The organism is Actinoplanes sp. NPDC051537 (genome assembly GCF_055586105.1).
This window is the reverse complement of the sequence record NZ_JBVJIU010000011.1, coordinates 322,215-374,689: the sequence shown is the minus strand read 5'-3', so window position 1 is coordinate 374,689 and position 52,475 is coordinate 322,215. Positions and strand designations below refer to the sequence as shown.

Sequence of the window (52,475 nt, the reverse complement as noted above, 5' to 3'; positions counted from 1 at the left end):
GCGCGGCCCCCCCCAAAACGAGGGGGCCCACCCCCCACGCAATCCTGGAGCACCGAACACCCCACCCCCCCCCCCCCCCTCTCCTCCCCCCCCCCCCCCCCCCCCCCCCCCCCCTCTCCCCCCCCCCCCCCCCCCCCCCGGGACAGCGCTGCGCGACGACGTCCGCGCCGCTGTGCCGAGGTACCTATCCTGTCGTCATGGATCTCGAGTTCACCGGCGAGATGTGGTTCTGGCGGGGACCCGCGCCGTGGCACTTCGTCACCGTGCCCGACGACGAGTGCCAGGCGATCGCGGCCGCGGCCTCGCTCGTCACCTACGGCTGGGGGATGATCCCGGTCGCGGCGCGGATCGGGCAGACCGGCTGGAGCACCTCGCTGTGGCCCAAGGACGGGAAGTACATCGTCCCGGTCAAGACGGTGGTGCGGCGGGCGGAGGCGATCGACGTCGGCGACACCGTGACCGTGCGCCTCACCGTCGACGTGCGATAGCCGGCCGTCCGACCAGGACGAACCGCTGGGTGAGCACCAGGGTGTCGTCGTCGATCTCGGGCGCGCCGCCGAGGAACTCGGCCACGAAGTCGCTGCGGAAGAACTCCTCGTGGGCGGCCCGCCAGGCGGCGGCGTCGCGGTAGCCGCGGCCCTCGGCATGGGCGTAGTCGTCGGTGACGGCGCCGATCGGCTCGGTCTCGACGCGCGTCATCTCGATGACGGCCGCCGGCGCCCCGTCCGAGTCGACGACGCAGAACCGGTCGCCGGCCGCCGGAATCGGCTCGCCGGCCGCTTCGTGGAGCGCGGGCAGCCCGGTCATCGTCGTCTTGGCGCCGCCGAGGATCGCGGCGATCCCCGACTCCCGCAGCGGCCCCGGCGCGGCGAGTTCGAGAACGGGCAGGCCCTCGACCTGCGCGACGGTGGGCGTGAACAGCTTCCAGTGCCCCTCGCTGACGACCTCGACGGTCCCGCCCGCCACCTTGATCGCGGTGGCGTCGTCGATCGCGTACGCGGGCCCCGGAATTTCCTTCGCCCAGCTCTCCGCCGCCGCCATGGTGTTCTCGCTCAGATCCGGGTGATCGACGTGCGGGAAGATCGAGAAGCCGACGACCCCCAGCCCCTCGTCCCGGCCGCCCGGCGGCTCCCAGCTCCTGAACTCCGCCCCGATCCGCGGCGTCAGCACCATGCTCCCGGCGCTGAACCCCACCCAGACCGTGTCCCGCAGCGACGGCAGCAGGTCGGCCAGCCCCGACTCGCGCATCCAGTGCGCCAGGAAGAGGGCGTCGCCGCCCTTCACGAGCAGGGCGTCCGCCGCCCGGACCCACGAGACCCACCGCTCCCGCTCGATGCTGGGCAGCGCGGTCAGTTCGAGCACCCCGACCGACTTCCACCCGAGATCAACCATCGGCAGCGGCGACTTCCCACTGACAAAGCGCCAAACATTCCCCGGCGAGCCGTACGGACTCCCGTAGTCCCCGGTCGGGATGCAGAGCGCGGTGGCCTCCGAGACAGGTTTGCCCAGCAGCTCGACGAGCGCGTCCGCAATGCTCGGGTTCCGAACCCCGGCCGACGTGAGAAGCAGCCTCATGGCGCGACGCTACCAACTCGGACGAGCGTGGACCGCAGCCACGGATACGGCTCGGCGAGCGCCCGCCGGGCCGGCATCGTGCGCCGCAGCCCGCCCGGCCATCGCCGGGGCGCCCGTGACAGTGGGGTGAGGTCTCCGCGCCCATCCGGGTGGCCGCAAAGATTGTTGTGATCTGGGCAACATAAATCCCGGGTCGTCCGGCAGGATCGGAGGCTATGGGTGATCTACGGGTCGTGGTGTGCGGGGGCGGCGCGGCCTCCGGCGTGGTGCAGCTGATTACCGAAGCGTGCGCCCGCGGCTGGGCCGTCGATGTGACGGCCACCAAGAGCGCGCTGGAGTTTCTTGATGCCGCGAGTGTGGTTCGGGCCAGCGGGAAACCGCTGCGGACCACCTACAAGTTCGCGCCGGACGGGCGGCGGATCTCGCCGCCGGCCGATGCGCTCATCGTGGCGCCGGCGACGTTCAACACGATCAACAAGCTGGCGGCGGGCATCGCCGACACCTATGCGCTCAGCTCGGTCGCCGAGGTCATCGGGCGGGGCGTGCCGACCGTCGTGGTGCCGGCGGTCAACTCGGCGCTCGCCGCTCGGCGGCCGTTCCGAAAGGCGATCGACGATCTGCGGGACGAGGGCGTACGCGTGCTGTTCGGCGCCGAGGACGGCTGGGAGCCGTTGCCGCCCGGGCAGAACGATCCCCGCCGGTTCCCGTGGATCAAGGCGCTGGACCTGGCCGAGGAGGCATTCGGTTTGACAACGATCGATTCGAGCGTTCCGATGAGGGCATGATTCGGAGAGCGTCCGCCTTCATCGCGGCGGCGGTGCTGGCCATGATGGGACTCGGCACCCCCGCGCACGCGCAGGACTCGATCGGGCGACGTATCGCCAAGATGACGCTGGCCGAGAAGGTCGGCCAGATGGTGGTCTCGTACGTCTACGGCGACACCGCCACCACCCCCAGTGCCGCCGACGCGGCCGCCAACCAGCAGGCGTTCGGCGTCAGCACCGCCGCCGAGGCGGTCGCCAAGTTCCACCTGGGCGGCGTCATCTACTTCACCTGGAGCCACAACCTGAACAGCCCGGCGCAGATCGCCGCGCTCTCCAACGGCCTCCAGCTGACGGCCATGGCCGACACCGGCATCCCGCTGCAGATCAGCACCGACCAGGAGGGCGGCGTCGTCAACCGGATCGGCGCGCCCTTGGCGGTCTCGCCCGGCAACATGGCGCTCGGCGCGACGTTCGACCCGCGTACGGCCGAAAAGGTGGCCAGGGCGAGCGGCCAGGAGCTGAAGGCGCTCGGGATCAACGTGGTGGACGCGCCCGTGGTCGACGTCAACACCAACCCGAAGAACAGCGCGGACGGCGTCCGTGCGTTCTCCGACCGCACCGGCCACGTCGTCGCGTTCACCAGAAGCGCGATAAAAGGCTATAAAAGCGCGAGAATCGGGACGCAGGCCAAGCACTTCCCGGGCCTGGGCGACACGACCGTCAACACCGACAACGGCGTAGCGATCACGAACGAGACCAGAGCGCAGATCGAGAAGACGCACGTCCCGCCGTTCAAGGCGGCCATCGAGGCGGGCGCCACCAGCGTCATGGCGGCGCACATCATCGCCCCCGCGCTCGACCCGTCGGGCCGGCCGGCCAGCCTCTCCAAGCCGATCATCACGGACCTGCTGCGCAAGCAACTGCACTTCGACGGCGTGGTCATCACCGACGCGCTCGAGGCCGCCGCCCTCGAGGACTACACCGACCAGCAGATCGTCCTCGACGCGGTGAACGCCGGCGTCGACCAGCTGCTCATGCCGCGCAACGTCCCGGTCGCGATCCAGACCCTGCTCGACGCCGTCGCCGCCGGCACCATCTCCGAGCACCGCATCGACCAGTCGGTCCGGCGCATTCTCAAGACCAAGACCTATTTCCCGTACGTGCCGGAGCAGCCCACGGTCGGGACCCCCGAGCACCTCGCGACCATGGCCGACGCCGCGGCCCGCTCGATCACGGTCCTGCGCAAGGGCACGCTGCCGCTGCAACCGGGCCAGAACGTGCTGGTCACCGGCTGGGGCGCGACCACCACGACCAACCTCGCGGCCGCGCTCGGCGCCACCCGGTTCTACACCGGATCGCCCAGTGACGCCGTGATCGCGCAGGCGGTCGAGGCCGCGAACAAGGCCGACGTCACGGTCGTCACCACGTACAACGCCTGGAACGACGTGACCCAGCAGCGGCTGGTCGCGGCCCTGCTCGCGACCGGCAAGCCGATCGTCGTCACCGCGGTCGGCGCCCCGTACGACATCGCCTACTTCCCGACCGCGCCCACCTACGTCGCCGCCTACGACTACCAGCCGGTCTCGGTGACCGCGCTGGCGGCGGTGCTGCGGGGCGAGGCGGACGCGCCCGGCCACCTGCCGGTCACGATCGAGGGCCTGTTCCCGTACGGCAGTGGGATGCCCGCGGGGAGGTAGAGCACCTAGCCTGGCCGGTAATGGATCTGCTGGAACGCGAGGGCGAGCTCGCGGCGCTCGACCGGCTGCTCGCGGAGACGTCCGCCGGCGGCCGGGTCGCGGTGCTCAGCGGCGAGGCCGGCGCGGGCAAGTCCACGCTGGCCACCGCGTTCACCGAGGCCGCCGGCGCGCGGGCGCACGTGCTGTGGGGCGCCTGCGACCCGCTGCTCACCCCGCGCGCGCTCGGCCCGCTGCACGACATCGCCCGCGTGCTCGGCGGCCGGCTGCGCGCCGCCCTCCAGCAGGAGCGTCCCCGGGCCGAGGTGTTCGACCTGCTGCTCGAGGCGCTGGACCGGCCGCCGCAGTCGGCGCGGCCGGTGGTCGTCCTCGAGGACCTGCACTGGGCCGACGAGGCGACGCTGGACATGGTGGCGTTCCTCGGCCGCCGCTTGGCTCTGTGCCGGGCGCTGCTGCTCCTCACGTACCGCGATGACGAGATCGGCCCCGACCACCGCCTGCGGGCCGTCCTCGCCGGACTCCCGCCCGGTCTGTCCCGCCGGGTGAGCCTCCCGCCGCTGTCGCCGGCCGCGGTCGACGAGCTCGCGCAGCGGTCCGGGCGCCACCGTCCCGAGGTCTTCCGGGTGACCGGCGGCAACCCGCTGCTGGTGACCGAGGTGCTCGCGGCCGAGGCCGAGGGGATTCCGCCGACCGTGCGCGATCTCGTCCTTTCCCGGCTGGCCACGCTCGGCGAGCCGGCCCGCGACGTGGCCCGGCTGGTCTCGGTGGTGCCGGCGCGCACCGAGTCGGAGCTGCTGACCGGCCGGGCCGAGGCGGTGGAGGAGTGCCTGGCGCGCGGGGTGCTGACCACGAGCGGCGACGGCGTCGCCTTCCGGCACGAGCTCTTGCGCCGGGCGGTGGAGGAGGCCCTTTCGCCCGTACGGCGAAAGGCCCTGCACGCCGAGATCCTGGCGGCCCTGGCCGGCACCCCCGGGGTCGACCCCGCCCGGCTCGTGCACCACGCCCACCACGCCGGGGACGCCGCGGCCGTGCTGCGGTGGGCGCCGGTGGCCGCGCGGCGGGCCGCCCAGCTCGGCGCCTACCGGCAGGCCGCCGCGCACTACGCCACCGCCCTGCCACTGGCCGCCGGCCGGCCCTCGGGCGAGCGCGCCGAGCTGCTCGAGGAGTACTCGTCGGCCGCCTACCACGGCGGGCTCGGCATCGAGGCGATCGAGGCCCGGCGCTCGGCGCTGGACCTGCGGACCGAGGGCGGCGACCCGCGCCGGATCGGCGACGACCTGCGCTGGCTGTCCCGGCTGAGCTGGTGGAACGGGCGGCCCGACGACGCCCGCACGGCCGCCTGGCGGGCCGTCGAGGTGCTCGAGGCGGCGCCGCCGGGACCGGAGCTGGCCGCCGCGTACAGCAACCTGTCGCAGCTGTTCATGCTGGCCAACGACGAGCCGGCGGCGATCGAATGGGGCGAGCGGGCGCTGAAGCTGGCCCGCGGCCTCGGCGACCTCGACACCGAGCTGCACGCCATGGTCAACATCGGGTCGGCCCGGGTCCACCTCGACGACGAGTCGGGCGCGGCGATCCTGACCGCGGCCTTCGACCGGGCGGCCGCCGCCGGCCTGGACGACCACGCCGGCCGCGCCCTGGTCAACCTCGGCACCCAGTCCGTCGACCGCTACGACTACGCCACCGCGGACGCCGCCTTCGACCGGCTGCTGCCGTTCCTGACCGCCCGCGACCTGAACGGGTACATCCGGCACGTCGCCGGCCACCGGGCCCGGATGGAGCTGGCCCGCGGCGACTGGCCGGCCGCCGCCGACGCCGTCGACCAGGCGCTGAACGGCCCGCTCGAGCCGGGCGGCGCGCAGATGCCGGCGCTGGCGGCGCGGGCCGTGCTGCGGATGCGCCGGGACCAGCCGGGCGCCCGCGAGGACGCGGCCGAATCCCGCGAGCGCGGCTACCGCACCGGCGAGATCCAGTTCGTCGGCCCGGCCGCGCTGGCCCGGGCCGAGCTGCTCTGGCTCGACGGCGACGTCGAGGCGGCGGCGGCCGAGGCCCGGCACGGCGCCGAGGTGGCGGCGCGGGCCGGGCACGGGTGGTTCCTCGGCGAGCTCGCGTTCTGGCTGGCCCGCTGCGGCGAGACGCCGCCCGCGGTCACGGCCGAGCCGTTCCGGCTGATGATCGCGGGGGAGTGGCGGGCGGCCGCCGACGCCTGGTCCCGGCGCGGCTGCACCTACCTGCGGGCCGAAGCCCTGTCCCTCGGCGACGCCGCCGCGACCGCCGAGGCGCTGCGCATCTACGACCGGCTCGGCGCCGTCCGGCCGGCCCGGCGGCTGCGGGCCGGGCTGCGCGAGCGGGGGCTGCCGGTGCCGCGCGGTCCCCGGGCCGCCGCCGCGGCCGACCCGACCGGGCTCACCGGCCGGCAACGCGAGGTGCTGGCGCTGCTGGCCGAGGGGCTGAGCAACGCCGCGATCGCGGCCCGGCTCACGCTCTCGACCAAGACCGTCGACCATCACGTGTCGGCGGTGCTGGGCAAGCTCGGCGTTCCGAGTAGGGGACAGGCCGCGGCCGCGGCCCGGCGGCGCGGCCTAATTTAGGGAGCTCTCCCCATGTGGCCGGCGGCCGGGATTCCTAGCGTCGAAGGCATGACAGAGCTTGTACTCGACGGCCTCAAGGCCAAGCAGCAGAAGACGTGGGCCAGCGGCGACTACAGCGCCGTGGCCGCCACCATCCACCCGATCGCCGAGGAGCTCGTCCAGGCCGCCGACCTCTCGGCCGGCGCGCGGGTGCTCGACGTGGCGGCCGGCTCCGGCAACGCCGCGATCGCGGCCGCCCGGTGCGGCTGCCGGGTGGTCGCCAGCGACTACGTGCCGGGCCTGCTCGACCGGGCCCGCGAGCGCGCCGCGGCCGAGCACCTGCCGATGGAGTTCGAGATCGCCGACGCCGAGCGCCTGCCGTACGCGGACGGCTCGTTCGACGCGGTGCTCTCGGTCGTCGGCGTCATGTTCGCCCCCGACCAGGAGAAGGCCGCCGCCGAGCTGACCCGCGTGGTCCGGCCGGGCGGCACGATCGCGCTCGCCAACTGGACGCCGGAGGGCTTCATCGGCCAGATGTTCCGCACCGTCGGGCGTCGCGTCCCGCCGCCGCCCGGCATCCGCGGCCCGGTCGAGTGGGGCAGCGAGGCGCGGATCCGCGAGCTGTTCGGCGACCGGGTCACCGGCCTGCGGATCGTGCCGCGCACGTTCGTGTTCCGCTACCCGTCGCCGGAGGCGTTCGCCGATCACTTCCGGCAGGTCTACGGCCCGACGCTGAAGGCGTTCGAGGCGCTCGGCGCGGACGGCGGCAAGCCGCTCTTCGACGACCTGGTGGCGCTGGCGGCCGACGCCAACGTGGCGACCGACGGCACCACGAAGATCCCGTCCGGGTACGTGCAGGTGCTGGCGACGCGGGCCTAACCGGTCTCTTCGAGGGGGGTGGCGAGCCGGTTCGGCGTGGCGGCGCCGAGCCGGCGTCGCACCGCCGTCGGGTCCAGGGCCGCGCTCGCCGCCGCCACGGCCCCCGACGCGAGCTTCTCCAGCTCGATGCGCAGGATCGGGGCGGCGAGCTTGGCGAGGCCGTGCATCTCGAGCTCGACCCGGTAGGTGACCTCGCTGCCGCCCGGGACGGCCCGCACCACGACGGTGTCGACGCAGGTCGCACCCTCACTGCGGCCGTGGAAGACGAGGCGGCCGGGCTCGGCGGCGATCAGCGTGTAGGTCAGCTCGGCCGTCACCCCGTACACCTTGCGCACGTGCCGCCAATGGCTGCCGGGCACGATCGGGCCGCCGCCGAGACGGCTGGTGCGCAGTCCCGACGGATCCCAGTCCTGGGCGTTCGCGAAATCCTGGAGATAGCTCAGCACGACGGCCGGGGCGGCGGTCACGGCGAACGTGCGCTCCACGACGATCATCGGTCCCCCAGGGCGTCGACGGTGCTGTCCCAGCGTAATGGCAGCTTCTGATCAGTGCCCGTGTTTCACTCCCTCGCCGAATCCGCGGACGAACCGCTTCTGCCATGGCGTCTCCACCGCGCGCGGGTGATAGTGCTCGCGCACGTAGCCGACCGCGTCGCCGGCGGGCACGCCATCCAGCACGGCGAGGCAGGCCAGCGCGGTTCCGGTGCGCCCACGGCCGCCGCCGCAGGCGAACTCGACCCGCTCACCCTCGCTGCGGCGCAGGGCTTCGAGCAGGACCTCGCGGAGGTACGCGGAATCGGCCGGCAAACGGAAGTCGGGCCACCGGACCCATCGTTGTTCCCAGCCGAACGCCGGTGGTTCGCCGCCCAGCAGATAGACCCCGAACGTCGGCGCGTGCCCGGACGGCATCGGGTCGCGCAGGCCGCGGCCGCGCACCAACCGGCCCGACGGCAATGCCAGCACCCCGGCCTCGCCGGCCCGCCAAAGCTGCTCGTTCCCCACGTCACCATCCTGCTACAGTCGCGGCCATGCACAGCTTCTCGTTCTGCGAGCGACGTCGGCGATCCGACGACCGCCGCTGAGGTTGTGCCCTTCCACCGGCGGGTCGAGCCCGCCGGTTTTGGTGTCCGAACCGGTCGACCCGCCCCCGTGCGTACACGTCGATGGGTTTGCCATGAATCTCGAAGCTCTCCTCGCCGACCGGCTGGCTCCGGCCCTCGCCGCCGTGGCCGGGTTCCCGGTGGACCCCGTGGTCCGGCAGTCGCAGCACGCCGACTTCCAGTCCGCGGCCGTGCTCGCGCTGGCCAAGCGGGCCGGCCGGCCGCCCCGGCAGATCGCGTCCGAGGTCGCCGCCGCCCTCGATCTCGCCGGCCTGGCCACGGCCGAGATCTCCGGCCCCGGCTTCCTCAACCTCACCGTCGACGACGCCGTGCTCGCGTCGGCCGCCGACGCCCTCGACGACCGGCTCGGCGTGCCCGCGGTCGCGGAGTCCGAGCGGTTGGTCATCGACTACTCCGGTCCGAACGCCGCCAAGCAGATGCAGGTCGGGCACCTGCGGTCGACGATCATCGGCGACGCGCTGGCCCGGATCCTGGCGTGGCTCGGACACGATGTGGTGCGGGTCAACCACCTCGGCGACTGGGGCACCCCGTTCGGAATGCTGATCGAGCACATGGTCGAGCTCGGCCTCGCGTCGGACGACGGGCATTCGCTGGGCGACCTGACCGACTTCTACCGGGCCGCGCGGGCGAAGTTCGACGCCGACGAGGAATTCCGGAGCCGGGCGCGGTCGCGGGTGGTGGCGCTGCAAGCCGGTGACGAGCGGTCCCGGGCGTTGTGGCGGCGGCTGATGGCGCAGACCGAGAGCAACTTTCTCGACTCGTACGCCCGCCTCGGGGTGACCCTCACGCGGAGCGACTTCGTCGGCGAGAGCTTCTACCAGGAGCTTCTGGGCCCGGTCGTGGACGATCTCGCCGCCCAGGGACTGCTGGTCGAGAGCGAGGGCGCGCTGTGCGTGTTCCCCGAGGGCTTCACCGGCCGGGACGGGAATCCCTTGCCTCTGATCGTCCGCAAGAGCGACGGCGGATTCGGGTACGCGGCGACCGACCTGGCCGCGGTCCGGCACCGGGTGCGGGAGCTCAAGGCGGACCGGCTGCTCTATGTGGTCGGTGCGCCGCAGCGGACGCACTTCCGGATGGTGTTCGCGGTCGCCCGGGCCGCGGGCTGGCTGCCGCCGGAGGTCACCGCCGAGCACATCGAGTTCGGCTCGATCCTGGGCGCCGACGGCAAGCCGTTCCGGACCCGGGCCGGCGACAACGTGCGGCTCGACGATCTGCTCGACGAGGCCGGCGCGCGGGCGTCCTCGGCCGCCGTCGGGATCGGCGCGATCAAGTATGCCGACCTGGCCGGCGACCGGCGATCCGACTACGTCTTCGACTGGGACCGGATGCTCGCCACGACCGGCGACACCGGGCCGTACCTCCAGTACGCGCACGCCCGGATCCGGTCGATCTTCCGGCGGGGCTCATATGAACTCGGCCCGGTGATCCTGGCCGAGCCGGCCGAGCGGCGGCTGGCGCTGGCCCTGCTCGCCTTCGAGCCGGCCGTGACCGCCGCCGCCGAGTTCCGGGAGCCGCACCGGCTCGCGTCCTATCTGCACGACCTGGCCGTGGCGTTCTCCGGCTTCTACGAGACGTGCCCGGTGCTGCGGTCGGCCGGAGCGACGAGGGCGAGCCGGCTCACGCTGGCCGACCGCACGGCCCGCACGCTGGCCCTCGGACTGTCCCTGCTCGGCATCGACATCCCCGATGAGATGTGACCAGTGGGTTCTTCAACCCGCATCCATCGACGGTTAGGGTGCGTTCAGGCGCGCCTGGACCAGGCGCGTGACCCGATTCGGAAAGGTTCGTGATGACCCCTCCCGCCGGTGTATCGCGGCGCACAGTTATCGCCGCCTCGGCAGCCGCCACCGCGGCGCCCCTGGTGGCCTCCCCGGCCGCCCAGGCCCACGGCGGCCACACCCCGGCCCCGGAGACGTACCACCTCACCGTGCTGGGCACTTCGGACACTCACGGTAACGTCTACAACTGGGACTATTACCGCGATTCGGAATACGACGACAGCGCGCACAACGACGTCGGCGTGGCCAAGCTCGCCGCGCTCGTCAACAAGCTGCGCGCGGAGGCGACCGGGGCGACGCTGGTGCTCGACGCCGGCGACACCATCCAGGGCACGCCGCTGGCCACGTACTACGCCAAGCAGGAGCCGATCACCACGACCGGTGAGAAGCACCCGATGGCCCGCGCGATGAACGTGCTGCACTACGACGCGGTGACGCTCGGCAACCACGAGTTCAACTACGGCCTGCCGCTGCTGAACCTGTGGATCCGGCAGCTCGGCTTCCCGGCCCTGGCCGCCAACGCGGTCAGCGCCAAGACCGGTAAGCCGGCTTTCACCCCGTACGTGATCAAGAAGGTTTCGCTCGGGAAGCACGCGCCCACGTTGCGCGTCGGGATCCTGGGCCTCACCAACCCCGGCGTCGCGATCTGGGACCGGGCGAACGTCGAGGGCAAGCTCGAGTTCCTCGACATGGTGAGCACCGCGGCCAAGTGGGTGCCGGTGATGCGCCGCTGCGGCGCCGACATCGTGATCATCTCGGCGCACGGCGGCGACAGCGGCACCTCGAGCTACGGTCCCGAGCTGCCGAACGAGAACCCGGCGGCGCTGATCGCGGCCCAGGTGCCCGGCATCGACGCGATCCTGTTCGGCCACGCCCACCTGGACATCCCGCAGCGGTTCGTGACCAACACGGCCACCGGCGCCCAGGTGCTGCTGTCCGAGCCGTCGAAATGGGGGCAGCGGCTCACCAAGATGGACTTCGACCTGGTCCGCACCCACGGCAAGTGGTCGATCGTCACCAAGGCGGCGACCACGCTGAACACCAACACGGTCGACGCCGACCCGGCCGTGCTGGCCGTGGTCAAGAAGCAGCACGACAAGACGGTCGCGTACGTCAACCAGGTCGTCGCCCAGTCCACCGAGGAGCTCTCGGCCGCCACGTCGCGGTACGAGGACACCCCGATCCTGGACTACATCAACAAGGTGCAGACCGACGAGGTCACCGCGGCGCTGGCCGGCGGGGCATATGCGAATTTGCCCGTCTTGTCGATCGCGGCGCCGTTCAGCCGGACCGCGGTGTTCCCGCAGGGCGACGTCAAGATCAAGGACGTGGCCGGGCTCTACATCTACGACAACACGCTCGAGGCGGTCGTGCTGACCGGCGCCGAGGTGAAGGCGTACCTGGAGTACTCGGCGAAGTTCTTCGTGACGCTGGCGCCGGACGCGCCGGTCAACCCGGCGACGATCAGCGACTCGTCGATCCCGGACTACAACTACGACGTGCTCTCCGGCGTCGACTACGACATCGACATCAGCAAGCCGATCGGCTCGCGGATCACCCGCCTGCAGATCGCCGGCGTCGACGTCGACCCGGCGGCGCAGTTCGTGGTGGCGGTGAACAACTACCGGCGCTCGGGCGGCGGCAACTTCCCCGGCATCGTGAAGACCCAGGTCTACAACGAGCAGAAGGAGATTCGCCAGCTGCTCATCGACTGGGCCCAGGCCAAGGGCGCGATCGACCCGGCCGACTTCTACGTGAAGAACTGGCAGCTCGTGCGGGCCGGCGTGCCGGTGCAGTTCTAGGTTTGTCGAACGGGGGCGCATCGCGCCCCCGTTCCTCTCACTTCCGGACCGGGACCTGCATCTCGGTGACCCACTTGTCGAACTCGCCGGGCGGGCAGTCCAGGTAGATCTCGCGCGCGAAGTCGGGCTCGACCGTGCGGTAGCCGTTGTCGTCGATCCAGTTCGCGATCTTCTGCCCGGTGCGGAACGCCTCCGACATCGAGCCCTCGTGCAGCGCCGTCGCCGCCTGCTCGATCTCCGGCAGCACGGTCACGTCGAAGCCGGCGTTCTCGCCGACCTCGGCGTCGCCGATCGGGAACGCCGCGTGCACGCTGATCGTCTCGTCGCCCGGCCCGGTCGGCGCCGGCAGGTAGTAGGCCATCGGCGCCCCGCACATCGGCACCCCGCTCTTCGCCATCAGCTCCGCGAGCCGCGGGTAGAGCGGGGACAAATTCTCGGTGATGGAGTCGGGGTGGTCGTAGCCGGTCGCCGTGGCGGACAACTCCGCGATCCGGATCGGCGGGATGTTCTTGAGGACGACGTCTCCGGTGTCCATATGTCCCTCAATTTCGATCATCCGGAGACGGGCGTCGACCTGGGCCAGGCGCAGGCGGTCCGTGCGCGCTTGCGCCTCGAGCTCGGCCCGGCGGAGGCGCAGCATGCCGCGCAGCTCACCGACGTCCACCTTCTCGTCGATGAGCTTCTGCACCTCCGAGAGTGAGAAGCCGAGGTCCTTGAGCGCGGTCACCCGGTTGAGCAGCTTGAGCTGGCTCGCCGTGTAGAAGCGATAGCCGCTGTGCTGATCGACGTGGGCGGGTGGCAGCAGGCCGATGGCGTCGTAGTGGCGCAGCATCCGCACCGACACCCGGCCCAGGCCGGCGAAGTCTCCGATACTGAACATGGTCCTCGTAGCCTCCGGCCTGACACAGTGTCAGAGTCAATGCTTCCCGGCTCTTCTCGGCTCTTCCCGGCTCTTCTCGGCTCTTGTCAGCCGCCGTTCTCGGCCGGTGGCGTCGTGGTGGGGTCCGTCGTCGGCGCGGTCGTGGGGGGTGTCGTCGGTGTCGGCTGCGTCGTCGGTGGCGTCGTGGTCGGCTTGGTCGTCGGCTTGGTCGTCGGCGCGGTGGCCGAGGCCGAGACGCTGGCCGAGCCGGACGCGCTCGCCGGCGCCGAGGTCCGCCGCGTCGTGGCCTGCTTGTTCGGCTGCTTGGTCGGCCCGGTCGGGTTGGCCGTCGGCAGCACCGGGTCGTTGTCCTGCGGCAGCGTGTCGGTCGGCGCCACCTTGATCGGGTTGTTCACCGTCTGCGGGTCGTCGTCGCTGCGGAAGATGATCGCCATGGTCAGGCCGATGGCCAGCACCGCCATCGCGCAGATCGCCACCAGCAGCGCCGTCTGGCTGCGCTGCGGCCGCCGCCGAGCCGCGGTCGTCGGCGGGTTCGCCGGGGTGAACGGCATGTCGCGCGGCATCGGCACGGCGCGGGTCGGCGCCGGCGGGCTCAGCGGGGCGACCAGGGCCGTGCCGGTCATCCGCTTCCAGTCGAGCGGGCCGGCCGCCTCGAACGCGGCCTCGGCGAACTCGGCCGCCGTGGCGAACCGGTCGGCCGGCTGCTTGGCCATCGCCCGGGCGATCAGCTCGCGGACCGCGGGCGGCACGTGCGCGGGCAGCGGGTCGGGCTCGTCCTCGAGGTGGCGCAGGGCCACCTGCAGCGCGTTGTCACCGTCGAACGGGGGCACGCCGGCGATGCAGTGGTACGCCACGGCGCCGAGCGCGTAGATGTCGGTGGCCGCCGTGACCTTGCCCTTGGCCACCTGCTCGGGGGCCATGTAGAGCGCGGTGCCGACGATCGCGTTGAGCTGCGTGACGCTGGTCACCGCGTTCGACCGGGCGACGCCGAAGTCGACCAGCACGACCGTGCCGTTCGGCTTCACGATCAGGTTGCCCGGCTTCACGTCGCGGTGCACGACGCCGACCTCGTGCGCGGCGTGCAGCGCGTCGGCGGCCTGGGCCACGATCGACATCGTGTCGGTGACCGGCATCGGGCCCTGGCGGACCCGGGCGGAGAGCGGCTCGCCCTCCACGTAGGCCATCACCAGGTAGGCGACCTGGTCCTCGTCGGAGTCGCCGTCACCGGCGCCGGCGTAGTCGTAGACCTCGACGACGCCGGGGTGGCGGAACGAGGCCATCATGCGGGCCTCGCCGTAGAAGCGGGCCGCGAACTCGGGGTCGCTGAGCATGGCGGTCTTGAGCACCTTGACCGCGATGACGCGGCCGAGCACCACGTCGGTGCCCTTCCACACCTCGCCCATACCGCCGGTTGCGATGCGCTCGTCCAACCGATACCGGTTGCCCAGGAGGATCCCCGCAGACAGCACCGTCGGACCTTATCTATTCGGGTGGCAGAACCACAGCAGGCGAACGTCGCTCAACTCTACAGATGCCGGTCGGCTAGCGGGGGGCCAGCGGTGGCACCCTTTTGCCCGCCGCCGAGTCGGCGATGAGCTGGCCCAAACGCCGTTCGCGGGTGTCTGCCCGTTTCGCGCTGATCACCCAGTGCGTGGCCGCCCGGCGGTAGGAGGCCGACTGCGCTTCGAACCAGTCCCATGCCTGCGGGTCTGCCCGGAAACGCGCGATCTGGTCGGCGTCGAGCTTCCCGTCCTGTTCATGCGCGTACGCCGGCGCTTGGTCGATCTTGCGCTCCTCGAACGCCCGCACCCCCGCCGCCCGCATCATCCCGCGCTCGGTCAGCTCGGCGATCTTCGCCACATTGACCTCGCTCCAGACGCTCCCACGCCGCCGCGGCGTGAACCGCACCTGGTACCGCTGCTCGTCGATCCGCCGGGCGATGCTGTCGATCCAGCCGTAACAGAGCGCCTGCTCGATCGCCTGGGGGTGGGAGACGCCGACGCGGCCGGTCCCCTTCTTCCAGTACCCGACGAACAATTCGGGCGCGGCGGCATGATTCGCCTCGAACCAGTCGCGCAGGTCGTCGGCCGTATCGAAGAAGAGCGCATCCACGCCGTCAGCGTAGGTGCCGCCGGGCGGCAAAGGGTTCCGCCCGGCGGCCGGTTCTACGCCCGGTCTTGGTCACCGCTACGCGCAGCTCTGCTTACCGCTACGCGCAGCTCTGCCTGCCGCTACGCGTAGCTCTGCTTACCGCTACGCGCAGCTCTGCTCACCGCTACGCGCAGCTCTGCCTGCCGCTACGCGTAGCTCTGCTTACCGCTACGCGCAGCTCTGCTCACCGTTACGCGCAGCTCTGCTTACCGCTACGCGCGGCTCTGCTTACCGCTACGCGTAGCTCTGCTCACCGCTACGCGCGCCGCGCGGATCGGTCGCGGCTGCGCGCTCAGATCTCGCGGCCCTGGACGATCACGGCCGTCTCGGCGAGCTCGCGCTCCTCCTCGGCGGCCTGCTGTGCCAGCGCGCGCCGGGCGTAGGCCGATGCGGCCCAGCCGACCGCCACTCCGGCCAGCCCGACCAGGGCGATCAGCCCCCACGGGCGGCCCGGACTGCGGCCGGCCAACGCGTCGGCGGCCGCGTTGGCCCGGCGCCACGCCTCGTCGGCGAGATCTTGCCCACGGTCGCCGGCCTTCGAGGCCGCCTTGGAGGCCTTGTCGCCGGCCTTCGAAGCCTTGTCGCTGGCCTTGGAGGCCGCTTTCGAAGCCTTGTCGCCGGCCTTCGAGGCCGCCTTCGACGCGGTGTCGCCCGCCGTCGACCACGCCGACGTCAGGTAGTCCCAGGCCTGATCGGCCGTTCGTTCGGCTGTTCTGCTCATGCTCGATGTCCCCTCACGCGGTCGACGTACCTCGGTCACCTGCCCATATGCGCCATGCGGCAAACGTGTCCGCTGTGGACGCCATCACGTTTCGGAAACGACTGGACGTCCCCCGGTAGTCTTGACGCGGTTCACACGGGCCACTCAGGTGGCTAACAGGTTCGGGGCCTAACGTTTCGGTCAGTTTCACCGAACCTTTTGGGGGTAGTTTGCTCTGCCCCCGGCGTACGGCGCTACGCGGCGTTGCACTACGCTGCGTCGCGGCCTGCGCACAGAGGAGCTGAACGCTCGGAGATTCCGGGCGGGTGGAGGGATTGGCGTGACGCTGTCGATAATGACGTCGACGCTTGCCGACGGAGTGGTGGAGGTCTCGCCCAGCGGCGAGATCGACGTGGAGAACGCTTACGAGATCCGGGAGGCCGTGGCGAGTCAGCTCGCCGATGGGCACCCCACCCGCATCGAGCTCAACATGCACAACGTGACCTTCATCGACTCCGTAGGCATCAGCGCCCTCGTCGCCGCCTTCCAGCTCGCCGCCGTGAGCGAGGTCAAGCTGGTCGTCACCCGGCCGAGCCGCTTCGCCCACCGCCAGCTGTGGGTGACCGGGTTGCTCGGCCTCTTCGGCAACCCGACGCCCCACGTCGACGTCGCCGAGAGCGAGGAGCCGGCCGCCTTCGCCTGAGCCGTGGTGCCGCGCCGCCTGCCGCTCGCCCGCCCGCCGAGCGGCCTACCACTTGGCGGGCCACGCTCTTGGGCGCTGCGCCGCTTGAGGCCAGCGCGGCTCCGCCCCTCAGACGACCCGCCGGTTGGGCCCTGCGGCGGCCTCATCTTCAGGCGACCGGTCGGTTGGGCCTTGCGGCGGCCTCATTTTCAGGCGACCGGTCGGTTGGGCCTTGCGGCGGCCTCATCTTCAGGCAACCCGCCAATCGGGGCTTGCGGCGGCCTCATACCTCAGGCAACCGCCCCTTGGGGCTTGCGCGGGCACCGCATTGCTTGGCGCGTGGACGGGCCGCCCGCGTTCGCTCCCTGCGCAAGCGACCCACGACGCCAGGTCCAGCGCCCGCGAGGTGGCTAGATGGCGGGGGAGTGGACCGCCACCGTTTCGAGGTTGAAGCGGACGTCCGAGGCCTCCACCGGCGCGCGCAGCGGCGTGACCACCGCGAAATGCTCGGCCAGCGCGGCCAGGTCGGTCTGCGGCTCCAGCAGCTCGTCGGCGGCCTGCACGGCCGTCCGCACGAAGCCCTCGCCGGCCTCGGCGATGCTCATCTGCACCTGGCCGAACTGGGCGAGCGCCGCCCGGCGCAGGCCTCGGATGCCGTCCAGGTGCAGGTCGGGCACGTTCAGGTTGAAGACCGTGCCGGGCGCCGTGTGCAGGAGCGTCGGAATCAGGCGCACCGCCAGCTCGGCGGCGCTGCTCCAGTGCCGCTTCTCGTCGTCGGCCTCGCTGATCACGTCCATCGCGGCGCCGCCGCTGCGTGACGATGCCACCCGCGGGGAGAGCACGTCCAGCGAGACGGCGAGGCCGTGCAGGCCCGCGTACGAGCCGGTGAACGTCGCGCCCACGGTGCCCGAATGCACCACCGCGGAGCCGGCGTTGGCGCCCCGGTTGATGCCGGACAGGATCATGTCGGGGACCTCGCCGAAGGCTTCCCGCAGGGCGAGCAGCACGATGTACGCGGGGGAGGCCGCCACCGCGTACGCCGGAATGTGCTTGTTCCCCGGCAGCTCGCGCTTGTGCAGGATGATCTTGCCGTGTTCCTCGATCGCGGTCATCGCGGCGCTGCTGCCGCTCGACTCGGTGACCGGCGCGGCCACCACCACGTCGTGTCCCTCGCGTGCGGCCGCCCGTGCCAGGTAGCGCAGGCCGGGAGCTTCGATGCCGTCGTCGTTGGTGACCAGGATTCGTGTCATCGTGCCTTCTTGATCGGGGTGAGCTTGATCCGCTCGGTGAGGACCTGGACGGCGTCCAGATGTCCCGTGCCGAGGCCGTGCCGGGTGACGTTCAGCGCGCCGGCGGCCGCCCCGGTGCGGACCGCCTCGCTCATCTCGCCGCCGCGGGCGAGCACCGCGGCCACGCCCGCGGTCATCGAGTCGCCGGCGCCGCGGCCGTCGGTGAGGGTCAGCTTGGGTGTGCCGACCCGGTAGATCTCCTCGTTGATCAGCGCGAGCGCGCCCGCGTCGGCCCGCGAGACCAGCGCCGCCTCGGCGCCGTCGTCGTGCAGCTTCAGCAGCGCCTCGGTGAGGTGCTTCTCGGAGTCGTCGGGGGAGAGCCCGTCGGCGATCAGCTCCTCGTGACTGACCTTGACCACGTTGAGGCCGGCCGACAGCACCGCCTTGAGGTGGTCGCCGCACAGATCGGCGATCACCTTGCAGCCGTTGGCCCGCAGGTCGGCGGCGAGACGGCCGTAGACCTCGGGCCGGATCACCGAGGGGTGCGCCGGGCCGCTGAGGATCGCGATCCCGGCCCGCAGCCCCTCGGCCAGCGCCAGGTTGTAAAGCTCGTCCAGCTCGTGCCGGGTGAAGGGCGAGCCGGCGATCTCGGCCAGCGACCGGCGCTGGCCGTCCCGGCGATCATGTACGTACCAGCCGCTGCCGCTCTCGCGTGGCACCGTACGCAAGGTGACGCCTTTGAAGTCCAGCAGCGGCTTCAGGACGCGGCCGACCTCGCCGCCGACGGCCGCGCAGAGAATCACCTCGGCACCCAGGGAGGTGATCATGCGGGTCTGCCAGATGCCCTGCCCGCCCGGATGGACGTGCAGCTCCGGCAGCTCGTGTTGCTGTTCGATAGTCACGGTGAGTTGAGGTGCAGGCGCGAAGACCATGACCCGAGCGTCGCTCATATCCGACATTGTCCACTTTTATGGACGGCGAGTCCCGCAAAAGCGATAAAACCTCAGAGCTCGAACGCCTCGCTGGTCAGCTCCCGTACCGCGTCGGTCAGATCGGGTCGCGTCTGCAGCAGCTCCTCCAGCCGCGCCCGCCATTTGCCGGCCTCGACGTCGCCGGCATAGCGGTCGCCACCGGTCTCGACCAGGGCGGTGAGCAGGCGCTGACGCGTATCGGCGAACTGGCCGTAGACCTCGCTGCCGAGCCGGCTGAGCACCTTGGCCGCGAACCGGTCGGACTGCTGGCTGCCGGCGGCCCGGACGAACGCGCGGGCGCCGTCCCAGGCGATCCTCGGCTGATGGATGACGGTCTGCGCCATGACGGTGTCCCCTCGTGATGACATAGCCACCTAGCGTAGAGACGCCGCCCCGTGCCGGTGGCCGGAGTGGGAATCAGGATGCTCGTGATCTGTGATGATCGCCATACCTGATCACCAGCCGGCGGGCGCGCACCCGCCGCTCGCGCCGACCGGCTCGACCTGGAGCGTGGCGTGGTCGATGTCGAACTCGTCGTGCAGCGCCTCGCGGGCCGTGCTCAGCACCGCGGCGAGCTCGGCCCGGGGCTCGAGGCTCAGGTGGGCCGAGGCGACGTCCATGCCCGAGGTCAGCGTCCAGACGTGCAGGTCGTGGACGTCGCAGACGCCCGGCACGGCGGCCAGCCGGGCCCGGACCGCGGTGATGTCGAGGTGCTCGGGCGCGGCCTGCACGAGGATGCGCACCGCCTCGCGGCCCAGCGCGAACGTGCGGGGCAGGATCATGAGCGCCACGATCACGGCGACGATCGGGTCCGCGTACTGCCAGCCGGTGGTCGCGATGATCACGGCGGCCAGGATCACGCCGACCGAGCCGAGCAGGTCGCCGACCACCTCGAGGTACGCGCCGCGGACGTTGATGCTCTCCTTGGCGCCCGCGCGCAGCAGCCCGAAGGCGATCAGGTTGATCACCAGGCCGCCGGCGGCGACGACCAGCATCGAGCCGGCCGGGACGTCCGGCGGGTCGGTGAACCGGCGTGCCGCCTGCACCAGCACGAAGATCGCCACCGCGGTCAGCAGCGCGGCATTGGCCAGCGCCGCGAGCACCTCGAGGCGATAGAGACCGAAGGTGCGGTGCGAGTCGGTGGCGGCCCGGCCGGCCGCGGTGATCGCGGCGAGCGCCATCGCGATGCCGAGCACGTCGGTGAACATGTGGCCGGCGTCGGACAGCAGCGCGAGCGAGCCGGTGGCGATCGCCGCCACGGCCTCGACCAGCATGAACGCGGCGAGCAGGCCACCCGCCCACCACAGGCGGGCACGGTGCTTCTCGCCGGCGCGCATCGCCTGCTTCCCGTGGTCGTGCCCGGCTCCCATGCGTCAACCCTCCGTCGGCGCGGCCCGCCTTGGCCAATGTATGCGTACATCGCTATGTGTGCAAGCCGAACCGGGCGGCATCGCCATCAGCGAGCGGCAAACGGCTCTATCTGCCCAACGCGCGCTTCACACCAGACCTCCCACACCGACCACGCCGTACGACGTGGTCAGCGTGAAGATCCCATAGCGGGCACCCAGTCCGCGGTCGTTCCCACCGTGGTCAGGCGCTGGGTGGCCCGGGACAGGGCGACGTAGAGCGTGCGGATGCCGGCGGCGTCCCGGGTGAGAGCCGCCGGCTCCACGAGCACGACCGCGTCGTACTCCATGCCCTTGGCCTCCAGCGCCGTGACCACCTGGACCCGTTCCGGCAGCCCGGCCACCCACCCGGCCATCTCGTCCCGCCGCGGCACCGGCGTGATCACGCCGATCGTCCCGTCGACGTCGGTGAGCTGCTTCTCGGCCAGCTCGCGCACCAGGCCGGGCAGCCCGGCCCGGTCGGTGACCACGTCGACCGGGTCGACGCCGGTGCTGCGCACGGCCCGCGGCAGCGGCAGGTCCGGCAGAAGGGTCCGGATCACCCGGGCGGCCACCTCGAAGATCTCCGACGAGTTTCGGTAGTTGGTGGTCAGCGCGTAGCTGTTGCGCTTGCGCGAGCCCAGCGCGCGGTCGCGGGACCGGTCGAGCTCCTCCGGGTCGCCGGCCCACGCCGTCTGCGCCGGGTCGCCCACGATCGTCCAGGACGCGTACTGCCCGCGGCGGCCGATCATGCGCCACTGCATCGGGGACACGTCCTGCGACTCGTCGACGACGACGTGGGCGTAGTCCCGGTAGTCCTCGTCCCGCTGGACCTGCTGGGCTCGGGCGGCCGCCTGGCGGTCGGCATAGGTGCTGACTTCCTGGATCCCATCGCGTACGTGGAACGGGTTCCTGGTCTTCTTCTGTGCCTGCCGCGGCCGGCCCATCAGCTCGTCGAGCTCGTCGAGCAGCGCCACGTCGGCGATCGTCGGCCCGCGCTCGGCCAGGGCGTCGAACGAGCCCTGCAGGGTCGCGATCTCCTCGCGGGAGAGCAGGCCGTTCGCGTACTTGCGCAGCCGGCCCGGATCGGCCAGCCAGCCCAGCACCCGCAGCGGGGTGAAGCGGGGCCACCAGGCCCGGAGGAACTCCCGGAAGTCGCCCCGGTCGGCCAGCTCGGCCTCGAAGTCGGCCTTCTCCGGCAACCCGACGATCTTGAGTTGCCGGGCCTGCGACCAGAGCGCGTCGAAGAGCCGGTCGAAGCCGTGGCCGCGGACCTCGTTGCGCCGGGCACCCCGGGGCAGCGCCTTGCGCCGGATCTCGTCGAGGTCACGGGCGTCCAGTCGCAGCAGCGTGCCCCGGTAGAGCAGGCGCAGCTCGCCCGGGCCGCCCGGAACCGCGTCGTGCGAGGCCCGCTCGAGCACCCGCCGGATGCGCAGCGAGCCCTTGATCGCGGCGACCGGGCCGGGGTCGACCCGCGTCGCGTCGTAGCTCGGCACCAGCGAGCCGAGCGAGCGCAGGGTCGCCGTGTCCTCGCCGAGCGAGGGGAGGACGGTCGCGATGTACTCCACGAAGACGCCGGACGGGCCGACCACCAGGATGCCGCCGCCGGCGAACCGGCTGCGATCGGCGTAGAGCAGGTACGCCGCCCGGTGCAGCGCCACGGCGGTCTTGCCGGTGCCCGGGCCGCCGGTCACGATCGTCACGCCCGAGGCGGGGGAGCGGATCGCCTCGTCCTGCTCGCGCTGGATGGTGGCGACGATGTCCCGCATGCCGCGGCCGGTCGCCTTGGACAGGCTGGCCAGCAGCGCGCCGTCGCCGACCACGCGCATGCCCTCGGGCGCCGCGTCCGGGTCGAGCAGGTCGTCCTCGATGCCGGTGACCTTCTCCCGGCTCGACTGGATCATGCGCCGGCGCACGACGCCGAGCGGCTCGGCCGGGGTGGCCCGGTAGAAGGCCGCGGCCGCGGGCGCCCGCCAGTCGACGACCAGCGGCTGCGAGCTCTCGTCGCGGATGCCCATCCGGCCGACGTAGTGGGTCGCGCCGGTCTTGAGGTCGAGGCGGCCGAAGACCAGGCCCTCGTACTCGGTGTCGAGGGCGTGGCGGCGCCGGGCCGCGTGGAAGACCATCGCGTCCCGCTCGACGAGCGCGCCGTACGTGCCGACGCCGGCCAGGCGGTAACCCTCCTTCTCGGCCCGCGAGGCGTCGCGGCGCAGCTCGGCGAGGCGGGTGTAGACCCGGTCCACGTGCTGTTGCTCGGCCGCGATCTCTTGCTGAAGGACGGTGGGGTCGCTCAAGGCTTGTGCTTCTCCCTGCTTGAAAAAGGGGGCAATCGAACTTACTCCTATCGACGGGGTTCTTGACAGCCGGGTGCCGATGCGGATACTTAAGCAGGTGCTTAACCATCCGCTCGACGCTTCTCGCGACGCTTCGCTGGATCTGATGTACGCGGCCCTGGCCGACGGCAGCCGGCGCACCATGGTCGACCGGCTCGCCCGCGGCCCGGCCACGGTCAAGCAGCTGGCCGAGCCGCTGACCATGACGTTGCCGGCCGTCCTGCAGCACCTGCGCGTGCTGGAGGAGAGCGGCCTGGTGAGCTCGGAGAAGGTCGGCCGGGTCCGCACCTGCCGCCTCCAGCCGGCCGCGTTGCAGGCCGCCGAGCAGTGGATCGCCGACCGGCGGTCCGGATGGAAGAGCAACCTCGATCGTCTCGGCGAATTTCTGAACGGAGAAACTGATGACTGAGCGTTCCGCCCTGCACGACACGTTCCGTATCGACCGCCACTTCGACGCGGCGCCCGGGCGGGTGTTCGCGGCGTTCGCCGACCCGCAGGCCAAGGCCAAGTGGTTCGGCGAGCCGTCGACGACCAGGCACGAGGAGTTCGACTTCCGGGAGGGCGGCCGCGAGCGGATGGAGTCCGTCTTCGCCGACAACCGGTACGGCTACACCGCGACCTACACCGACGTCGTCCCCGACGAGCGGATCGTCTACACGTACGAAATGACCATGAACGGCCGCCGCATCTCGGTCTCGGTGGCCACGATCGAGATCCGGCCGGGCGCGGGCGGGGGTACCGACTTCGCGCTCACCGAGCAGGGCGTCTACCTCGACGGCCTGGACAACTCGGCCCAGCGCAAGCAGGGCACCGAGGACCTGATGGACGCGCTCGAGAAGTCGCTCTAAGTTTTGGTCAGGCGGCCTTGTCGTCGATGCGGGTGGCCTTGCGGGCTCGCTTGGCTCGGCGTTGGCGCTCGCCGGGGGTGCTCGAGCCGGCGCGCTCGACGATCGCGGTGAGGATCGACGAGACCTCGGCGTGCCGCTCGAGGATCAGCATGTGTCCGGCGCCGGGGAAGACGGTCAGCTCGGTGCCGGGCAGGGCCTCGGCGATGCCCTCGGCGCACGGGGGCGGGGTCAGGCGGTCACGGTCGCCGACCAGCACGGCGGCCGGGACGTCGCCGAGCCGGGCGAGCGTCTCGAGCCGCTGCTGCTCGCCGATCGAGGTGCGGAAGCCGCCGATCGAGCGCAGCGTCGTGCGGCCCACGCTCTTCATCGTCATCTGGAGCGCGGCGTCCTCGTAGTCGTCGCCGAACAGCAGCCAGCGCAGGGCCGGCCGCAGCGCGGGGAGGAAGGCGCGGTGCGGCCGCCAGGCGCCGGAGCGGGCCAGCAGGCCGGCCCCGAGCGTCTCGCCCGCCCGCATCAGGGTGGCGAGCCGGGGCGGGAGGCCGTAACGGGTGTGCGCGGTGCCCTCGGCCGAGGTCGAGACGAACAACAGGCCGGCGACGCGCTCGGCGAACTCCTCGGGATGGCCGTGGGCGTACTCCATGATCGTCATGCCGCCCATGGAGTGACCGGCCAGCACGACGGGGCCTTCCGGCGCGTACCGTCGCAGAATCTCGGAAAGATCGTCGCCCAGCTGGCCGAGCGTCGCCGAGCCCAGCCGAGTCGATCCCGAGCGGCCGTGGCCGCGAGCGTCGAACGCGATGACCCGGGGAGCGTCGCCCAGTCGTTGGAGGGCCGTGACCTGGTGCTGCCAGGTGCGCCGGTTCAGGCACCAGCCGTGCAGGAGGACGACGGTGACCTTCGCATCGGCCGGACCCCAGGCCTCGACACTGAGCGCGACATCGTCGGGGAGCCGCAACACCGAGCGTTCAGACATGGGCACCTCCGCGAGTCGCACGGCCCCGTTGTACCCACGGGTAGTAATCATCACCCGCATTCGCCGCCAGTGCCACTGGTCCTGGGGTATTTCTGGCCGTTTGCCCTACCTGCCGCTAGCCGCGTGTCCAACGGCATTCCGTGACTTGCCTCGCACTCGCTGTCGACTTGCCCGAACTCGGCGAGAATTTCCCTCATGACCACCTCGCCGTCGGCACCGCCGTCCCCGCCGATCACCAACGCCGCCGACGCCCTGGCCGAGTTGGTCGCGGGCAACAAGCGCTTCGTCAGCTCGCGCCCCGAGCACGGCCACCAGGTCTCGGCGGCCGCCGCGGCCTCGGGCGGGCAGCAGCCGCACGCCGTGGTCATCGGTTGCATCGACTCCCGGGTGCCGCTCGAGGCCATCTTCGACCAGACCTTCGGCTCGATCTGCGTGGTCCGCTCCGGCGCGCACGTGGTCGACCGCGCGGTGCTGGGCTCGGTGGGCTTCGCCGTGGCCAAGCTCGGCGTGCCCTTAATCATGGTCCTGGGCCACAAACGCTGCGGGGCCGTCCAGGCCACGATCGACTCGCTTTCGTCCGGCGACCGACCGGGCGGTGACATCGGGTATCTGGTGGACGAGATCGCGCCCGCGGTTGAGGCCGTGGGTTTGGAGAACCCCGAGGTGGCGGAGCTGGCGATGAGGGCGCACGTGGCCCGCACGGTCTCGGTGATGCGCGGCATCGAGGGTGTTGCAGACGCGGTGGCGGCGGGGCGGGTTGATGTTGTGGGGGCCGTCTACGACCTGGACACCGGGTGGGTCGACCTGTTGCCGTAGATCTTGGAAGATCTTCGTGCGCCTGTGTGGCTCAGTCGCGGTCTGGCTCAATCGGGGTGGCTCAGTCGTGGTCTGGCTCAATTGGGGTGGCGCAGTCGCGGGGTCGCTCAGTCGCGGTGTGGCTCAGTCGCGTGTGGCTCGGTCGGGGTGTGGATAGCCGGCGAGAAATGTCGTAGGTGGGCCGTACGGTGTGCCCCACCCAGTTCGGGGCGGGCTGGCGCGGTCGGCGGTGGGCGGCGGACGAGGCTGCGCCCGGCGGGTGTGGCTGCGGGCCGCGCGCGACCGAGAGCGGGTGGGCTGCGGGCGGTGGTTGTGGTTGCGGTCGCGCGCTCATGGCAGGGCCGCCTGTGGATAGCTAGCGAAAAGTGTCGTAACCAAACCGTAGGGTTCGGCCCACCCAAATCAGGGGCGGGGCGGGCGTAGGAAGCCGCCTTCAGGCGTGCGCTGTGTCCGGGCTGCCCCGCAGGCGTGGCCAACGGCCATGCGTGGCGTGGCGACGGGAGCGTGGCGCTGCCAGCGGGCCGGGGTGTGGCGTGGCCAACGGGCCGAGCGTGGCATGGCGACGGGAGCGTGGCGCTGCCAGCGGGCCGGGGCGTGGCGTGGCCAACGGGCCGAGCGTGGCGTGGCGACGGGAGCGTGGCGCTGCCAGCGGGCCGGGGCGTGGCGTGGCTAACGGGCCGAGCGTGGCATGGCGACGGGAGCGTGGCGCTGTCAGCAGGCCGGGGTGTGGCGTGGCGTGGCGTGTTCAACGGGCCGAGCGTGCCACGGAGGCGTGGCGCTGCCAGCAGGCCCGGGCGTGACGTGGCCAACGAGCGGAGCGCGGCACAGCCGTTAAGGGCGCACGCCGGCGAAGCCGCCGCGCCGCATATATGGCCATTTGTCGGGATCGTGCCGAGATGATCTCGGTGGGCTGATGATCAGTGGGCGCGAAAAAGGCGCCTCCGGCGGGCCGGGGCGCCTCTTTCGGGTGGTGCGTCAGCCCTCGAACACGCCCGCGTCGACCAGGCGCTTCTCGGTGGCGCCCCAGCCGTCCTGCGGGTGGGCGGTGTTGAGCGCCTCGAGTTCGGCGCGGATCTTGGCGCCGTGGCCGGCGGCCGAGAGGATGCGGATCTCCTCGACGAAAGCCTCGGAGTCGGTCTTGAGGTGCGCCGTCTTGCCGTTCGTCAGGTTGCGCACGTAGGCGAAGCGGCCACTGGCGAGCGGGATGAGGTATTTGTACTCACCGAGAACGCTGAGCGCACCGGCGCTGCTCTGGCCCGCGCGAACTGATGCGCGGGCGGTCTTAGAGGTGTTGCTCGCCACGGCGGTACTCCTTGAGGAAACAGAAAAAAGGCCGGTGCAACTCTACACGATTCCGGAGGGCCCGTGCCGTCGGAGCAGGTCCGGCCGTTGAGAAGACTGGGCCACGACGGGCTGCGAAGATGTCGATGTTGCCGATTCTCTGGCGCACCATCAGTACCAACCGGCATCATGGGACACGATCAACCGCGGTCGAGGTCGTAGGGGAAGACGCACCTCGGTCTCCGGGAGGTCACCGTGCCAACGTGTGGCGTCGTATACGTCCACTCGACCCCGCTCGCCGTGTGCCAACACGTCGAGTGGGCGATCGCGCGCGTCCTGACCGCGCCGGTCAACCTGCAATGGACCGCCCAGCCGGTTGATCCCGGCGCGCGACGGGCCGAATGCAGCTGGACCGGACGGGCCGGGACCGGCGCTGAGCTGGCTGCTGCCCTCCGGCAGTGGCCCATGATCCGTTTCGAGGTTACCGAGGAACCCAGCCCGGGCATGGACGGCGAACGTTTCATGCACGTGCCGGGCCGCGGGCTCTTCCACGGGATCATGGGCGCGTCCGGGGACATCCAGCTCGGCGAGGACCGGCTGCGCGCGCTGATGGCCTCCGCGCGAGCGCCGGAGGCTCTTTCGCATGCCCTCGACAAGGCGCTCGGCACGGCGTGGGACGCCGAGCTCGAGCCTTATCGGTACGCGGGCGACGGCGCACCGGTCACGCTGCTGACCCGGGTGGGATAAAGCGCACATACGATGGCGCGCGTGAAGAGGACCCTGCCGTTCGTCCTGGCCGCCGCGACGTTGCTGGCCGCGTGCGGCAAGGACGAGACGCCCACGACGCCCGCCCCGAAAACAGCGGTCCCACCTAGTTCACCGGTCACGGAAGAAAAGACCGTAGCCGAGCAGGTGGCCGCGATGAGCGACGCCGATCTGGCCGGTCAGGTCCTCGTGCCGTACGCCTACGGCAGCGACGCGACCACGGTGGACAAGACCTCGGCGGCCGGCAACCAGGGCCTGGCCGGGGTGGACACGCCGGCCGAGATGGTCGCCAAGTTCCATCTCGGCGGTCTCATCCTGGTCAGCTTCACGGCGCAGGACCCGACCGGCTCCACCAACCCGGCGACCAACGTGGAGAGCCCGCAGCAGGTCCGCAAGCTCACCGACGGCCTCCAGGCGGCGGCCCGGCAGGCGCAGATGCCGCCGCTGATGATCGGCACCGATCAGGAGTACGGCGTCGTCACCCGGGTCACCAACGGCGTGACCATGCTGCCGTCCGCGATGGGCGCCGGCGCCGCGGGGCAGCCGGCCCTGACCGAGGCGGCCTGGCACGCGGCCGGCGAGGAGCTGGCGGCCATGGGCATCACCGTCGACTTCGCCCCGGACGCCGACACCCTCGGGCCGCCGGCCAACACCGTGATCGGCTCCCGGTCGTTCGGCGCTGACCCCAAGGCCAACGCGGACCAGGTCGCCGCCGCCGTGCGCGGGTTGCGCTCGGCCGGCGTCGCGGCTGCCCTCAAGCACTTCCCGGGCCACGGCCACACCGACGGCGACAGCCACGCGACCCTGCCCGTGGTGAAGCAGAGCAAGGCCGACTGGACCGCCCAGGATCTGCCGCCCTTCCAGGCGGGCGTGACGGCCGGCGCCGATGTCGTGATGTCCGGCCACCTCGACGTCCAGGCGCTCGACAAGGGCGTACCGGCCACGTTCTCGCACAAGATCATGACGGACGAGCTGCGCGGCACGCTGAAGTTCGGCGGGGTGGCGATCACCGACGCCATGAACATGCCGCCCGCCATGCAGTGGCCGCCCGGGGAGGCGGCGGTGCGTGCGCTCAACGCCGGCAACGACATGCTGCTCATGCCGCCCGACATCACGAAGGCCCGGGACGGCATCCTGGCCGGCCTCAAGGACGGCTCTCTGAAGAAGGAGCGCCTGGTCGAGGCCGTGACCCGGATCCTGACGCTGAAGGCGAAGAAGACGACGCCAGCCGGGGAGACGACAAACCATGAGCAGGCCGTAGCAGCCCTCGACGCCGCCTCGATCACGATTCTCAAGGGCGCCTGCACCGGCGCCCCGCTGCTCACCGGCCCGGTCACGGTCACGGCGGCCGACGGCCGCGAGGTCGCAAGGGTCAACCTGGTCAAGGCGCTGCAAACGGCGGGCGTACCGGTCCAGGCCGCGGGCGGCAAAATCATCCACCTGGTCGGGTACGGCGACAGCCCCCTCGATCTGGACCAGTCCGCGGCCATCACGGTCATGATGGACACGCCCTATCTGCTCGCCTCGGCCAAGTCGCCCACGCTCATCGCCACGTACTCGTCGAGCAAGCTGTCCCTGGCCGCCCTGGCCGCGGTCATCGCCGGAAAAGCGAAGGCGACCGGCAAGTCGCCGGTCGCCGTCACTGGACTGCCTCGTACCGCCTGCTAGGGGTTCACACGCGGGTGAAGACCAGCGCCACGTTGTGACCGCCGAAACCGAACGAGTTGTTCATCGCCGCCGGGATGTCGAGGGCGCGCGACTTGTGCGCCGCCACGTCGAGGTCGAGGCGCTCGTCCGGGTCGTCCAGGTTGATCGTGGGGGGAACCACGCTGTCCCGGATGGCGAGGATGGTCGCGATCGACTCGAGCGCGCCGGCCGCGCCGAGCAGGTGACCCGACATCGACTTGGTCGAGGTGATCACGGGGTGCCGGCCGACCGCGGCCTTGATGCCCACGATCTCGCCCATGTCGCCGGCCGGGGTCGAGGTGGCGTGCGCGTTGACGTGCACGATGTCGCCGCCGGTCAGGCCGGAGTCCTGGATCGCCTTGGTCATCGCGCGGATGCCGCCCTTGCACTCCGGGTCGGGCTGCACGATGTCGAAGCCGTCCGACGTGATGCCGGCGCCGGCGAGCCGGGCGTAGACCCGGGCGCCACGCGCGGCGGCGTGGTCGGCGCGCTCCAGGATGACCGCCCCGGAGCCCTCGCCGAAGACGAAGCCGTCGCGGTTCTTGTCCCAGGGGCGGGACGCCTTCTCGGGTTCGTCGTTGCGCGTCGACATGGCGCGCATCGCGGTGAACCCGGCGAAGGGAAGCGGGTGGATGACCGCCTCGGTGCCGCCCGCGATGACCACGTCGGCCCGGCCGGAGCGGATGATGTCGAGGCCCAGGGCGAGCGCCTCGGCGCCGGTGGCGCAGGCGCTGGCCATGGCGTGCACGCCGGCCCGGGCCTGGAAGTCGATGCCGATCCAGGCCGCCGGTCCGTTCGGCATCAGCATCGGCACGGTGTGCGGGCTGACCCGGCGCGGGCCCGACTCCTCGAGGATGTCGTCCTGGTTGAGCAGGGTCATGGCCCCGCCGATGCCGCTGCCGAAGCTGACGCCGAGCCGCTCGGGGTCGAGCCCGGAGCCCTCGAGGCCGGAGTCGGCCCAGGCCTGCTTGGCGGCGATCAGGGCGATCGCCTCGGAGCGGTCGAGCCGGCGCAGGCGCACCCGCTCGAGCACCTCGGACGGTTCCACGGCGAGCTCGGCCGCGATCTTGGCCGGCATCTGTGCGGCCCACTCCTGGGTGAGTGCCCTCACCCCGGAGCGGCCCGCGAGCATGGCGTCCCAGGTGGACGCGACGTCCCCGCCCAACGGGGTGGTCGCGCCGAGCCCGGTGACGACGACGTCTACGTTGCTCATGTCAGTGATTCGCCTCGATGTAGGAGACGGCGTCGCCGACGGTCTTGAGGTTCTGCACCTCGTTGTCGGGGATCTTGACGCCGAACTTCTCCTCGGCGGCCACCACGACCTCGACCATGGACAGCGAGTCGACGTCCAGGTCGTCGGTGAAGGACTTCTCCTCGGCGACGTCGTCCGGGTTCACCCCGGCGACCTCCTCCAGGATCTCGGCGAGGCCGGAAGTGATTTCTTCGCGAGTTGCCATTTTCTCGGGTTTTCCTCTCAACTGATTTATCAGGGTGGTCCGTCCGGGTCGGTCGCCGCTTACGGGCAGCGGACGACCTGGCCGGCGTACGTGAGGCCGCCGCCGAAGCCGAAGAGCAGGACCGGGGCGCCCGAGGGCACCTCCCGGCGCTCGACGAGCTTGGACAGGGCCAGCGGGATGCTCGCCGCGGAGGTGTTGCCGGACTCGACCAGGTCCTTGGCCACGACCACGTCGGGACCGAGGCCGAGCCGCTTGACGATGCCGTCGATGATCCGGGCGTTGGCCTGGTGCGGGATGAAGGCGGCCAGCTCGGAGACGTCGACGCCGGCCTTCTCGCAGGTCTCGCGGGCGAACGGGGCGAGCGCGGTGGTCGCCCAGCGGAAGACGATCTGGCCCTCCTGCTGGATGTACGGCTGCCAGCCCTCGATCTTCAGGACGTCGCCCTTGTCCGGCGCCGAGCCCCAGAGCACCGGGCCGATCCCGGCCGGCTCGCCGTCGGGAACCGCGGTGATCACGGCCGCGCCGGCGCCGTCGCCGAAGAGCACGGCGGTGGTGCGGTCGGTCCAGTCGGTGACGTCGGAGAGCTTCTCGGCGCCGATCACGATGGCGTTGCGGGCCGCGCCGGCCCGGATCGCGTGGTCGGCGGTGCCCACCGCGTAGGAGAAGCCGGAGCAGGCGGTGTTCAGGTCGAAGGCGGCCGGGGCCGCGATGCCGAGCCGGGCCGCGACCCGGGTGGCGACGTTGGGGCAGCGGTCGATCGAGGTGCAGGTGGCGACCGTGACGAGGTCGATGTCGGCGGCGGTCAGCCCCGAGTTGGCGAGCGCCTTCTCGGCCGCGTAGGTGGCCATGTCGGCGACGCTCTCGGCGCCCGCGATGCGCCGCTCGGCGATGCCGACCCGGTCCTTGATCCAGGCATCGTTGGTGTCGATCGTGCTGGCCAGGTCGTCGTTGGTGACGATGCGCGAGGGCTGGTAGTGGCCCAGGGCGACGATGCGGGAACCCGCGGCTGTCATAGTGCTGCTCCTCCGTTACGGGCGATCAGGTCGCGGGCGGCAGGCAGGTCGTCCGGCGAACCCAGGGTGACGATCTCGGGCGCGCCCTCGCCTTTGAGCTCGCGCTTGACCAGGCCGGCCAGGGTGCCGGCCGGTGGCAGCTCGATGATGCCGGTGACACCGAGCTCCTTGAGCGTCCGCATGCAGAGGTCCCACCGAACGGGGGCCGTGACCTGGCGCACCAGCCGCCGGAGCATCTCGCCGCCGTCGGTGACGGACGTGCCGTCGAGGTTGGACAGCAGCACCCGGGCCGGGTCGGTGACCGTGACGTCGCCGGCGACGGCGCCCAGCGCGGTCTCGGCCGGCGCCATGTACGGCGTGTGGAACGCGCCGGCCACCGCCAGCGCGATGACCCGGGCGCGGGCCGGCGGCTCGGCCGCGAACTTGGCCAGCCCCTCCAGCGAGCCGGCCGCGACGATCTGGCCGGCGCCGTTGCGGTTGGCCGGGTAGAGGCCGTGCCGCTCGATCGTGGCGACCACCTCGTCGGGGCCGCCGCCGAGGACGGCGCTCATGCCGGTCGGCTCGAGGGCGCAGGCCGCGGCCATCTCGCGGCCGCGGACGGCGGCCAGCGTGATCGCGGCCTCGGCCGGGAAGACCCCGGCGAGCGCGGCCGCGCCCAGCTCGCCGACGCTGTGCCCGGCCACCACGCCGACGCCGGCCAGCGGCAGCTGCTCACCGGCCAGCAGGGCGGCGGCGACCAGCAGCGGCTGGGTGCGGGCGGTGTCCTTGATCTCGTCGGCGCCGGCCTCGGTGCCGAGGTGGCGCAGGTCGAGACCGGCCAGCTCGGACCAGGCGGCGAGCCGGTCGGCGGCACCGGGGAGATCGAGCCAGGGGGTCAGGAAGCCGGGCTTCTGGGAACCCTGGCCGGGGGAGAGTACGGCGAGCACGGTTCTGACTCTTCCGGATGGAGGGGCCGAGCGGGGGTGACGGCGGCGACGAAACCCTACGACCGTCGTTGTAGGGATCCTACAAAAGGGCCCTATGCTTGGCCCACTTGCGCACCATTTGTAGCGATCGTGAAGGTGAACGAGCCTTCGGTGATTTAGGTCGCAGGGTCGAGGCGCCCGATCGTCATCGCCAGCCGCAGCGCGAACGCGTCCCGCCCGTCGAGCGGGGAGAGGCCGGTGACCTCGGCGACCCGCTTCAGCCGGTACCGCACGGTGTTGGGGTGCACGTAGAGCTCGCGGGCCGCACTCTCCAGTACCCCGCCGGCGGCAAAGAATGCGTCGAGCGTCTCGAGCAGGCCGCCGCCGGCCCGGGTCAGCGACCCGTGCACGTCGTGCCGCAGCGCGCGCCGGGCCGCCAGGTCGCCGGCCAGGGCCCGCTCGGGCAGCAGGTCGTCGGCGGCCACCGGGCTGGGCGCGCCGGGCCAGGCCGGGGCGGCGCGGAAGCCGGCCAGGGCGGCCCGGGCCGACTCGGTGGCCTGGTCGAGCGAGGGCACGGCCGGGCCGACCACCACCGGGCCGTCGCCGAAGCTGTCGGCGAGCGCGGCGGCGCTGGCGGCCGGGTCGGTGACGCCGCCCATCACCACCACGAGCCGGTCGCCGTGCACGCCGCCGATCACCTCGAGCCGGGCCCGGCGGGCGGCGCGGTAGACGGCGTGCAGCACCGAGGTGATCTCGCCGCCGGGGGAGCGGCCGACCACGACCGCGACCGGGGGCGCGTCGGCCCAGCCCAGGGCGGCGGCCCGGCTGGCCAGCACGTCCGACGAGTCGCCGCGCAGCAGGGCGTCGACCAGCATGGCCTGCAGGCGCGCGTCCCAGGCGCCGCGCGACTCGGCGGCCCGGGCGTAGACCCGGGCGGCCGAGAAGGCGATCTCGCGGGAGAACTTGAGGATGGCCTGGAGCAGGGCCTCCTCCTCGCCGGCCGCGGCCAGCTTGCCGACCTCGGACTCGGCCACGTCGATGGTCACCTTGATCAGCTGGACGGCCTGGGTCAGCGTGATCGACCGGGCCAGCGCGCGGGGCGCGGCCGCGAAGACCTCGTCGGAGATCTCCTGGGTGTTCGCGACGGTGCCGCCCGAGCGCAGCCACTCGACCAGCGAGCGGACGCCGGCCTGGGCCACGAGCATGACCCAGGAGCGCTGGTCGGCCGGGAGCGCGCGGAACCAGGGGAGGGTCTCGTCCATCCGCGCCATGGCCGAGGTGGCCAGGCCGCCGGCGTTGCGCTCGATGCGGCGCAGGGTGGCGGCGAGCGGCGGCTTGGTCGTCCCGGGAGGTGCCACGCAGCACAGCGTGCCACGCCGCGGCCCGGGAACCACGACCCGCAACCGCTCTGTCCCGCTCGGGGCGGATCCGCGGGGATACGGGTAAGTCCGCAGGTGGCGGGCCAAATGCGCGCAATGCACGGGGCTTGTGTACCAATTTGGGTTGTTTGTCGGGATAGCGGTGCGCCCCTACCGCGATTTCGGTCGGTGACCTGGCAGGGTGTCGTCCTAGCGTTGCGCGGGTCACCGGCCCGGAAGGTAAGGCCGGCGGCCGCGCGGCCGATGGAACCGCGTGAAGGTTGGGGGAGGCGACGAGATGACGGAACGGGATGACGTGCCGCTGCGCGCCGACATCGATCCCGCGCTCGAGGACCAGGCGCCTCCGGTGGCTCCGGCCGTCGAGGACGAGCCGATGACGGGTCCGAGCCGGATGGGCTGCCGCACGGAGCTGCGTGGCTGGGCGGGCGCCCATCTGCACGGCGCGGTCCGGCCGCGCCGCCGCGCCGCCGGTCGCGGCCGGCCACCCGGCCGCTGGTGCTGAGTCACTCGGTCGGGGGAGCACTCCGGCGCGTCCGGAAGCGGCCGCGCCGGTGGATGGACACGGTGAGGTCGTGGAAGACAAAAGGCGGCTGATCCTGGACCAGGCGCTCGCGCTGGTCGACGAGCGCGGGCTGGCAGCGATGTCGATGCGGGCCGTGGCCGAGCGGGTCGGGCTCACCTCGATGGCGCTCTACCCGTACGTGGGCGGCAAGGACGCGTTGCTCGACGGCCTGGTCGACCTGTTGCACCAGGAGCTGGGCTCGGCCGTCGACTCCGGTGACGGCATCGACTGGCGGCGCCGGCTGATCGCGCTGGGCCGGGCCGTCCGCCAGCTCGCGTACGCCCATCCCGGCGCCTTCCCGCTGCTGCTGAACCGGTCGGCGGCCGGCGCCTCCGCCGCCTGGCTCACCGCGGCGCTGCGCGGGATCCTGCACGACGCGGGCGTGCCCGGCTCCCAGGTTCCCCGGCTGGGCCGGATGATCGGCGCGTTCCTGCTCGGTCACGCGACCGGCGAGGTCACCGGTGGCCTCCCGCCCGCGGCTTCCGGAGACGCGGCGGCCGAGTTCGAGGCGGATCTGACCGATCTCGTACGCCTGGTGGAGGTCGCCGTTCGGGCGTCCTGACCCCTCTTTGCCGGTGCGCGCGCCGAGATTTTCCTATAAAGGGATCATGTCCGGCGACGAGAATGGTCTGCGCGAGTTCGTGACCAGCCGCCTCCCGCACCTGCGCCGGTCGGCGTTCCTGATGTGCGGCGACTGGGAGCTGGCCACCGAGCTGACCGAGACCTGCCTGGCCCGGGTCGTGGCCGACAGCCGCCGGGGCGCGGTCGCCGACCCGGACGTCTACGCGTACGCGGACCTCATGGAGGCCTGCCGCCGCCGCAACCGCCGTCGCGAGCACGTCTTCGTGGCCGCGGCCGGCGCCGAGGGCGTCGCGGCCGAGTCGATCCTGTTGCTCGACGCCCTGCACAAGCTGGCCCCGCGCTGCCGGGCGGTGCTGATCCTGCGGCACTGGGACGGCTTCGACGTGGACGCGGTCGGCGCCATGCTCGACCTCGACGACGAGCGGGTCGCCGCCTACGAGCGGGCCGGCCTGGCCGCCCTCGAGCAGTTGCTCACCGACTCCGAGGCGGCGCTGGCCGGATGACCGTGCAGCTGAACAGCCTGCTCGAGCACGTCCTCGACGGCGAGCCCGAGACCGGCGACGCGGTCGACGAGATCTTCCGCCGCGCCGACCGCCTGCGCCGTCGCCGCGCCCGGTCGCTGCTCGCGGCCGGCGTCACCGCGGTCGTCGTGATCGCCGCGGCCGGCTGGATCCTCACCACCACGCTGATGCCCGCCACGACGAAGGAAGCGCCGGCCGCGTCGGCGCCGCCCAGCGCGGTGACGGCGCCGTCGGCCGTCGTGGACCGGGTGCTGGCGCTGCTCGCGCCCGCGGTCGGCGACAAGATGCACGTCTACCCGCGGCCGCCCGAGCGCGGCGACGGCTGGCGGCTGTACTCCGTGACGGACCGGGACGGCAAGCTGCGCGGCACCGTCGAGGTCGCCGTCTACGCCGTCGAGAAGGACCTGTGCTTCCCGGTGGTCGCCGCGCCGGGCAAATGCGCGCACACCGAGTGGGCGCCGGCCGGGATCGAGTACGTCCGCTACGACGACGACCAGGACCCGGACTGGCAGGTGCACGAGACCATCGCCCGGCGCATCTCGGACGGCCGCACGGTCGCCGTGATGGCCGCCGGCGAGCGTGGCACGGACAGCCCGTCGGGCGGCAAGCCGGGCCTCACCGGGGCGCAGGTCGAGAAGGTCGCGACCGACAAGCGCCTCTTCGACGCCTTCGGCCCGGACGAGAAGTGCTCGGGACCGGCGGCCGACGCGTGCCCGGTCTTCCAGGTGCCGGTGCCGACCGAGCAGACCGGCTAGCGGGACTAGACCCGGCGGCGGATCAGGAACGCGATGCCGGCCAGGCCGAACAGGATGACGATCAGCACGCCGCCGTTGAGCAGCAGCAGCTCGCGCATCCGCTGGAGGAACGTGGTGACGCCGGTCACCGGGTCGATCTCGCCGGAGTTGAGGTCCTCGCCGACGCCACCGCCGATGCCGCCGTTGATCACGTCGGGCTTGGCCTTGAGCGGGACGCCGGACAGGCGCAGCGTCTCCGACATGGTGAGCCGGCCGTAGAACCAGCCGTCGTCCTTCTTGCCGCTGGGCTGGTTGGCCGGGCGGTGGGCGCGGGGACCGCCGGCCGCCATCGGGTACAGCTCGTACTCCTGGAGCGGGACGGTCTTGGCCATGACGCTCAGCTTGTATTTCGGCCCAAGCTTGTCGGCCTTGGGCGCGGTCGTCTGCGGCTTGGCGCTCGACATCCAGTTGACCTCGGCCAGCAGCGTGTCGAACAGGCGGGCGCCGTCGGTCGGGTCGACGATGAGCGTGCCGTTGATGTCCTTGCCGGTGATCTGGATGCTGGTCGGCTTGGCGGGCGGCTTCGGCGCGGCCTGGGCCGCCGGTGCGACACCGAGGGTGAGCGCGAAAGCGACGGCCAGTGAGCCGGCCGCCGTCGTCAACCGTGTGATCGCCCCTCGAACCATCGTCCGGCCTCCCCGCCCCGTGGTGGACATGGCTTCGCGCGCCGCTGGTCGTGCCGCGACGAGTCGCGCGGCACGGCCGGAGCCACCTCAGCCTCCCCCGGACTGACGCCCGGGCGCATCTCGAGCCGGACGATTTGAAGCCATCTGGGGATGACCGACGAAGCGACAACGGCCGTTGATCAGCGGCCGAATAGTACCCACAGCCGGCAAGCGGTTGCTGCCCTGGTCACCCCGCTCAGCGTTTTCGTTACCGGAATGACGGGCAACGATGGCGCCGCGGGCGGCAAATACGATATAGAGCTATTTAGAGGGCGACGCAGCCCTATGAGCTCAGAGAGCGGCGCGCGCCGCGCGCAGGCGACTCAGCGTGCGCTCGCGGCCGAGCACCTCGAGCGACTCGAACAGCGGCAGGCCGACCGAACGCCCGGTGACCGCGACGCGTACCGGCGCCTGGGTCTTGCCCAGCTTGAGCTCGCGGGCCAGGCCGACCTCCTCGAGCGCGGCCTTCAGCGGCTCGGCCGCCCAGACCTCGAGCGCCTCGAACGCCGTGGCCGTCGCGTCCAGGATCTCGCCGGCGTCGCCCTTCATCGCCTTGGCCCAGGACGCCTCGTCGCGCGCCGGCTCGTCGAGGAAGAGGAAGTCGACGTAGTCCACGATCTCGGCGAGCACCGCGATGCGGGTCTGCGCGAGCGGGGCGACCGCCGCGAAGACCTGCGCGTCGAAGGCGTCCGGGTTCCACGGCGGGGCCGCGATCGTGTCGGTGCCCTGCAGCCACGGCGCGCAGACCGCCGCGAACTCGTCGGGGGCGAGCGCGCGGATGTAGTCGCCGTTGAACGCGCGCAGCTTCTTGATGTCGAAGAACGCGGACGCGTGGTTGACGTCCTCGATGCGGAACTCGTCCTCGATGACCTGCCACGGGACGATCTCGCGGTCGCCCGAGGGGGCCCAGCCGAGCAGCATCAGGTAGTTCTTCATGGCGGCGGCCAGGTAGCCCTCGTCGCGGTAGGACTCGAGGGCGACCTTGTCGCGGCGCTTGGACAGCTTCTGCCGCTTCTCGTTGACGATGACCGGGACGTGCGCCCAGACCGGCGGGGTGTGGCCCAGCGCCTCCCACAGCATCTGCTGCTTGGGCGTGTTGGGCAGGTGCTCCTCGGCCCGGATCACGTGGGTGATCCCCATGGTCATGTCGTCGACGACGTTGGCCAGCAGGAACAGCGGCGAGCCGTCGCCGCGGGCGATCACGAAGTCCTCGATCAGCTTGTTCTCGAACGTGGGCTTGCCGCGCACCAGGTCCTCGACCACGGTCTCGCCGACGTCGGGCGTGCGGAAGCGCAGCGCGCGGCCCTCGCCCGGCCCGAGGTTCTTGTCGCGGCAGAAGCCGTCGTAACCCGCGTGCTGGTTGCCGGTGCGCGCGATCACGTCCTCGCGCTTGCAGCCGCAGTAGTACGCCTTGCCCTCGCCGTAGAGACGGGTCGAGGCGGCGGTGTGGTCCTCCGCGTACGACGACTGGTAATGGGGTCCCTCGTACGTCCCGCGCTCGATGCCGATCCAGTCGAGCGCCGAGAGGATGCCCTCGGTCCACTCGGGACGGTTGCGGGCGGCGTCGGTGTCCTCGATGCGGAGCACGAAGACGCCGTCGTGCTGCTTGGCGTAGATCCAGTTCTGCAGCGCCGAGCGGGCGCCGCCGACGTGGAACATGCCGGTCGGGGACGGGGCGAAACGTACGCGAACAGTCACCCGACCAGACTACCTACCGGACCGAACGGATTTTCAGGACGGCCAGTGCTCCGGCCAGGCTGGTCAGCGCGGTCAGCACGAACAGCGACGGGTAGCCGCCGAGATAGGCGACGACCGGGGCGGCCAGCACCGGGCCGAGCGCCTGCGACACCGAGGGGGCGATGTTGATGACCCCGATGTCCTTGGCCCGGTCGGTGGCGGCGGGCAGCACCTGGGTCACCACCGCGGTGTCGACCGCCAGGTAGACGCCGAAGCCGGCGCCGAACAGCACCGAGGCCACCATCGCGACCGGCCAGGTGGGCCAGACCGCCAGCAGGATCGCGGCGACCGCGATGATCACCCCGGACCAGACCACGAAGACCTTGCGCTTGCCGGCCCGGTCGGAGAGCCAGCCGCTCAGCATCGCCGTGCCGATCATGCCGACCGTGTAGAGCAGGATCATGTAGAGCAGGCCGGTGTCCGGGTCGTCGAGCTTCACCTCGTCGGTCAGGAAGTAGAGCAGGTAGAGCGTGCCGAGCGCGTTGCCCAGCATGACCAGGAACCGGGTGACCCAGGCCCAGGCGAAGTCGGGGTTGCCGCGCAGGTCGAGCCGGAACGAGATGCGCGGGATCCGGGCCTCGCCGAGCGGGTCGTCCGGCGTCCGCAGGACGAAGGGCGCCACCAGCAGGATCATGCCGAACGCGATGATCAGATAGCCCGGCGGCGGGGTGGTGACCACGGCGGTGACCAGGATGGCGCCGAGCACCAGGCCCAGCGCCACCGGCATGCCGATCCAGCCCGAGACCAGCCCGCGCTGATCGACCGGCACGCGGTCGGGCACGGCCGAGGTCAGCGTCGCCAGCATGATGTTGATGCCCACGTTGGCGACGGCCCAGCCGACGGTGATCCAGAACAGGTTGGGCGCGACGGCGAGGACGAGCAGGCAGAGGAAGAGCAGCACGGCGCCGCCGGCGGTCCAGATGTGCCGCCGGCCGAACTGCCGGCCGAACAGGCGCGGCCGGGTGCGGTCGGAGAGGGCGCCGGCCAGCGGGTTGACCACCACGGCGACGATCGCGCCGATGCCGGTGACGATGCCGAGCCAGATCTCCTTGTGCGCCACCCCGAGGTCTTCGATCTGCTCGGGCAGCAGCACCTGGAGCGGCGTGTAAAAGGCCATCCAGAGACCCAGGTTGGCGGCGAAGAGCAGGCCGATCCAGGACCGCCGGACCGGGACGACGGGCTCGGCGAGAGCGGCCGTGCCTTCCGTGATTGCCATCGATCCTCCCCTCCGTAGCGGAGAGCTTACGGAATGTCAGACAGGTTGACGAGGGTCTCTCTCGGGTGTAATTTACCAATCAGCTAATTAACCAAGTGGGAAACTACCGAGGAGATCGAAATGGGCAAGATCGTGGCGGTCGAGTACACGACTCTGGACGGCGTCTTCGAGGAGCCGGCCTGGAGCGGACCGTATTTCAACGACGAGCTGGCGCAGTGGCAGGCGGCCAATCTCCAGGAGGCCGACGCGCTGCTGCTCGGCCGCAAGACGTACGAGGGCTTCAAGGCCGCCTGGCCGCAGATGGAGGCCGAGACCGGCGACTTCGGGGTGAAGATGAACTCGATGCCCAAGCACGTCGCCACCACCTCGCTCACCGAGCCGGAGTGGAACGCGACGTTCCTGCAGGGAGAGGTCGCCGACGCGGTGGCCAAGCTCAAGACCGAGCCCGGCAACCTGCTGATCAACGGCAGCGCCTCGCTGGTCAACTACCTGACCAAGCACAACCTGATCGACGAGTACCGCATCATGATCTACCCGGTCGTGCAGGGCGAGGGCCGCAAGCTGTGGGATGACGGCACCAAGATCGCCCTGACGCTGACCGGCGCCTGGAAGACGCAGACCGGCGTCGAGGTCATCACCTACATTCCGGCCTGAGAGGCGTAGGACGTGGCCACGGATCAGCTCTCCGTCGTGTTCGGGGCGCTGGCCGACCCGACCCGCCGGGCGATCCTGGCCCGGCTGGCCGACGGCCCGGCGACGGTCAACCAGATCGCCGAGCCGTTCGAGCTGACGCTTCCGGCCATCTCCAAGCACCTCAAGGTGCTCGAGCGGGCCGGCCTCATCTCCCGCGGGCGGCAGGCGCAGTGGCGGCCCTGCACGCTCGAGGCCGAGCCGCTGCGCGAGGCCAGCGACTTCCTGGGTCGCTACCGCCAGTTCTGGGAGCAGAGCTACGACAAGCTCGACGCCCACCTCAAGACGCTGCTGAAGGGGACCGACCGATGACCGGCGAGATGACATTCCGCGAGCTCGACATCGTGCGCGTGTTCGAGGCGCCGCCCGCGCTGGTCTGGCGGGCCTGGACCGACCCCGACCAGATCTGGCGGTGGTGGGGCCCGGCCGGCATGCACACGCCGCGGGAGAGCGTCGAGCTGGACGTACGCCCCGGCGGCGTCTTCCGGTTGACGATGGTGTCCGACGAGAGCGGCGCCGAGTTCCCCTCCGACATGCGGTTCACCAAGGTCGACGAGCCGGTGGTCCTCGAGTTCGAGTGGGACGGGCAGCGCGGCATCGGCGGCGGCCGGTCGACGATCACGTTCCGCGACCTCGGCGACGGGCGCACCGAGATGGTCAACCACTACGCCGGCTACTCGACCGACGTCATCCAGGGCTTCATGGTCGCCGGCACCAACCAGCAGTTCGACAAGCTGGCCGCCCACCTCACACGGTGAAGCGCCCGACCAGATCGGTGAGGCGGCCGGCGGTCGCGTTCAGCTCGTCGGCCGACCGGTGCGAGGCGCTCACCGTCTGCCGGGTGCCGTCGACGGCACCGCTCACCACGCCGATGCCCTCGGCGATGTCCCGGCTGCCGGCCGCCACCTCGGCGATGTTGCGGGCCATCTCGGCGGTCGTCGCGGCCTGTTCCTCCACGGCCGCGGCGATCGCCGTCTGGTAGTCGTTGACCTGGGCGATCCGGGCGGTGATGGCCTCGATCGCGGAGACCGCCCGGGTGGTGTCACCCTCGATCGCCGCGACCCGGCTCGTGACGTCCTCGGTCGCCCGGGCCGTCTCCTGGGCGAGCTCCTTGACCTCGTTGGCGACGACCGCGAAGCCCTTGCCGGTCTCGCCGGCGCGGGCGGCCTCGATCGTGGCGTTCAGCGCCAGGAGGTTGGTCTGCTCGGCGATGCTGGCAATCAGGCGTACGACATCCGCGATCTTGGTCGTGGAACCCCGCAGCTCGGTGATCACGCCGGCCGCGGCCGCGGTCAGCGCCACCCCGTCCCGCCCGGCCTGCGCCGCGTCCTGGGCGTTGCTGGAGATCTCGGAGATCGACGCGCCCATCTCGTCGGCGCCCGCGGCCACCGTCTGCACCACGGTCGACACGCTCTCGGCGGCCACGTTGACCGAGCCGGCCCGGGTCGCTGCCGCGTCGGCCGAGGAGGACAGCACGCCGCCGTTCGAGGCCACCTGCTGGGCGGCCGCCGAGACCTCGTGCGAGGCGCCGGTCACCTCGGTCATCACGCCGCGCAGCTCGGCCACCGCCGTGTTCAGTTCCTCGCCGGCCACCGCGATCTCGTCGGTGCCGCGCACGTCGACCGTCACCGTCAGGTCACGATGGGCGAGCCGGGACAGGGCGTCGGTCAGCTTCCGCAGCCGCCGCGAGATGCGCCGGGCCTGGAGCACGGCCAGTGCGGCGCCGCCGACCGCCAGCAGCACCGCGGCCAGCACGAACGAGTAGAGCATGTCTCGCCGCCCGCTGCGGACCGCATCGATGGCGCCGTTCGCGTCCGCGTTGTAGCCGCCGACCGCGATCGCCCACTGGTACGGCTTGTAGAAGGCGACCATGGTCGTGGTGGCGCCGGCCTTCCCGCTCGCGGTGCCCGGCAGGTGGTAGGTGGTCAGCCAGATGTCGTCGCCCAGGGTCGGCGCCTTGGTCACGATCTCCTGCACGTACTTCGCGCCGCCGGCGTCGGTGGCATCCAGCACGTTCTGGCCGGGGAGGCCGTCGAGGCTCGACGCGATCACCCGGCCGGCGTCCGCGGCGGCGGTGCTGAACACCGAGGTCCAGCCGTTGGCGCCGACCTTCATGGCGGCGATCGCGGAGGTCAGGCTGGCCAGCGCGTCGGCCTGGGGCACGCCGGCGAACAGCGCGCCGATCACCTTGCCGGAGCCGTCCTTGATCGGGTCGTACCCGGTGATGAACGGGACGCCCACGACCTGCGCGACGCCGCGGTAGCCTTTGCCCGACTTGATCGCGGTGGCCACGGCGTTCGGCTTGCCGTCGGCGCCGACGGCGGGGATGTACGTGCCGACGTTGCCCTTGATCGTGGTGTCGACCCGCAGCAGGTCGCCGGCGTCGTCCATCCGCTGGAAGACGGTGACCTCGCCGCCGACCAGGGCCTTGGTCCGCTCGACGAAGCGCGACGCGGCCAGGGCGGCATCCGGCGCCAGCGTGTCGCCGTCGATGGTCATCCGCCGTACCGAGACCGTCTTCTTGGCCTTGGTGACCTGGTTGGTCGCGGTCCAGGTGCTGGTCGCCGAGGCGAGGTGCGCGCCGCCGCGCTGGGACAGGAACACGTCGGCCGCCGTCATCTGCTGGTCGACCAGGCCCTGCACGTCGTCGCCGACCGACTTCACCAGCGCCCGGGCGTCCGCGGTCGCGCGGTCCAGGCTCTCCCGGGTCTGCGCGGCCACCTCGTCCTCGGTGTGCCCGGCGAAGTGGCCGCTCTCCACGGCGCCGACCCCGAGCAGGACGACGGCGGTGATCAGCACACCGCCCAGGCCGAGGGCGAGCAACTGATGACTCATCTGCAGACCGCGACGTCTCACCCAGGACTGATCGGCCGCGTTGCGCCTCGTCTGAGCGACAACGGGCCTCACCGCGTACGGTGAGGCCCGCTGTCTGATTTTTCGCTTTTCAGCTGTCTCCACCGGTCTCGCCGACCGGAGCCGCCGAGACGTCGTCGATCGCGTACTTCTTGGCCGCCTCGGCCGGCACGTGCGACGGCACCTTGCCCCGCAGCGCGAGCTGACGCAGCGTGGCCACGGCCACCGACTCGGCGTCCACGTGGAAGTGGCGGCGCAGCGCGTGCCGGGTGTCGCTCATGCCGAAGCCGTCGGTGCCCAGCGACGTGTAGTCGTTCGGCACCCAGCGCGAGATCAGATCGGGCACCGCCCGCATGAAGTCGCTGACGGCGACGACCGGGCCCTCGGTGCCCTCGAGCTTCTGCTCGATGTACGGCTTCCGGGGCTGGTCGCCCGGGTTGAGCAGGTTGTGCTCCTCGATCTCGACCGCGTCCCGCCGCAGCTCGGTCCAGCTCGTGACCGACCAGACGTCGGCGCCCACGCCCCAGTCCTGGGCCAGCAGCTCCTGGGCCTTGAGCGCCCAGCCCATGCCGGTGCCCGACGCCAGAAGCTGTGCCTTCGGCCCGGTGGTCTCGGGCGCCGCCTTGTAGCGGTAGATGCCCTTGAGCAGGCCCTCGACGTCGACGCCCTCGGGCTCGGCGGGCTGGAGGATCGGCTCGTTGTAGATGGTGAGGTAGTAGAAGACGTTCTCCTGCTTCTCGCCGTACATGCGGTGCAGGCCGTTCTCGACGATGTGCGCGATCTCGAACGCGTACGCCGGGTCGTAGGCCACGACGGCCGGGTTGGTGGCCGCGATGAGCAGCGAGTGGCCGTCCTCGTGCTGCAGGCCCTCGCCGTTCAGCGTGGTGCGGCCGGCCGTGGCGCCGAGCAGGAAGCCCCGGGTCATCTGGTCGGCGGCGGCCCACAGCTCGTCCGCGGTCCGCTGGAAGCCGAACATCGAGTAGAAGATGTACAGCGGGATCATCGGCTCGTCGTGCGTCGCGTAGGACGTGCCGGCCGCGATGAAGCTCGCCGTCGACCCGGCCTCGTTGATCCCCTCGTGCAGGATCTGGCCGTTCTTGGCCTCCTTGTACGACAGGAACAGGTCCCGGTCGACGGAGGTGTAGGTCTGGCCGTGCGGCGAGTAGATCTTCTTGGTCGGGAAGAGCGAGTCCATGCCGAACGTGCGCGCCTCGTCCGGGATGATCGGCACCCAGCGCGCGCCGAACTCCTTGTCCTTCATCAGGTCCTTGAGGAGCCGGACGAAGGCCATCGTGGTCGCGACCTTCTGCTTGCCGCTTCCCCGCTTGACGTCGCCGAACGCCTTCGCGTCGGGGATCGCCAGCGACTTGTGCTTCGTGCGCCGGGACGGCACGAAGCCACCGAGCTCGCGGCGCCGCTCGAGCATGTACTGCATCTCGTCGGACTTCTCGCCGGGGTGGTAGTACGGCGGGAGGTAGGGGTTCTCCTCCAGCGCTTTGTCGCTGATGTCCAGGTAGAGGCGGTCCCGGAAGCCCTTGAGGTCGTCCAGGGTCAGCTTCTTCATCTGGTGCGTGGCGTTGCGGGCCTCGAAGTGCGAGCCCAGCGTCCAGCCCTTGATCGTCTTGGCGAGGATCACGGTCGGCTGGCCGGTGTGCTCGGTCGCCGCCTTGTACGCCGCGTACAGCTTGCGGTAATCGTGGCCGCCGCGCTTGAGGTTCCAGACCTCGTCGTCGGACATGCCCTCGACCATCTTGCGGGTGCGCGGGTCGCGACCGAAGAAGTGCTCCCGCACGTACGCGCCGGACTCGCCCTTGTAGGTCTGGTAGTCGCCGTCGTTGACGACGTTCATCAGGTTGACCAGCGCGCCGTCGTTGTCGGCGGCCAGCAGCGGGTCCCACTCCCGGCCCCAGACGACCTTGATCACGTTCCACCCGGCGCCGCGGAAGAACGACTCCAGCTGCTGAATGATCTTGCCGTTGCCCCGCACCGGCCCGTCCAGCCGCTGGAGGTTGCAGTTGATCACGAAGGTCAGGTTGTCGAGCTCCTCGCGGGCGGCCAGGCCGATCGCGCCGAGCGACTCGACCTCGTCCATCTCGCCGTCGCCCAGGAACGCCCAGACCCGCTGCTGACTGGTGTCCTTGATGCCGCGGTTCTGCAGGTAGCGGTTGTAGCGCGCCTGGTAGATCGCGTTCAGCGGGCCGAGGCCCATGCTGACGGTGGGGAACTCCCAGAAGTTCGGCATCAGGCGGGGGTGCGGGTACGACGGGAGGGCGCCACCGGGGTGCGACAGCTCCTGCCGGAAGCCGTCGAGCTCGTCGGTGCTGAGCCGGCCCTCGAGGTAGGCCCGGGCGTACATGCCGGGGGAGGCGTGGCCCTGGAAGAAGATGTGGTCGCCGCCGCCCGGGTGGTCCTTGCCACGGAAGAAGTGGTTCATGCCGACCTCGTAGAGGCTGGCGCTCGACGCGTACGTCGAGATGTGGCCGCCGACGCCGATCTCGGGGCGCTGCGCGCGGTGCACGAGCATGGCCGCGTTCCACCGGATGTACGCCCGGATGCGGCGCTCGACGAACTCGTCGCCGGGGAACCAGGGCTCCTGCTCCGGCGGGATCGTGTTGATGTAATCGGTGGAGGTCAGCGGCGGAACGCCGACCTGCCGCTCCCGGGCCCGCTCGAGCAGGCGCAACATAACGTAGCGGGCTCTCTTGGCGCCGCGTTCGTCGATGACTCCGTCGAGCGACTCGACCCACTCGTTGGTTTCCTCGGGGTCGATGTCGGGAAGCTGGCTCGGCAGTCCATCGCTGATTACCGGGCGCTTGCGCTCCGTGGCCACAGGCAATCCTCTTGGTCGGGTGTCGGAAACCGGGCGGCCATTGTGTGAGTCGCTCGGACAGGACTCCATCCTGCCTCGTCGCGGTGCGCATCGTCACGCCTACCCGGGCTGTCCGCGATCCGGGACACATGTACTGACCAGTAACTTCTCAGCCGTCTATGTACGAAAGCCGCACCTGCCGCGTGGGGTTGTCGCCGTTGGTGTCGACGAGGCAGATCGACTGCCAGGTGCCGAGCGCTATCTTTCCGCCGATCACGGGCAGTGTCGCGTACGGCGGGATCCAGGCCGGCAGGACGTGGTCGCGGCCGTGGCCCCGGGATCCGTGCCGATGCCGCCATCGGTCCTCGGCCGGCAGCAGCTCATCGATCGCGGCGAGCAGATCGTCGTCCGATCCGGCCCCGGTCTCGATGATCGCCAGTCCGGCCGTGGCGTGCGGCACGAAGATGTGCAGCAGACCGTCCGCTTCGGACGCGACGAACCGGCTCGCCTCATCGGTGATGTCCCGCACGACGGGGCTCGAGCCGGTCCGGACAGTGATCACTTCGGTACGCATGCCGCGAGTCTGCCAGCCGCATTAGCAGGTGATCGGGGGTGGGCGGAAGCCTATTAACCCGTTTCAGCCGCATTTACCCCTGAAATGGCTACCTTGTGGTGGTGGCAACCAGAACCGGGGGTGGAACAGTGCGACCAGTAAGGCGAACTCTTTCCAGATGGGCGGTGGCGGCCGCGAGTGCGCTGCTGGCCGTCGGCGGCGTGCTGGCCAACCCAGCGCCGGCGATGGCGTCGCCGCTCGCCTCGCCGGAGAGCGTCACGGCGACCGCCGGCCGGCGGTTGATCGTGGTCAACTGGCAGCCACCCACGACCCCGGGCGGAACGATCGCCCGGTATCGGGCCACCACCAACACCGGCGCGACCTGCGACGCCCTTGCGTCCGCGCGGACCTGCACGATCAACAACCTCACGGCCGGCACGACGTACACGGTCGGCGTCATCGCCTGCCCGAACGCGAGCACGAGCGACGTCACCGACTGCTCGCCGCCGGCCGCCGCCACCGGGTCGATGACACCCGGACCGCCCGGCACCCCGGCCCGTCCCACCGTCGCCTACCAGGGCGATGCCACCACGATGCGGGTGACCTGGGCGGCGCCGGACCCCGGTGCGGGCATCGCCTCCTACCGCGTCACGCCGACGCCGTCGAGCGCGTCCCAGACCGGGTCCTGCCTGGCGCTGGTGCCGGTCGGGACGACCTCCTGTGACATCGGTGGCCTCGAGGCCGCGACCTCGTACACGTTCAAGGTGGTCGCGAACGGCGTCACCAACGGGACCGTGAGCACCGGCACCTCGACGGCGAGCGCCGCCTCCCTCCCGAAGATCGCCGGCGCGCCCAACGCGCCCGCCGCCCCGACCGCGGTGCGGGCGAGCGACACCAGCGTGGACGTCACCTGGGAGAAACCGACCGGCGGCTCGGAGATCACCGGCTACACGGTGACCGCCACCGACGACGACGACGCCGAGACCGCGGACGCGTGCATCACGTCCGACCCGGACGACACCACGTGCACCGTGGCCGGGCTTACCGCGACGAAGTCGTACACCTTCACGGTGATGTCCGTCGGTGACGGCGACGCCGGGAACTCGGTGCCGAGCTTCGCCTCGACCTCGGTCATCCCCGGCCTGCCGGGCAAGCCCGACGCGCCGACCGTGGAGCTCGGCGACAACGCCGGCGAGGTGACGGTCTACTGGGATCCGCCCGCCGACGGCGGCGCGCCGACCAGCTACACGGTGACCCCCGATCCGTTGACCGTCGCGGCCTGCAACACGTCCTCGAGCCCGTGCAACTTCACCGGTTTGGAGAACGGCACCCGGTACACCTTCAAGGTGACGGCCAAGAACGCCGCCGGCGAGCAGACCTCGGACGCGAGCGACTCGGTGGTCTCCGAGCTTCCGGCGAAGCCGTCCACGCCCACGGTGGCGCTCGGCAATGCGGCCGGCAAGGTGACCCTGACCTGGGACAAGGCGACCACCGGCGGAGCGGTCACCGGCTACGTCGTGACGGCGAACCCGGACAACGGCGGTGGCAGCGGCACCCAGCAGGCGGGCTGCGGGGCCGACCTGGCCGCGCCGTCGTGTGTCATCACGGGCCTGAGCACCGCCGACAACTACACGTTCACGGTGACCGCGATCGGCGACCTGGGCACGGTCCCCTCGGATCCGAGCGACTCGATCCGGCCGGACAAGCCCGGCACGCCGCGCACCGTGACCGTGACGCTCGCCGGGGACCCGGCGACGGCCACCGTGCACTGGGCGGCGCCCAACACCGGCGGCGTGGTCGCCGGCTACACGGTGACGGCGTCCACCACCGACCTCGGCACGTTGCCGGACGAAAGCCCGTGCGAGGTCGCGGCCGACGTGTACGAGTGCACGTTCACCGGCATGGACGCAGACAAGACCTACCAGTTCACGGTCAAGGCCTCGAACGTCGCCGGCGACACGGCCGCGACCGCGACCGACCCCATCGTGCCGTCCAAGCCGGGCGAGCCGACCTCCGTGCACGTGACGATCGACGACGCGGGTCAGGTGACGGTCGGCTGGACCCCGCCGGCCGGCGCCGCGGTGGACCACTACACGGTGGAGGTCACCTCGGCCGACGCGACCGCGGCCCACTCGGCCGGCTGCGAGGTCGACGGCGACCAGACCGACTGCCCGATCACCGACCTCGACTCGGACAAGCCGTACTCCTTCGCGGTGACGGCCACCAACGATCTCGGCAGCGAGAGCGCCTTGCCGGTCGGGCCGATCGTGGCCGACGAGGCGGGCGAGCCCACCTCCGTGGCCGCGGCCCCCGGCTCGACGCCCGGCACCGCGCACGTGACGTGGGCGGCGCCGGACGGCGGTGGCACGGTGGACGGCTACACGGTGACCGCCACCACGACCGACGTCGGAACCCTGCCGTCCGAGACACCCTGCGACGTGGGACCGACCGTCTTCTTCTGCGACTTCAGCGGAATGCAGCCGGGCAAGCACTACCAGTTCACGGTCGAGGCGAACAACGACCTCGGGTCCACGCCCGCGACCGCCACCGCCGCCCTCAAGCCGGACAAGCCGGGCGTGCCGACGCCGGTCAGCGTGACGCTCGGGGAGCCGGGCACGGTCACGGTGTCGTGGACGCTGCCGACCGACCTCGGTGTGCCCGCCGGCTACGAGGTGACGACGGCCTCCGACGACGGCGCGTTGCCGCAGACGAACCCCTGCGTGGCCGGGGCCGGCGACACGAGCTGTGAGATCACCGGTCTCGACCCGACCAAGGAGTACACGTTCGAGGTGAGCGCGATCAACCCGGCGGGTCACTCCGAAGCGCCGGTCACCTCGGCCGTCCTGCCGGACGAGCCGGACGCGCCCACCGACGTGGACGTGGCCCTGGGCGACGTCGCCGGCAAGGTGAACGTCACGTGGACCGCCGCCACGACCGGCGGCGTGGCCGATGGCTTCCGGGTCATCGCCACCTCGCCCGACGGCGGCGACGAGACGCCCACCTGCACGGGCGGCCCGAGCGACACCGACTGCGACATCACCGGCCTCGACGAGGACAAGCAGTACACCTTCGTCGTGCAGGCCTACAACGACGCCGGCGACGAGGACTCGGAGCCGACCGACGCGATCGTTCCCGGTCCGTCGCTCGCGCCGACCAACGTCCAGGTCGAGGTCAGCACCATGCCGGGCACGGTGACCGTGAGCTGGGACGAGCCGACCGGATCGGTGGTCAGCACGTACACCGTGACACCGCGTACGGGCGTGACCGACCTGTCCACCTGCACGGCCACGCCGCCCAACCAGACGTGCGTCATCCACGGCCTCGACGTGAGCAAGCAGTACACGTTCACCGTCAAGGCCGAGAACGCCCTCGACGGCAACACGTCGGAGGCGACCGAACCGGTGATCCCGAACAAGCCGAACGCTCCGGGACCGCCCCGGGTCGACGTCATCGCCGTCGACGGGCACGTCGTGACGGCCCGGATCTCCTGGAACCCGTCCCCGGGCGGCGCCGGACCGGTCACCAACTACACGGTCACCGCCTACGACACCCAGGACTCGGACAACACCCCGGTGCTGTCGGAGAACTGTGTCGGGGTCGACGCCCTGTCGTGTGAGTTCGACGTGCTGAGCGACGCCAAGGAGTACACCTTCGTCGTCACGGCGAACGGGCCGGGCGGCTCGATGTCGGACAGCCCGCCGAGCGAGCCGATGTCGATGGCCGGACCGGACGCGCCGGGCAAGCCGACGCTGACCCAGGACGGCGCGAACGCGGTGCGGGTCACCTGGGACGAGCCGACCACGGGCGGTCCGATCAGCGGCTATTCGGTCTACTCCGACCCGCGGGTCACCACGCCGACCGCCTGCATGCACGTCGAGAAGGGCTCCTGCCTCTTCACCGGCCTGATCAGCGGCACCGCCTACACGTTCACGGTGGTCACCGAGGGCACGGCGGGTCGTACGGCGACCGGCCCGGCCTCCGATCCGATCGTGGCCGGACCGCCGGACGTCCCGACCCGGCCCACCGTGGCCCCGGGCGCGACCACCGCCAAGGTCGTCGTCTCGTGGGAGACGCCGGCGGAAGGCGCGGGCATCGACGGCTACGTCGTGGAGTCGATCCCGGGCCACATCGGCTGCACCGCGGCGAACACCGCCACGTCCTGTGTGGTGTCCGGCCTCAACCCGGCCCAGAGCTACACGTTCCGGGTGCAGGCCGTCGGCGCTCACGGCAGCGGCAGCTCGGCGTTCAGCCGCGCGTCCGAGGCGATCGTGCCAGGAGCCCCGGGCCGCCCGTACAACGTCGATGTGATGGCCGGCAACCACCAGATCGCGGTCTCCTGGACCGCGCCGGCGAACGCGGCCCAGCGGGTCGTGTCCTACCGGGCGGTGGCCGGGCCGGACGGCGCCGACTGCACGACCACGACCGAGACCGAGTGTGTGATCAGCGGGCTCACGAACCTGCAGTCGTACACGGTCACGGTGACCGCCGTCGGGACCGACAGCTCGGCGGTCAGCGCGGCCTCGGCCCGGGTCCGGCCCAACGCCGGCGCCCCGGGCAGCCCGACCGCGGTGACCGCGGCCGCCGCCGACATGAGCGCGGTCGTCAGCTGGACCGCGCCGGCCAACATCGGTGACGGCATCGCCCGCTACACGGTCACCGCGACCGACGCGACCGGGACGACACGCGGCTGCGCCACGGCGAACGGGACGATCACGACCTGCACGATCACCGGTCTCACGAACGGGCAGTCGTACCAGGTCACGGTCGTGGCCGTGGGCCGGGCCGCCAGCGGCTGGTCGGCCGCGAGCGCCGCCGCGACGGTCATCCCGCGGAAGCCGCCGGGCACGCCGCTGAACGTGGCGGTCACCGGGGGCGTCAAGACGCTCGTCGTGACGTGGGCGTCGAACGGCGCCGGTGACGGGCTGGCGGGCTTCACCGCCACGGCCACCGGCGGCGCCACGCCGCTCACCTGCGCCGGGACGACGGCGACCGCCACCACCTGCACCATCCCCAATGTGACACCGGGCGTCTACTCGGTGACGGTGGTGGCCAACGGCACCCAGGCCGGCGTCAAGTCGGCGCCGAGCTCCGCGGTCGAGGCCACGGCGATCCTGGCGCTCGCCGCCACGTCGCCGCCGGCCACGATGCCGACCACGACGAGCCTGCTGACCCAGTCGGCGACCTCGGTGCGGGCCGGCACGCAGGTGACGCTCGGCGGCAGCGGGTACGCCCCGTACACCGGGATCGTGATCGGTCTCTACGCCGGGGCGGTCAAGCTGGGCACGGCCGTCACCAACGGGGCGGGCGAGTTCAGTGTCGCGGTGACGATCCCGGCCAACACGGCCATCGGGGCGAAGACGGTCGTCGCGGGCGGCCTGCCGCCGACCGGCTCGACCGTCCGCTACCAGAAGGCGGCCGTCACGGTCACCTCGGCGACGTCGGCGCAGGTCGCCGCCGTCCAGCGGGCGGCGCAGCGGGTTCAGCTGACACGCTGACCGCGGGCATCTCACGTGCGGGCCGGGGGTCTTCCCCCGGCCCGCACTCACGTGTAGAGGTCCAGCACCAGAAATACGACCGGCACCAGCACCATCCACACCGCGAGCCGTCTTGCGGCCAGCCACAGCGTCATCGGCCGAGTACAGCATCGGGGCCGTCGGCCACGGGCCGAATCCGTGACGGATCAGACTCGGGTGATCGCTGCACGTCAGGGCGGCATCCGGATCTTCGGCCGGTTTCCGACATGGCAGGCCTGGCGTGAGTGGGCGATGCTGGTCCCGTGACCACGCCGCAGAACCTCGACGAGCGCTTCCGCGACGCGGTGTCGGCCCTGCCGGTGCCCGGCGACCGGCGCGCGCCCGGC

General features: G+C 71.6%; 47 protein-coding genes and 1 pseudogene (1 of these 48 only partly in view). 22 read left to right on the top strand and 26 right to left on the bottom strand.

The window, feature by feature from the left end; translation table 11 throughout:
- Positions 1 to 197: 197 nt before the first annotated feature.
- Positions 198 to 488 (top strand): DUF1905 domain-containing protein, encoded by a 291-nt coding sequence (locus tag ACZ6TB_RS28005; RefSeq protein ID WP_465558607.1) that lies wholly within the window; start codon positions 198 to 200, stop codon positions 486 to 488.
- On the opposite strand, the gene ACZ6TB_RS28000 is transcribed toward ACZ6TB_RS28005, so the two are convergent.
- Together ACZ6TB_RS28000 and ACZ6TB_RS27995 are read right to left on the bottom strand one after the other, a co-directional pair.
- Entirely contained in the window at positions 469 to 831 is a 363-nt protein-coding gene (locus ACZ6TB_RS28000; RefSeq protein WP_465558646.1) for an ASCH domain-containing protein, read from the bottom strand. The genes ACZ6TB_RS28005 and ACZ6TB_RS28000 overlap by 20 nt on opposite strands.
- Before the next feature lie 84 nt (positions 832 to 915).
- Positions 916 to 1,575 (bottom strand): annotated as a pseudogene (locus ACZ6TB_RS27995) (Type 1 glutamine amidotransferase-like domain-containing protein); the annotation flags it as partial.
- A gap of 215 nt (positions 1,576 to 1,790) precedes the next feature.
- On the opposite strand from ACZ6TB_RS27995, the gene ACZ6TB_RS27990 reads away from it, so the two are divergent.
- The 4 genes from ACZ6TB_RS27990 to ACZ6TB_RS27975 are packed head-to-tail and all read left to right on the top strand — an operon-like array spanning position 1,791 to position 7,479.
- Positions 1,791 to 2,360 carry a flavoprotein gene (locus ACZ6TB_RS27990; protein ID WP_465558605.1) on the top strand — a complete coding sequence of 190 codons (570 nt, stop codon included), beginning with the start codon at positions 1,791 to 1,793 and terminating at the stop codon, positions 2,358 to 2,360.
- Positions 2,357 to 4,036: a glycoside hydrolase family 3 protein gene (locus ACZ6TB_RS27985; protein ID WP_465558603.1), complete on the top strand. Its 1,680-nt coding sequence runs from the start codon at positions 2,357 to 2,359 to the stop codon at positions 4,034 to 4,036. Before ACZ6TB_RS27990 ends, ACZ6TB_RS27985 begins: the two co-directional genes overlap by 4 nt.
- A 20-nt stretch (positions 4,037 to 4,056) precedes the next feature.
- Positions 4,057 to 6,621, top strand: coding sequence for a helix-turn-helix transcriptional regulator (locus ACZ6TB_RS27980; protein ID WP_465558601.1), 2,565 nt, complete (start codon positions 4,057 to 4,059; stop codon positions 6,619 to 6,621).
- Between the two features lie 48 nt (positions 6,622 to 6,669).
- A complete protein-coding gene (locus ACZ6TB_RS27975; RefSeq protein WP_465558599.1) occupies positions 6,670 to 7,479 on the top strand; it encodes a class I SAM-dependent methyltransferase in 810 nt (269 codons plus the stop codon).
- Here the strand turns inward: ACZ6TB_RS27975 and ACZ6TB_RS27970 are convergent.
- Both ACZ6TB_RS27970 and ACZ6TB_RS27965 read right to left on the bottom strand, forming a co-directional pair.
- Positions 7,476 to 7,973, bottom strand: a complete 498-nt coding sequence (locus ACZ6TB_RS27970; protein ID WP_465558597.1) for an SRPBCC family protein — start codon at positions 7,971 to 7,973, stop codon at positions 7,476 to 7,478. The genes ACZ6TB_RS27975 and ACZ6TB_RS27970 overlap by 4 nt on opposite strands.
- A gap of 51 nt (positions 7,974 to 8,024) precedes the next feature.
- Entirely contained in the window at positions 8,025 to 8,480 is a 456-nt protein-coding gene (locus tag ACZ6TB_RS27965) for a protein-tyrosine phosphatase family protein (RefSeq protein ID WP_465558595.1), read from the bottom strand.
- Positions 8,481 to 8,652: 172 nt separating this feature from the next.
- Between ACZ6TB_RS27965 and argS the strand changes: the two genes are divergently transcribed.
- Positions 8,653 to 10,296: an arginine--tRNA ligase gene (gene argS, locus ACZ6TB_RS27960; RefSeq protein ID WP_465558593.1), complete on the top strand. Its 1,644-nt coding sequence runs from the start codon at positions 8,653 to 8,655 to the stop codon at positions 10,294 to 10,296.
- A 92-nt stretch (positions 10,297 to 10,388) separates the two neighbouring features.
- Positions 10,389 to 12,179 carry a bifunctional metallophosphatase/5'-nucleotidase gene (locus tag ACZ6TB_RS27955; protein ID WP_465558592.1) on the top strand — a complete coding sequence of 597 codons (1,791 nt, stop codon included), beginning with the start codon at positions 10,389 to 10,391 and terminating at the stop codon, positions 12,177 to 12,179.
- A gap of 37 nt (positions 12,180 to 12,216) precedes the next feature.
- Here ACZ6TB_RS27955 and ACZ6TB_RS27950 read toward each other — a convergent pair whose 3' ends face one another.
- From ACZ6TB_RS27950 to ACZ6TB_RS27935, 4 genes are all read right to left on the bottom strand, one after another.
- Positions 12,217 to 13,059, bottom strand: a complete 843-nt coding sequence (locus ACZ6TB_RS27950) for a MerR family transcriptional regulator (RefSeq protein ID WP_465558590.1) — start codon at positions 13,057 to 13,059, stop codon at positions 12,217 to 12,219.
- Between the two features lie 86 nt (positions 13,060 to 13,145).
- Positions 13,146 to 14,528: a serine/threonine-protein kinase gene (locus ACZ6TB_RS27945; RefSeq protein ID WP_465558588.1), complete on the bottom strand. Its 1,383-nt coding sequence runs from the start codon at positions 14,526 to 14,528 to the stop codon at positions 13,146 to 13,148.
- A gap of 73 nt (positions 14,529 to 14,601) precedes the next feature.
- Positions 14,602 to 15,171, bottom strand: coding sequence for a YdeI/OmpD-associated family protein (locus tag ACZ6TB_RS27940; RefSeq protein ID WP_465558586.1), 570 nt, complete (start codon positions 15,169 to 15,171; stop codon positions 14,602 to 14,604).
- 331 nt (positions 15,172 to 15,502) lie between these two features.
- A complete protein-coding gene (locus tag ACZ6TB_RS27935; RefSeq protein WP_465558585.1) occupies positions 15,503 to 15,931 on the bottom strand; it encodes a hypothetical protein in 429 nt (142 codons plus the stop codon).
- A gap of 319 nt (positions 15,932 to 16,250) precedes the next feature.
- Between ACZ6TB_RS27935 and ACZ6TB_RS27930 the strand changes: the two genes are divergently transcribed.
- Entirely contained in the window at positions 16,251 to 16,613 is a 363-nt protein-coding gene (locus ACZ6TB_RS27930; RefSeq protein WP_465558584.1) for an STAS domain-containing protein, read from the top strand.
- 389 nt (positions 16,614 to 17,002) lie between these two features.
- Here ACZ6TB_RS27930 and surE read toward each other — a convergent pair whose 3' ends face one another.
- The 5 genes from surE to ACZ6TB_RS27905 all read right to left on the bottom strand — a co-directional run bounded on the left by surE (position 17,003) and on the right by ACZ6TB_RS27905 (position 22,471).
- A complete protein-coding gene (surE, locus tag ACZ6TB_RS27925) occupies positions 17,003 to 17,842 on the bottom strand; it encodes a 5'/3'-nucleotidase SurE (protein WP_465558582.1) in 840 nt (279 codons plus the stop codon).
- On the bottom strand, positions 17,839 to 18,771 hold the full coding sequence (locus ACZ6TB_RS27920; RefSeq protein ID WP_465558580.1) for a 1-phosphofructokinase family hexose kinase: 933 nt from the start codon (positions 18,769 to 18,771) through the stop codon (positions 17,839 to 17,841). Before ACZ6TB_RS27920 ends, surE begins: the two co-directional genes overlap by 4 nt.
- A 53-nt stretch (positions 18,772 to 18,824) precedes the next feature.
- Positions 18,825 to 19,136, bottom strand: a complete 312-nt coding sequence (locus tag ACZ6TB_RS27915; protein WP_465558578.1) for a hypothetical protein — start codon at positions 19,134 to 19,136, stop codon at positions 18,825 to 18,827.
- Between the two features lie 111 nt (positions 19,137 to 19,247).
- Entirely contained in the window at positions 19,248 to 20,162 is a 915-nt protein-coding gene (locus tag ACZ6TB_RS27910) for a cation diffusion facilitator family transporter (RefSeq protein ID WP_465558577.1), read from the bottom strand.
- 167 nt (positions 20,163 to 20,329) lie between these two features.
- Positions 20,330 to 22,471 (bottom strand): HelD family protein, encoded by a 2,142-nt coding sequence (locus ACZ6TB_RS27905; RefSeq protein WP_465558575.1) that lies wholly within the window; start codon positions 22,469 to 22,471, stop codon positions 20,330 to 20,332.
- A gap of 97 nt (positions 22,472 to 22,568) precedes the next feature.
- On the opposite strand from ACZ6TB_RS27905, the gene ACZ6TB_RS27900 reads away from it, so the two are divergent.
- Positions 22,569 to 22,919: an ArsR/SmtB family transcription factor gene (locus ACZ6TB_RS27900; protein WP_465558574.1), complete on the top strand. Its 351-nt coding sequence runs from the start codon at positions 22,569 to 22,571 to the stop codon at positions 22,917 to 22,919.
- Positions 22,912 to 23,358, top strand: a complete 447-nt coding sequence (locus tag ACZ6TB_RS27895) for an SRPBCC domain-containing protein (RefSeq protein ID WP_465558572.1) — start codon at positions 22,912 to 22,914, stop codon at positions 23,356 to 23,358. The genes ACZ6TB_RS27900 and ACZ6TB_RS27895 overlap by 8 nt, the downstream gene beginning before the upstream one ends.
- A gap of 7 nt (positions 23,359 to 23,365) precedes the next feature.
- Here ACZ6TB_RS27895 and ACZ6TB_RS27890 read toward each other — a convergent pair whose 3' ends face one another.
- Positions 23,366 to 24,331: an alpha/beta fold hydrolase gene (locus ACZ6TB_RS27890; RefSeq protein WP_465558570.1), complete on the bottom strand. Its 966-nt coding sequence runs from the start codon at positions 24,329 to 24,331 to the stop codon at positions 23,366 to 23,368.
- 195 nt (positions 24,332 to 24,526) lie between these two features.
- On the opposite strand from ACZ6TB_RS27890, the gene ACZ6TB_RS27885 reads away from it, so the two are divergent.
- Positions 24,527 to 25,147, top strand: a complete 621-nt coding sequence (locus ACZ6TB_RS27885) for a carbonic anhydrase (protein ID WP_465558568.1) — start codon at positions 24,527 to 24,529, stop codon at positions 25,145 to 25,147.
- 975 nt (positions 25,148 to 26,122) lie between these two features.
- Here the strand turns inward: ACZ6TB_RS27885 and ACZ6TB_RS27880 are convergent.
- Positions 26,123 to 26,449: a hypothetical protein gene (locus tag ACZ6TB_RS27880; protein WP_465558566.1), complete on the bottom strand. Its 327-nt coding sequence runs from the start codon at positions 26,447 to 26,449 to the stop codon at positions 26,123 to 26,125.
- Between the two features lie 234 nt (positions 26,450 to 26,683).
- On the opposite strand from ACZ6TB_RS27880, the gene ACZ6TB_RS27875 reads away from it, so the two are divergent.
- Both ACZ6TB_RS27875 and ACZ6TB_RS27870 read left to right on the top strand, forming a co-directional pair.
- On the top strand, positions 26,684 to 27,175 hold the full coding sequence (locus tag ACZ6TB_RS27875; RefSeq protein WP_465558564.1) for a DUF3145 domain-containing protein: 492 nt from the start codon (positions 26,684 to 26,686) through the stop codon (positions 27,173 to 27,175).
- A 12-nt stretch (positions 27,176 to 27,187) separates the two neighbouring features.
- Positions 27,188 to 28,861, top strand: a complete 1,674-nt coding sequence (locus ACZ6TB_RS27870; protein ID WP_465558563.1) for a glycoside hydrolase family 3 protein — start codon at positions 27,188 to 27,190, stop codon at positions 28,859 to 28,861.
- Positions 28,862 to 28,865: 4 nt separating this feature from the next.
- On the opposite strand, the gene fabF is transcribed toward ACZ6TB_RS27870, so the two are convergent.
- The 5 genes from fabF to ACZ6TB_RS27845 form a co-directional block, all read right to left on the bottom strand.
- Positions 28,866 to 30,092 carry a beta-ketoacyl-ACP synthase II gene (gene fabF / locus ACZ6TB_RS27865; protein ID WP_465558561.1) on the bottom strand — a complete coding sequence of 409 codons (1,227 nt, stop codon included), beginning with the start codon at positions 30,090 to 30,092 and terminating at the stop codon, positions 28,866 to 28,868.
- Position 30,093: 1 nt separating this feature from the next.
- On the bottom strand, positions 30,094 to 30,336 hold the full coding sequence (locus ACZ6TB_RS27860) for an acyl carrier protein (RefSeq protein WP_020516670.1): 243 nt from the start codon (positions 30,334 to 30,336) through the stop codon (positions 30,094 to 30,096).
- A gap of 59 nt (positions 30,337 to 30,395) precedes the next feature.
- Entirely contained in the window at positions 30,396 to 31,349 is a 954-nt protein-coding gene (locus tag ACZ6TB_RS27855) for a beta-ketoacyl-ACP synthase III (protein WP_465558559.1), read from the bottom strand.
- Positions 31,346 to 32,275 (bottom strand): ACP S-malonyltransferase, encoded by a 930-nt coding sequence (locus ACZ6TB_RS27850; RefSeq protein ID WP_465558557.1) that lies wholly within the window; start codon positions 32,273 to 32,275, stop codon positions 31,346 to 31,348. Before ACZ6TB_RS27850 ends, ACZ6TB_RS27855 begins: the two co-directional genes overlap by 4 nt.
- 155 nt (positions 32,276 to 32,430) lie before the next feature.
- Positions 32,431 to 33,621 (bottom strand): PucR family transcriptional regulator, encoded by a 1,191-nt coding sequence (locus ACZ6TB_RS27845; protein ID WP_465558644.1) that lies wholly within the window; start codon positions 33,619 to 33,621, stop codon positions 32,431 to 32,433.
- 289 nt (positions 33,622 to 33,910) lie between these two features.
- On the opposite strand from ACZ6TB_RS27845, the gene ACZ6TB_RS27840 reads away from it, so the two are divergent.
- From ACZ6TB_RS27840 to ACZ6TB_RS27825, 4 genes are all read left to right on the top strand, one after another.
- Positions 33,911 to 34,135: a hypothetical protein gene (locus ACZ6TB_RS27840; protein WP_465558555.1), complete on the top strand. Its 225-nt coding sequence runs from the start codon at positions 33,911 to 33,913 to the stop codon at positions 34,133 to 34,135.
- Between the two features lie 70 nt (positions 34,136 to 34,205).
- Positions 34,206 to 34,757 carry a TetR/AcrR family transcriptional regulator gene (locus ACZ6TB_RS27835; protein WP_465558553.1) on the top strand — a complete coding sequence of 184 codons (552 nt, stop codon included), beginning with the start codon at positions 34,206 to 34,208 and terminating at the stop codon, positions 34,755 to 34,757.
- Positions 34,758 to 34,803: 46 nt separating this feature from the next.
- Complete coding sequence (locus ACZ6TB_RS27830) at positions 34,804 to 35,280, top strand: SigE family RNA polymerase sigma factor (RefSeq protein WP_465558551.1); 477 nt, start codon at positions 34,804 to 34,806, stop codon at positions 35,278 to 35,280.
- Positions 35,277 to 36,053, top strand: a complete 777-nt coding sequence (locus ACZ6TB_RS27825; RefSeq protein WP_465558549.1) for a hypothetical protein — start codon at positions 35,277 to 35,279, stop codon at positions 36,051 to 36,053. The genes ACZ6TB_RS27830 and ACZ6TB_RS27825 overlap by 4 nt, the downstream gene beginning before the upstream one ends.
- 5 nt (positions 36,054 to 36,058) lie before the next feature.
- Here the strand turns inward: ACZ6TB_RS27825 and ACZ6TB_RS27820 are convergent, their stop codons facing one another.
- The 3 genes from ACZ6TB_RS27820 to ACZ6TB_RS27810 all read right to left on the bottom strand — a co-directional run bounded on the left by ACZ6TB_RS27820 (position 36,059) and on the right by ACZ6TB_RS27810 (position 39,710).
- The gene (locus ACZ6TB_RS27820; RefSeq protein ID WP_465558547.1) at positions 36,059 to 36,718 is read right to left on the bottom strand and encodes a hypothetical protein; all 660 of its coding nucleotides are present in this window, start codon (positions 36,716 to 36,718) and stop codon (positions 36,059 to 36,061) included.
- A gap of 330 nt (positions 36,719 to 37,048) precedes the next feature.
- The gene (gltX, locus tag ACZ6TB_RS27815) at positions 37,049 to 38,455 is read right to left on the bottom strand and encodes a glutamate--tRNA ligase (RefSeq protein WP_465558545.1); all 1,407 of its coding nucleotides are present in this window, start codon (positions 38,453 to 38,455) and stop codon (positions 37,049 to 37,051) included.
- Positions 38,456 to 38,468: 13 nt separating this feature from the next.
- Positions 38,469 to 39,710, bottom strand: coding sequence for an MFS transporter (locus tag ACZ6TB_RS27810; protein ID WP_465558544.1), 1,242 nt, complete (start codon positions 39,708 to 39,710; stop codon positions 38,469 to 38,471).
- Positions 39,711 to 39,830: 120 nt separating this feature from the next.
- Between ACZ6TB_RS27810 and ACZ6TB_RS27805 the strand changes: the two genes are divergently transcribed.
- The 3 genes from ACZ6TB_RS27805 to ACZ6TB_RS27795 are packed head-to-tail and all read left to right on the top strand — an operon-like array spanning position 39,831 to position 41,158.
- The gene (locus tag ACZ6TB_RS27805) at positions 39,831 to 40,364 is read left to right on the top strand and encodes a dihydrofolate reductase family protein (RefSeq protein WP_465558542.1); all 534 of its coding nucleotides are present in this window, start codon (positions 39,831 to 39,833) and stop codon (positions 40,362 to 40,364) included.
- A 12-nt stretch (positions 40,365 to 40,376) separates the two neighbouring features.
- Positions 40,377 to 40,712, top strand: a complete 336-nt coding sequence (locus tag ACZ6TB_RS27800; RefSeq protein WP_465558540.1) for an ArsR/SmtB family transcription factor — start codon at positions 40,377 to 40,379, stop codon at positions 40,710 to 40,712.
- The gene (locus ACZ6TB_RS27795) at positions 40,709 to 41,158 is read left to right on the top strand and encodes an SRPBCC domain-containing protein (RefSeq protein WP_465558538.1); all 450 of its coding nucleotides are present in this window, start codon (positions 40,709 to 40,711) and stop codon (positions 41,156 to 41,158) included. Before ACZ6TB_RS27800 ends, ACZ6TB_RS27795 begins: the two co-directional genes overlap by 4 nt.
- Here ACZ6TB_RS27795 and ACZ6TB_RS27790 read toward each other — a convergent pair.
- From ACZ6TB_RS27790 to ACZ6TB_RS27780, 3 genes are all read right to left on the bottom strand, one after another.
- Positions 41,148 to 43,235 (bottom strand): methyl-accepting chemotaxis protein, encoded by a 2,088-nt coding sequence (locus ACZ6TB_RS27790; protein ID WP_465558536.1) that lies wholly within the window; start codon positions 43,233 to 43,235, stop codon positions 41,148 to 41,150. The two genes, ACZ6TB_RS27795 and ACZ6TB_RS27790, sit on opposite strands and share 11 nt — an antisense overlap.
- A gap of 109 nt (positions 43,236 to 43,344) precedes the next feature.
- Positions 43,345 to 46,083: a pyruvate dehydrogenase (acetyl-transferring), homodimeric type gene (aceE, locus tag ACZ6TB_RS27785; protein WP_465558534.1), complete on the bottom strand. Its 2,739-nt coding sequence runs from the start codon at positions 46,081 to 46,083 to the stop codon at positions 43,345 to 43,347.
- Between the two features lie 148 nt (positions 46,084 to 46,231).
- Positions 46,232 to 46,636 carry a YjbQ family protein gene (locus ACZ6TB_RS27780; RefSeq protein ID WP_465558532.1) on the bottom strand — a complete coding sequence of 135 codons (405 nt, stop codon included), beginning with the start codon at positions 46,634 to 46,636 and terminating at the stop codon, positions 46,232 to 46,234.
- A 164-nt stretch (positions 46,637 to 46,800) separates the two neighbouring features.
- On the opposite strand from ACZ6TB_RS27780, the gene ACZ6TB_RS27775 reads away from it, so the two are divergent.
- Positions 46,801 to 52,110, top strand: a complete 5,310-nt coding sequence (locus tag ACZ6TB_RS27775) for a fibronectin type III domain-containing protein (protein WP_465558530.1) — start codon at positions 46,801 to 46,803, stop codon at positions 52,108 to 52,110.
- Positions 52,111 to 52,442: 332 nt separating this feature from the next.
- Positions 52,443 to 52,475: the beginning of a thiamine pyrophosphate-dependent enzyme gene (locus tag ACZ6TB_RS27770; protein ID WP_465558642.1), read on the top strand. The gene runs 2,154 nt beyond the window's last position; the window shows 33 of its 2,187 coding nt (coding positions 1–33); it begins with the start codon at positions 52,443 to 52,445; its stop codon lies off the right edge, out of view.

Bases quoted from the DNA above. Each gene is read 5' to 3' on its own strand.
- ACZ6TB_RS28005 (WP_465558607.1), top strand. From the start codon at position 198: ATGGATCTCGAGTTCACCGGCGAGATGTGGTTCTGGCGGGGACCCGCG.
- ACZ6TB_RS27990 (WP_465558605.1), top strand. From the start codon at position 1,791: ATGGGTGATCTACGGGTCGTGGTGTGCGGGGGCGGCGCGGCCTCCGGC.
- ACZ6TB_RS27985 (WP_465558603.1), top strand. From the start codon at position 2,357: ATGATTCGGAGAGCGTCCGCCTTCATCGCGGCGGCGGTGCTGGCCATG.
- ACZ6TB_RS27980 (WP_465558601.1), top strand. From the start codon at position 4,057: ATGGATCTGCTGGAACGCGAGGGCGAGCTCGCGGCGCTCGACCGGCTG.
- ACZ6TB_RS27975 (WP_465558599.1), top strand. From the start codon at position 6,670: ATGACAGAGCTTGTACTCGACGGCCTCAAGGCCAAGCAGCAGAAGACG.
- ACZ6TB_RS27970 (WP_465558597.1), bottom strand. From the start codon at position 7,973: ATGATCGTCGTGGAGCGCACGTTCGCCGTGACCGCCGCCCCGGCCGTC.
- argS (WP_465558593.1), top strand. From the start codon at position 8,653: ATGAATCTCGAAGCTCTCCTCGCCGACCGGCTGGCTCCGGCCCTCGCC.
- ACZ6TB_RS27955 (WP_465558592.1), top strand. From the start codon at position 10,389: ATGACCCCTCCCGCCGGTGTATCGCGGCGCACAGTTATCGCCGCCTCG.
- ACZ6TB_RS27950 (WP_465558590.1), bottom strand. From the start codon at position 13,059: ATGTTCAGTATCGGAGACTTCGCCGGCCTGGGCCGGGTGTCGGTGCGG.
- ACZ6TB_RS27935 (WP_465558585.1), bottom strand. From the start codon at position 15,931: ATGAGCAGAACAGCCGAACGAACGGCCGATCAGGCCTGGGACTACCTG.
- surE (WP_465558582.1), bottom strand. From the start codon at position 17,842: ATGACACGAATCCTGGTCACCAACGACGACGGCATCGAAGCTCCCGGC.
- ACZ6TB_RS27920 (WP_465558580.1), bottom strand. From the start codon at position 18,771: ATGAGCGACGCTCGGGTCATGGTCTTCGCGCCTGCACCTCAACTCACC.
- ACZ6TB_RS27915 (WP_465558578.1), bottom strand. From the start codon at position 19,136: ATGGCGCAGACCGTCATCCATCAGCCGAGGATCGCCTGGGACGGCGCC.
- ACZ6TB_RS27910 (WP_465558577.1), bottom strand. From the start codon at position 20,162: ATGGGAGCCGGGCACGACCACGGGAAGCAGGCGATGCGCGCCGGCGAG.
- ACZ6TB_RS27895 (WP_465558572.1), top strand. From the start codon at position 22,912: ATGACTGAGCGTTCCGCCCTGCACGACACGTTCCGTATCGACCGCCAC.
- ACZ6TB_RS27890 (WP_465558570.1), bottom strand. From the start codon at position 24,331: ATGTCTGAACGCTCGGTGTTGCGGCTCCCCGACGATGTCGCGCTCAGT.
- ACZ6TB_RS27885 (WP_465558568.1), top strand. From the start codon at position 24,527: ATGACCACCTCGCCGTCGGCACCGCCGTCCCCGCCGATCACCAACGCC.
- ACZ6TB_RS27870 (WP_465558563.1), top strand. From the start codon at position 27,188: ATGGCGCGCGTGAAGAGGACCCTGCCGTTCGTCCTGGCCGCCGCGACG.
- fabF (WP_465558561.1), bottom strand. From the start codon at position 30,092: ATGAGCAACGTAGACGTCGTCGTCACCGGGCTCGGCGCGACCACCCCG.
- ACZ6TB_RS27860 (WP_020516670.1), bottom strand. From the start codon at position 30,336: ATGGCAACTCGCGAAGAAATCACTTCCGGCCTCGCCGAGATCCTGGAG.
- ACZ6TB_RS27855 (WP_465558559.1), bottom strand. From the start codon at position 31,349: ATGACAGCCGCGGGTTCCCGCATCGTCGCCCTGGGCCACTACCAGCCC.
- ACZ6TB_RS27840 (WP_465558555.1), top strand. From the start codon at position 33,911: ATGACGGAACGGGATGACGTGCCGCTGCGCGCCGACATCGATCCCGCG.
- ACZ6TB_RS27830 (WP_465558551.1), top strand. From the start codon at position 34,804: ATGTCCGGCGACGAGAATGGTCTGCGCGAGTTCGTGACCAGCCGCCTC.
- ACZ6TB_RS27825 (WP_465558549.1), top strand. From the start codon at position 35,277: ATGACCGTGCAGCTGAACAGCCTGCTCGAGCACGTCCTCGACGGCGAG.
- ACZ6TB_RS27820 (WP_465558547.1), bottom strand. From the start codon at position 36,718: ATGGTTCGAGGGGCGATCACACGGTTGACGACGGCGGCCGGCTCACTG.
- ACZ6TB_RS27810 (WP_465558544.1), bottom strand. From the start codon at position 39,710: ATGGCAATCACGGAAGGCACGGCCGCTCTCGCCGAGCCCGTCGTCCCG.
- ACZ6TB_RS27805 (WP_465558542.1), top strand. From the start codon at position 39,831: ATGGGCAAGATCGTGGCGGTCGAGTACACGACTCTGGACGGCGTCTTC.
- ACZ6TB_RS27795 (WP_465558538.1), top strand. From the start codon at position 40,709: ATGACCGGCGAGATGACATTCCGCGAGCTCGACATCGTGCGCGTGTTC.
- ACZ6TB_RS27790 (WP_465558536.1), bottom strand. From the start codon at position 43,235: ATGAGTCATCAGTTGCTCGCCCTCGGCCTGGGCGGTGTGCTGATCACC.
- ACZ6TB_RS27780 (WP_465558532.1), bottom strand. From the start codon at position 46,636: ATGCGTACCGAAGTGATCACTGTCCGGACCGGCTCGAGCCCCGTCGTG.